Origin of the sequence: Alkalihalobacillus sp. MEB130 (genome assembly GCF_032335535.1) — a bacterium.
Taxonomy (GTDB): Bacteria; Bacillota; Bacilli; order Bacillales; family Bacillaceae_D; genus Halalkalibacter.
In genome coordinates this window covers 57672-115342 of sequence record NZ_JAOANA010000007.1, presented here as the reverse complement: position 1 = coordinate 115342, position 57671 = coordinate 57672, and the positions used below count along the sequence as shown (strand labels likewise).

The 57671-nt window shown below is 39.3% G+C and carries 53 protein-coding genes and 1 riboswitch (1 of these 54 only partly in view); of the genes, 41 read left to right on the top strand and 12 right to left on the bottom strand.

Features of this window, described 5'->3' with window-relative positions; genetic code table 11:
- The first annotated feature begins 189 nt into the window (after window positions 1-189).
- Complete coding sequence (locus N0O92_RS09145) at window positions 190-1083, top strand: LCP family glycopolymer transferase (protein ID WP_315614371.1); 894 nt, start codon at window positions 190-192, stop codon at window positions 1081-1083.
- Between the two features lie 70 nt (window positions 1084-1153).
- Here the strand turns inward: N0O92_RS09145 and N0O92_RS09140 are convergent, their stop codons facing one another.
- Window positions 1154-2695: a gluconokinase gene (locus N0O92_RS09140; protein ID WP_315614370.1), complete on the bottom strand. Its 1542-nt coding sequence runs from the start codon at window positions 2693-2695 to the stop codon at window positions 1154-1156.
- A 169-nt stretch (window positions 2696-2864) separates the two neighbouring features.
- Here N0O92_RS09140 and N0O92_RS09135 point away from each other — a divergent pair, with 169 nt between their 5' ends.
- The 10 genes from N0O92_RS09135 to N0O92_RS09090 all read left to right on the top strand — a co-directional run bounded on the left by N0O92_RS09135 (window position 2865) and on the right by N0O92_RS09090 (window position 15143).
- Window positions 2865-4133: an ATP-binding protein gene (locus N0O92_RS09135; protein ID WP_315614369.1), complete on the top strand. Its 1269-nt coding sequence runs from the start codon at window positions 2865-2867 to the stop codon at window positions 4131-4133.
- 160 nt (window positions 4134-4293) lie between these two features.
- A complete protein-coding gene (locus N0O92_RS09130; RefSeq protein ID WP_315614368.1) occupies window positions 4294-5487 on the top strand; it encodes an efflux RND transporter periplasmic adaptor subunit in 1194 nt (397 codons plus the stop codon).
- Window positions 5471-6160 (top strand): ABC transporter ATP-binding protein, encoded by a 690-nt coding sequence (locus N0O92_RS09125; protein ID WP_315614367.1) that lies wholly within the window; start codon window positions 5471-5473, stop codon window positions 6158-6160. The genes N0O92_RS09130 and N0O92_RS09125 overlap by 17 nt, the downstream gene beginning before the upstream one ends.
- Window positions 6153-7382 carry an ABC transporter permease gene (locus N0O92_RS09120; protein ID WP_315614366.1) on the top strand — a complete coding sequence of 410 codons (1230 nt, stop codon included), beginning with the start codon at window positions 6153-6155 and terminating at the stop codon, window positions 7380-7382. Before N0O92_RS09125 ends, N0O92_RS09120 begins: the two co-directional genes overlap by 8 nt.
- 104 nt (window positions 7383-7486) lie before the next feature.
- Window positions 7487-8152: a peptidylprolyl isomerase gene (locus N0O92_RS09115; RefSeq protein ID WP_315614365.1), complete on the top strand. Its 666-nt coding sequence runs from the start codon at window positions 7487-7489 to the stop codon at window positions 8150-8152.
- A 371-nt stretch (window positions 8153-8523) separates the two neighbouring features.
- Window positions 8524-9108, top strand: a complete 585-nt coding sequence (locus tag N0O92_RS09110) for a DUF5317 domain-containing protein (protein WP_315614364.1) — start codon at window positions 8524-8526, stop codon at window positions 9106-9108.
- A 152-nt stretch (window positions 9109-9260) separates the two neighbouring features.
- Window positions 9261-11093 (top strand): bifunctional diguanylate cyclase/phosphohydrolase, encoded by a 1833-nt coding sequence (locus tag N0O92_RS09105; RefSeq protein ID WP_315614363.1) that lies wholly within the window; start codon window positions 9261-9263, stop codon window positions 11091-11093.
- A gap of 298 nt (window positions 11094-11391) precedes the next feature.
- Window positions 11392-12831: an 8-oxoguanine deaminase gene (locus N0O92_RS09100; RefSeq protein WP_315614362.1), complete on the top strand. Its 1440-nt coding sequence runs from the start codon at window positions 11392-11394 to the stop codon at window positions 12829-12831.
- Between the two features lie 491 nt (window positions 12832-13322).
- The gene (locus N0O92_RS09095; protein WP_315614361.1) at window positions 13323-14507 is read left to right on the top strand and encodes an Alp7A family actin-like protein; all 1185 of its coding nucleotides are present in this window, start codon (window positions 13323-13325) and stop codon (window positions 14505-14507) included.
- A gap of 12 nt (window positions 14508-14519) precedes the next feature.
- On the top strand, window positions 14520-15143 hold the full coding sequence (locus tag N0O92_RS09090; RefSeq protein WP_315614360.1) for a hypothetical protein: 624 nt from the start codon (window positions 14520-14522) through the stop codon (window positions 15141-15143).
- Window positions 15144-15587: 444 nt separating this feature from the next.
- Here N0O92_RS09090 and N0O92_RS09085 read toward each other — a convergent pair whose 3' ends face one another.
- Window positions 15588-16211, bottom strand: a complete 624-nt coding sequence (locus N0O92_RS09085; RefSeq protein WP_315614359.1) for a cell wall hydrolase — start codon at window positions 16209-16211, stop codon at window positions 15588-15590.
- 150 nt (window positions 16212-16361) lie between these two features.
- On the opposite strand from N0O92_RS09085, the gene N0O92_RS09080 reads away from it, so the two are divergent.
- Together N0O92_RS09080 and N0O92_RS09075 are read left to right on the top strand one after the other, a co-directional pair.
- A complete protein-coding gene (locus tag N0O92_RS09080) occupies window positions 16362-17213 on the top strand; it encodes an SDR family oxidoreductase (RefSeq protein WP_315614358.1) in 852 nt (283 codons plus the stop codon).
- 58 nt (window positions 17214-17271) lie between these two features.
- On the top strand, window positions 17272-17823 hold the full coding sequence (locus N0O92_RS09075; protein WP_315614357.1) for a hypothetical protein: 552 nt from the start codon (window positions 17272-17274) through the stop codon (window positions 17821-17823).
- Window positions 17824-18221: 398 nt separating this feature from the next.
- On the opposite strand, the gene N0O92_RS09070 is transcribed toward N0O92_RS09075, so the two are convergent.
- The gene (locus N0O92_RS09070; protein ID WP_315614356.1) at window positions 18222-19238 is read right to left on the bottom strand and encodes an alpha/beta hydrolase fold domain-containing protein; all 1017 of its coding nucleotides are present in this window, start codon (window positions 19236-19238) and stop codon (window positions 18222-18224) included.
- Between the two features lie 733 nt (window positions 19239-19971).
- Here N0O92_RS09070 and N0O92_RS09065 point away from each other — a divergent pair.
- The 5 genes from N0O92_RS09065 to N0O92_RS09050 are packed head-to-tail and all read left to right on the top strand — an operon-like array spanning window position 19972 to window position 22484.
- Window positions 19972-20967 carry an anti-sigma factor gene (locus N0O92_RS09065; protein WP_315614355.1) on the top strand — a complete coding sequence of 332 codons (996 nt, stop codon included), beginning with the start codon at window positions 19972-19974 and terminating at the stop codon, window positions 20965-20967.
- Window positions 20968-20979: 12 nt separating this feature from the next.
- Window positions 20980-21264 carry a TIGR04104 family putative zinc finger protein gene (locus N0O92_RS23800; protein WP_396334487.1) on the top strand — a complete coding sequence of 95 codons (285 nt, stop codon included), beginning with the start codon at window positions 20980-20982 and terminating at the stop codon, window positions 21262-21264.
- Between the two features lie 32 nt (window positions 21265-21296).
- Window positions 21297-21758 (top strand): hypothetical protein, encoded by a 462-nt coding sequence (locus N0O92_RS09060; protein ID WP_315614354.1) that lies wholly within the window; start codon window positions 21297-21299, stop codon window positions 21756-21758.
- Window positions 21759-21793: 35 nt separating this feature from the next.
- Entirely contained in the window at window positions 21794-22231 is a 438-nt protein-coding gene (locus N0O92_RS09055) for an SRPBCC family protein (protein WP_315614353.1), read from the top strand.
- A gap of 28 nt (window positions 22232-22259) precedes the next feature.
- Entirely contained in the window at window positions 22260-22484 is a 225-nt protein-coding gene (locus tag N0O92_RS09050) for a hypothetical protein (protein ID WP_315614352.1), read from the top strand.
- Window positions 22485-22524: 40 nt separating this feature from the next.
- Here N0O92_RS09050 and N0O92_RS09045 read toward each other — a convergent pair whose 3' ends face one another.
- On the bottom strand, window positions 22525-23529 hold the full coding sequence (locus N0O92_RS09045) for a DUF3231 family protein (protein ID WP_315614351.1): 1005 nt from the start codon (window positions 23527-23529) through the stop codon (window positions 22525-22527).
- 181 nt (window positions 23530-23710) lie between these two features.
- On the opposite strand from N0O92_RS09045, the gene N0O92_RS09040 reads away from it, so the two are divergent.
- Genes N0O92_RS09040 through N0O92_RS09030 form a run of 3 tightly spaced genes read left to right on the top strand, consistent with a single transcriptional unit; the run spans window position 23711 to window position 26182 of the window.
- Window positions 23711-23926, top strand: coding sequence for a helix-turn-helix transcriptional regulator (locus N0O92_RS09040; protein WP_315614350.1), 216 nt, complete (start codon window positions 23711-23713; stop codon window positions 23924-23926).
- The gene (locus tag N0O92_RS09035) at window positions 23916-24626 is read left to right on the top strand and encodes a DUF3169 family protein (RefSeq protein WP_315614349.1); all 711 of its coding nucleotides are present in this window, start codon (window positions 23916-23918) and stop codon (window positions 24624-24626) included. Before N0O92_RS09040 ends, N0O92_RS09035 begins: the two co-directional genes overlap by 11 nt.
- Window positions 24627-24628: 2 nt before the next feature.
- On the top strand, window positions 24629-26182 hold the full coding sequence (locus N0O92_RS09030; RefSeq protein WP_315614348.1) for a S41 family peptidase: 1554 nt from the start codon (window positions 24629-24631) through the stop codon (window positions 26180-26182).
- A 563-nt stretch (window positions 26183-26745) separates the two neighbouring features.
- On the opposite strand, the gene N0O92_RS09025 is transcribed toward N0O92_RS09030, so the two are convergent.
- Together N0O92_RS09025 and N0O92_RS09020 are read right to left on the bottom strand one after the other, a co-directional pair.
- Complete coding sequence (locus tag N0O92_RS09025; protein WP_315614347.1) at window positions 26746-27027, bottom strand: hypothetical protein; 282 nt, start codon at window positions 27025-27027, stop codon at window positions 26746-26748.
- Complete coding sequence (locus tag N0O92_RS09020) at window positions 27027-27296, bottom strand: hypothetical protein (RefSeq protein WP_315614346.1); 270 nt, start codon at window positions 27294-27296, stop codon at window positions 27027-27029. Before N0O92_RS09020 ends, N0O92_RS09025 begins: the two co-directional genes overlap by 1 nt.
- A gap of 294 nt (window positions 27297-27590) precedes the next feature.
- Between N0O92_RS09020 and murQ the strand changes: the two genes are divergently transcribed.
- Both murQ and nagA read left to right on the top strand, forming a co-directional pair.
- Window positions 27591-28316, top strand: a complete 726-nt coding sequence (gene murQ, locus N0O92_RS09015) for an N-acetylmuramic acid 6-phosphate etherase (RefSeq protein ID WP_315614345.1) — start codon at window positions 27591-27593, stop codon at window positions 28314-28316.
- Between the two features lie 89 nt (window positions 28317-28405).
- Window positions 28406-29569, top strand: coding sequence for an N-acetylglucosamine-6-phosphate deacetylase (gene nagA / locus N0O92_RS09010; protein WP_315614344.1), 1164 nt, complete (start codon window positions 28406-28408; stop codon window positions 29567-29569).
- An 84-nt stretch (window positions 29570-29653) separates the two neighbouring features.
- Here nagA and N0O92_RS09005 read toward each other — a convergent pair whose 3' ends face one another.
- Window positions 29654-30394: an N-acetylmuramoyl-L-alanine amidase family protein gene (locus N0O92_RS09005; protein WP_315614343.1), complete on the bottom strand. Its 741-nt coding sequence runs from the start codon at window positions 30392-30394 to the stop codon at window positions 29654-29656.
- A 237-nt stretch (window positions 30395-30631) separates the two neighbouring features.
- On the bottom strand, window positions 30632-30892 hold the full coding sequence (locus N0O92_RS09000; protein ID WP_315614342.1) for a hypothetical protein: 261 nt from the start codon (window positions 30890-30892) through the stop codon (window positions 30632-30634).
- Window positions 30893-31108: 216 nt separating this feature from the next.
- Here N0O92_RS09000 and N0O92_RS08995 point away from each other — a divergent pair, with 216 nt between their 5' ends.
- The 3 genes from N0O92_RS08995 (at window position 31109) to N0O92_RS08985 (ending at window position 34183) form a co-directional block, all read left to right on the top strand.
- Window positions 31109-32242, top strand: a complete 1134-nt coding sequence (locus tag N0O92_RS08995) for a YheC/YheD family endospore coat-associated protein (RefSeq protein ID WP_315614341.1) — start codon at window positions 31109-31111, stop codon at window positions 32240-32242.
- Between the two features lie 95 nt (window positions 32243-32337).
- Window positions 32338-33807 (top strand): YheC/YheD family endospore coat-associated protein, encoded by a 1470-nt coding sequence (locus tag N0O92_RS08990; RefSeq protein WP_315614340.1) that lies wholly within the window; start codon window positions 32338-32340, stop codon window positions 33805-33807.
- Between the two features lie 139 nt (window positions 33808-33946).
- A complete protein-coding gene (locus N0O92_RS08985) occupies window positions 33947-34183 on the top strand; it encodes a glutaredoxin family protein (RefSeq protein WP_315614339.1) in 237 nt (78 codons plus the stop codon).
- 72 nt (window positions 34184-34255) lie between these two features.
- On the opposite strand, the gene N0O92_RS08980 is transcribed toward N0O92_RS08985, so the two are convergent.
- The gene (locus tag N0O92_RS08980; protein WP_315614338.1) at window positions 34256-34765 is read right to left on the bottom strand and encodes a sigma-70 family RNA polymerase sigma factor; all 510 of its coding nucleotides are present in this window, start codon (window positions 34763-34765) and stop codon (window positions 34256-34258) included.
- 636 nt (window positions 34766-35401) lie between these two features.
- Here N0O92_RS08980 and N0O92_RS08975 point away from each other — a divergent pair.
- On the top strand, window positions 35402-35644 hold the full coding sequence (locus tag N0O92_RS08975) for a hypothetical protein (protein WP_315614337.1): 243 nt from the start codon (window positions 35402-35404) through the stop codon (window positions 35642-35644).
- Between the two features lie 540 nt (window positions 35645-36184).
- Here N0O92_RS08975 and N0O92_RS08970 read toward each other — a convergent pair.
- A complete protein-coding gene (locus N0O92_RS08970) occupies window positions 36185-36457 on the bottom strand; it encodes a hypothetical protein (RefSeq protein WP_315614336.1) in 273 nt (90 codons plus the stop codon).
- 245 nt (window positions 36458-36702) lie between these two features.
- The gene (locus tag N0O92_RS08965) at window positions 36703-37089 is read right to left on the bottom strand and encodes a hypothetical protein (RefSeq protein WP_315614335.1); all 387 of its coding nucleotides are present in this window, start codon (window positions 37087-37089) and stop codon (window positions 36703-36705) included.
- Window positions 37090-37318: 229 nt separating this feature from the next.
- Between N0O92_RS08965 and N0O92_RS08960 the strand changes: the two genes are divergently transcribed.
- The 8 genes from N0O92_RS08960 (at window position 37319) to N0O92_RS08925 (ending at window position 51217) form a co-directional block, all read left to right on the top strand.
- Window positions 37319-37555: a DUF3953 domain-containing protein gene (locus N0O92_RS08960; protein WP_315614334.1), complete on the top strand. Its 237-nt coding sequence runs from the start codon at window positions 37319-37321 to the stop codon at window positions 37553-37555.
- Window positions 37556-37833: 278 nt separating this feature from the next.
- Entirely contained in the window at window positions 37834-38310 is a 477-nt protein-coding gene (locus N0O92_RS08955; protein ID WP_315614333.1) for a hypothetical protein, read from the top strand.
- On the top strand, window positions 38300-39553 hold the full coding sequence (locus N0O92_RS08950) for a glutathionylspermidine synthase family protein (RefSeq protein WP_315614332.1): 1254 nt from the start codon (window positions 38300-38302) through the stop codon (window positions 39551-39553). Before N0O92_RS08955 ends, N0O92_RS08950 begins: the two co-directional genes overlap by 11 nt.
- A complete protein-coding gene (locus N0O92_RS08945; protein ID WP_315614331.1) occupies window positions 39544-39960 on the top strand; it encodes a DUF350 domain-containing protein in 417 nt (138 codons plus the stop codon). Before N0O92_RS08950 ends, N0O92_RS08945 begins: the two co-directional genes overlap by 10 nt.
- Before the next feature lie 253 nt (window positions 39961-40213).
- The gene (locus N0O92_RS08940; RefSeq protein ID WP_315614330.1) at window positions 40214-41455 is read left to right on the top strand and encodes a glutathionylspermidine synthase family protein; all 1242 of its coding nucleotides are present in this window, start codon (window positions 40214-40216) and stop codon (window positions 41453-41455) included.
- A 113-nt stretch (window positions 41456-41568) separates the two neighbouring features.
- On the top strand, window positions 41569-42588 hold the full coding sequence (locus N0O92_RS08935; protein WP_315614329.1) for a potassium channel family protein: 1020 nt from the start codon (window positions 41569-41571) through the stop codon (window positions 42586-42588).
- Window positions 42589-42905: 317 nt separating this feature from the next.
- Entirely contained in the window at window positions 42906-50864 is a 7959-nt protein-coding gene (locus N0O92_RS08930) for a leucine-rich repeat domain-containing protein (RefSeq protein WP_315614328.1), read from the top strand.
- A 101-nt stretch (window positions 50865-50965) separates the two neighbouring features.
- A complete protein-coding gene (locus N0O92_RS08925) occupies window positions 50966-51217 on the top strand; it encodes a hypothetical protein (protein ID WP_315614327.1) in 252 nt (83 codons plus the stop codon).
- A 216-nt stretch (window positions 51218-51433) separates the two neighbouring features.
- Window positions 51434-51519, top strand: a riboswitch (cyclic di-GMP riboswitch).
- A 121-nt stretch (window positions 51520-51640) separates the two neighbouring features.
- On the opposite strand, the gene N0O92_RS08920 is transcribed toward N0O92_RS08925, so the two are convergent.
- Window positions 51641-51769: a hypothetical protein gene (locus tag N0O92_RS08920; protein ID WP_315614326.1), complete on the bottom strand. Its 129-nt coding sequence runs from the start codon at window positions 51767-51769 to the stop codon at window positions 51641-51643.
- A 541-nt stretch (window positions 51770-52310) separates the two neighbouring features.
- On the opposite strand from N0O92_RS08920, the gene N0O92_RS08915 reads away from it, so the two are divergent.
- The 6 genes from N0O92_RS08915 to N0O92_RS08890 all read left to right on the top strand — a co-directional run.
- Window positions 52311-53072: an IclR family transcriptional regulator gene (locus N0O92_RS08915; protein WP_315614325.1), complete on the top strand. Its 762-nt coding sequence runs from the start codon at window positions 52311-52313 to the stop codon at window positions 53070-53072.
- Window positions 53073-53488: 416 nt separating this feature from the next.
- The gene (locus tag N0O92_RS08910; protein WP_315614324.1) at window positions 53489-54544 is read left to right on the top strand and encodes a TRAP transporter substrate-binding protein; all 1056 of its coding nucleotides are present in this window, start codon (window positions 53489-53491) and stop codon (window positions 54542-54544) included.
- A 75-nt stretch (window positions 54545-54619) separates the two neighbouring features.
- Window positions 54620-55084, top strand: a complete 465-nt coding sequence (locus N0O92_RS08905) for a TRAP transporter small permease (RefSeq protein ID WP_315614323.1) — start codon at window positions 54620-54622, stop codon at window positions 55082-55084.
- Window positions 55081-56358 carry a TRAP transporter large permease gene (locus tag N0O92_RS08900; RefSeq protein WP_315614322.1) on the top strand — a complete coding sequence of 426 codons (1278 nt, stop codon included), beginning with the start codon at window positions 55081-55083 and terminating at the stop codon, window positions 56356-56358. The genes N0O92_RS08905 and N0O92_RS08900 overlap by 4 nt, the downstream gene beginning before the upstream one ends.
- 54 nt (window positions 56359-56412) lie before the next feature.
- On the top strand, window positions 56413-57309 hold the full coding sequence (locus N0O92_RS08895; protein WP_315614321.1) for a fumarylacetoacetate hydrolase family protein: 897 nt from the start codon (window positions 56413-56415) through the stop codon (window positions 57307-57309).
- 14 nt (window positions 57310-57323) lie between these two features.
- Window positions 57324-57671, top strand: partial view of an alcohol dehydrogenase catalytic domain-containing protein gene (locus N0O92_RS08890; RefSeq protein ID WP_315614320.1) — the start only. The gene runs 675 nt beyond the window's last position; only the first 348 of its 1023 coding nucleotides appear in the window; it begins with the start codon at window positions 57324-57326; the stop codon falls past the right edge of the window.

Sequence of the window (57671 nt, the reverse complement as noted above, 5' to 3'; positions counted from 1 at the left end):
ATGAAAAGGGAAGTAAGACGAACGATGTCAAGAGACTCGGACTTTTTACCGACAATCCACACAGAGAAACGTCGAATGAATACAGATAAGGAAGAAAATAGGTATTGATAGCTAAGAGCGGATTCTCTATAATATCTAAGAATCTATCTTATTTCCTAGATTCGATAATTTATAGAGATGAGGCAAGAAATGAAAAAGAAGAAGGTTTTTCTATCACTTGGGTTACTAGTTGGGGTTGTATTGTTGTCGGTTGTTGCTTATTTCTTTTATTTATACAAATCTGTAACGGATACCGTTCAGGAAATGCATGAACCTTTTGCGCCCTCTCGAGTTGTTGATTTAGAGAGCCAAGAACCACTTTCGTTTCTTATTGCAGGTGTCGATTCTAGAGGGGATGACCATGCGGGACGTTCCGATACGATTATTGTCATGACAGTGAATCCAAATACAGAATCAATTAAAATGTTGAGTATTCCACGCGATACACGTACAGAAATTATCGGTCGTGGCATGCAAGATAAAATCAATCATGCCTATGCATTTGGTGGCGTGCAAATGACAGCAGATACGGTTGCAAACTTTTTAGATATTCCGATTGACCATTATATAAGCATTAATATGGAAGGCTTTAAAGGGGTAGTAGATGCTCTTGGCGGCGTAAGTGTTGATAATGACTTTGCTTTTAATTATGGAAGCCATTCGTTTCCTGAAGGACAGCTATTCTTAAATGGAGAAGAAGCTCTAGCCTATTCACGTATGAGAAAAGAAGACCCTCGTGGGGACTTTGGACGTAATGATCGTCAGCGTGAAATCGTGGATGCGGTCATCCAAGAAGCAGCGAATATTGGTACCATTACAAAAGCTGGCGGGATTTTAGGAGCGGTTGGTCAATCTGTACGCACGGATATGACGTTAGACGAAATGTGGAAGCTTCAATCCAACTACCGCGATGCTCGCCACAACGTCGAGCAAATGGAGATCAAAGGAAATAACGCAACGATTAATGGAATTTATTATTTGCAAATTCCAGATGATGAATTAGCTCGCGTGCGCAGTGAGTTGAAAGAGCATTTGGAGTTGTAAAGGCGGTGCCTGTCACCACCCGGTTTTTGTCGGAAAAAGGGGAGCATAGCGCTCTCCTTTTTTCATTCTCTCACTTCGCAGCCTTTTGTATCGTAGCCAGTGCGTGGAAATGCGGCTTTAGCGCAGCATATAGATCCCGGTACGTTTCATATAACTGCCTGTACACTTGATGATGAACAGCATTCGGTACATATGTTTCTTTCATAGGTATCTCCGTTTTGATCGCAGACAATGAGGAGACTTCTCCTAGCGCATAAAGGCCAAACCACGCAGCGCCCCAGGCTGAACTTTGGTGGCTAACGGGTACTTGTACTTCTTTTCCGAAAATATCAGCGACCATTTGCAGCCATAATGACGAACGAGCAAAGCCACCGCTCGCAAATAAATTTGCCGGTTCTCCCGCTAAACGCTCAAGCGCCTCGCCAATGCTATACATACTAAAAATAACTCCTTCTAATCCAGCGCGAATCATGTGTGCCTTTTTATGGGCAAGAGTTAATCCGATATAACTGCCACGGGCATTGGCGTCCCAGTACGGAGCGCGTTCGCCGTTTAAAAACGGCAAAAACAACAAGCCGTCTGCCCCAGGTTTAACGCCTTTTGCTAACTCGCTCAGCAAGTCGTATGCACTCGCATCACCACTCGTGAGAGCTCGTTCGACTTCGATTTCCCCAAACACGTCTTTCATCCATTGAAAAACAATGCCTCCATTATTCGAGGGGCCTCCCATAATCCATAAGTCCTTTGTGACGCCATAACAGAAGATTTCCTGTAATTCATCCGTTCGCGGGGAGGAAGACATCTGTCTAATGGCTCCACTTGTTCCAATTGTAAGAGCAACATCCCCTGGGTTGATCGCGCCAATTCCAAGGTTCGCAAGGGGACCGTCACTTGATCCAATTACAAATGGGATATCTACACTAACAGACATACGGTTTGCTAGTTCGGATGAAAGACCTTGGCAAATCGTCGTGGACGGGACTGGTTTGGATAACTGTTCTTTTGATATGCCGGCAGCTACTAAGGCATCTTCATGCCAATCAAACGTATGGATGTTAAAGAGACCGCTTGCAGAAGCGATAGCATAATCAACGATGTACGTTCCAAACCAGCGCATAAACAAAAATTCTTTAATCGAAACAAACTTAGCGGCTTGGACATATGGCCCGTAACCGGTGTCTCTCATCCATAGCAATTTACATAAAGGAGACATCGGATGAAGCGGTGTTCCAGTTTGTAAGTAAATGTCTGTTCCAAACGTATCCTTCAGACGACTCGCTTGTTCCACGCTGCGTCCGTCTGCCCACGTAATGGAGGGAGAAATGGCTTCATGTTTTTCATTCACACAAATTAAAGAATGCATCGCACTAGAGAAGCTGACGCAGATCAACTCACTCGGCTGGATGCCACTTTTTTGAATCGCCGCTGAAAGCGAACGAATTGCGGCTTGTTCGATTTCATACGGATCTTGCTCTACCCAAGAAGGCTGTGGTTGATAAACAGGATAAGAGCACTCGTGCTCAGCAACAACCACTCCGTTTTTTTGAAATAAAACAGCTTTCGCACTTGTAGTTCCGATATCGAGAGCTGCTACATACTTTTTCGTTGACATCGTCTTTGTCACCACCTGAAATGGTCATAGTTTTTTAAAAAAGGATTCTTACTCCTTATCTTGTGTGAAAGTTATATGAATGTAAAGGGGAAAACAGTAGGAAAGTCGAAAGGTATAAGGTAGACTTACGTGCGTTCAGTATTCAAGTAAACAGACGGGAGAGGGTTTTATGTTTGGTCTTGAGGAACTTCTATTAAATGTCCTGTTTCTTATTGTTTTCCTCCTTTTTATCCCAATCCTTTTAGAAATAAATAGATCAACCTTTTTTTACGATAATAAAAATAAAATTCAGCTTCTCGTCACAGCACTTGCGGTAGTGGCCTGTTTTTCGTTTCCTATTCCAATCATGGAAGGATTTCAGTTTGATCTAAGACTTGTTGCATTAACGGTAGGAGGGTTATATGGTGGCCTGTCTGCATCATTCATTCTCATTGCATTCACAGCTCTTGTTCGTTTGCTTATAGGGGGATCAGGGGCAGTGGCAACGATGCTTGTCCTGTCGGTTCTTTTGCTATTGCTGCTAGCTGCTACCGACAAATTTCAAAGAGCTGCTAGAATACAAAAAGTAGCCATGGCTAGCTTTGTATCAACGTCGATTGCTTTCATTGCTATTCTCAATTCGACTTTTCTTTTTGGTGCTTCTTTTTCAGCATTATTTTTACTTCTGTACGTGGTCATCACATTTAGCACAACAGCTTTTATCGTATACTTCTATGAACTCATTCAAGATCATATTCTTGTACATAAACGAGTGATAAAAGCGGAAAAAATGGAGGTGGTTAGTCATTTAGCATCATCAATTTCACATGAAGTTCGCAATCCATTAACAACGGTAAGAGGATTTATGCAAATGATGCTTCAAAATGAGTTTTCTGAGAAAAAGAGAAAAGAATATTTAATGATATCGATTGCAGAAGTGGATCGAGCGACGGATATTATCCGAAATTACTTAACGTTTGCGAAACCAACGCCTGAGAATAATAGGGTCTTATCTAGTAAAGAAGAGATTGAACGTACGCTTCAAATTGTCATGCCACTCGCCAATATGAATGGAATTGAAGTGAAGAGCAATGTGACTGACTTGTCTTTTGTAGGGGAAGAACAACAGTTTCAACAATGCTTACTTAACATCACCAAAAATTGTATAGAGGCGATGCCGAATAAAGGCAAACTGACCATTGAAACGAAGGAAGATAACGGGCAGCTGCTCATTGTCATTACCGATAATGGCAAAGGAATGTCAAAAGAGCAACTCGCTCGAATCGGAGAACCGTACTTTACAACGAAAGGAAGAGAAGGAACGGGACTAGGGTTGCTCGTATCGATGCGAATTATCGAATCGATGAGTGGGAAGTTACAGGTGAAAAGCGAAGTGAATAAAGGAACTAGTTTTTCGATTTGGTTGCCAATGGTGGAGGAAAAGGCAAAGGAAGCATGACGATAGAATAAACAAAAAGCTTGCTATCACAATGATGCCAAGCTTTTTTTACGTTAAAAAGAATAGGGGAAATCTATGAAAATAACTCTTGCAAATAAATGGGATTAAATAGATAATATTTCTATAATTTGTAAAACTATGTTGAAATGAGGAGCAAAAAATGAAGAAAAAGAAAATAGCTCTTATCGTAAGTTTATGTCTCACCCTAATTTTGATTATTGGTGGGGGGACGTACTATTTTATTATTGGTCAAAATCGCCCTGTTAGTGCCAATTTAGATGAGCTTTGGGCTGAGAAAGTATCTAATATGGTATTTCAAGAAAATCTATCAGCCTATTCTTTTTCTGGAAAAATAGAGCCTGAGAAACATGAGAAAATTTATTTAGAAGCTGACGAAGGAACGGTAAAAGAACTATTTGTCAAAGAGGGCGACATTGTTGAAGAAGGAACGCCTCTTTTTGAATATGAGCCACTAGAAGATTCCAACCAAGAACTTGAACAATTAACGATTCAACTTGAAATGGCTTACATGCAAATTAATCAGACAAAAAAGAGACAAACAAAATTAGAAAAAGCAATCAAAAAAGCTGAAAAAGAGGAAAAGGACTTGATGCAAGAAGATCTAGAACAGCTTACCTTTGATTTGCGAATGCAAAATTTAGAAGCAGGTCAGGTCCAAAAACAAATAGATCGCTTGAAAAAAGAGCAAGAAGCAACAGTCGTTGAAAGCAAAAGTGAAGGAATTGTTCAAACGATTAATCAGGATTTAGCTGAAGGAGCGCAAATGGATCAAGCGTCCGGACCATTTATTCAAATTGTCTCGACGGGCTCGTACCTCGTGAAAAGTCAGGTGAATGAATTTGTCATTGATACGCTCGAACTAGATTCACAGATGAAGATTACGAGAAAAGCGGGCGGAGAAGAAGAGTGGATTGGTACGATTACTGATATTGGGAAGCTCCCTGTTGGTTCAAGTGAAGAGGGACAAATGGAGTATTATGGTGAAATGAATCCACAGTCTTCTAATTACCCGTTTACGGTCGTATTAGAACATCATGAAGGCTTAGAGGTTGGTTTTCATGTGAACCTTGAGCCGATTTCAGAAGAGGAACCAGCCTCATCAAGCATTACCCTTATGCGGGATTTTATTGCATGGGATGACGAAATGCCTTACGTTTGGATAGTGGATGAAAACCAGCTAACGTTGAAGCAGTATGTAGAAATAGGGCAAGAATTTGAAGAGGAATTTACGGTTGAAGTACTAAGTGGCCTTTCTCTTGAGGATTATATTGTCTATCCTGATCCTTCGGTAACAGAAGGGAAAGAGGTTATGATTTATGATTCGTTTGAGTAACATTGATAAATCATACAAGTTAGGAAAAGAAGAAATTCCGATTTTGAAAAACATTGAGCTCGAAATTGAAGCCGGAGAATTTCTAGCGATCATGGGCCCATCTGGTTCAGGGAAATCAACGTTGATGAACATTCTTGGCTGTCTTGATAAGCCGACCTCAGGTTCGTACAAACTGGATGAGATGGACATGCTCTCAGGCAGAGAAAGTACGCTAGCGACGATTCGCAATAAGCAAATTGGCTTCGTGTTTCAAACGTTTCATCTTTTGCCACGTTTAACGGCACTTCAAAATGTTGAATTGCCACTTATTTATAACAAAATCAAAAAGAAGGAACGGAGAATGCGCGCAACCGAAGCATTAGAAAAAGTCGGCTTAGCTGACCGAGTATCGTTCCTTCCGACGCGGCTCTCTGGTGGACAGAAGCAGCGTGTGGCGATTGCGAGAGCCCTCGTCAATGAGCCGAAATTTATTTTAGCAGATGAGCCAACAGGAGCGTTAGATACGAAGTCAAGCGAGCAAATTTTGGCGTTATTTTCCGAGTTGAACAAAGAAGGCGTGACGATCATTATGATTACTCATGATCGTGAAGTGGCGGAAAAAGCAGACCGAATCGTATACATACGTGACGGGGAGCTTTTACATGAGGAACGAGGTGAAAGCCTCAATGCTTGAGAATATACGATTATCGTTTCAGTCAATTTTTGCTCATAAGCTCCGCTCTGTCTTAACGATGTTAGGGGTCATTATTGGGATTGCTGCGATTATCGCGATCGTTTCCATGATTGAAGGAGAAAGCGAAGCGTTAAAAAGCAACCTTGTGGGAATGGGGAATAATACCATCAATGTTGTTTATGAAGACATGAGTATGATGGGAGAAGGTTATTATAGCTATACGTCTCATTTAACGGCACCGCCTGTTAAAGAAGAGACGGTCGAGCTCATTCATAGCCAGCCGAATGTGAACGGTCTCTCGCTTTACCACGAGACGTGGAGCAGCGGTGTCTTCTATCAAGCCAATATGACGTATCCACAAATGTATGGAGTGGATCAAGGTTATTTAGATCTTTTTCCGATTACAATCGTGGAGGGCAGACAGCTGACGCCTGTAGAATTGCTAGGAAAAAATCAATTTGTCATGTTAAATGAAGATGCGCGTAATGAGCTTTTTCCAGAAGGAGATGCACTTGGAAAGTTGATTGATCTCTCAGGTATTCCGTTTCAAGTTGTCGGGGTTTATACAGATAAGACAACAGAGGATGTTTATTATTATGGAGATTGGACGGAGCCTAAGTTGATTCTTCCTAAAGGAATTTGGCCTCTGATTGCAGGCTATGAGTCTCCAACTCAAATTGCGGTACAAGCAACGTCGTCTGAACACATTCAAGAAGCAGGGATGATGGCAGCGGATTTCCTTAATGCGGATCTATCGCCTGCTGATATGGCAACAGCGATGTATTCGGTCATGGACATGCAAGCCATTGCTGAGGAAATTGCAGCGTATAACCGCACCTTTGCCATGCTTTTAGGAGGGATAGCGAGTATATCCTTACTTGTAGGTGGAATTGGGGTTATGAATATTATGCTTGTTTCTGTAACCGAGCGTACGCGTGAAATTGGGATTAAAAAAGCACTCGGTGCAAAACGTCACCTCATTCTTTTGCAATTTTTAACCGAAGCCATTGTATTAACAAGCTTAGGGGGAGTGCTAGGAATTGCGGGTGGAATTGGTATTGCCAAACTCATCTCGATGATTACGGGGATGCCGTTTATGATCTCCATACCAGCAATCATCGGTTCACTTCTGTTCTCGATGGTCGTGGGGATTGTCTTTGGACTGTTGCCATCACTTAAAGCATCGAAACTGCAACCGGTAGAAGCATTGCGCTATGAATAAAACAAAGCCCACGGACTCATCCAAGTTCGTGGGTTATTGGCTTCTGTTTGAAAAAGAGACTCCTGTCTACTATAATTAGTTCGTTATTAGAGGAGGGTTTATCTATGAGAAGGAAATGGATGATGATTGCATTTTTTGCGTGCTTATTGCTCGTAACAGGCTGTGGAACAGCCCCTGAAGTGGAACAAGAAGAAGAAGAGGTACAAGTCGATGAAGAGGAAAGCGAAACAGGCTACACTCTTGATGTTGAGGAAAATCCAGTTGTGACGATCACGATGGAAAATGGAGACGAGATTGTTGTGGAATTGTATCCTGATATCGCCCCAAATACAGTCGTGAACTTTGTATCTTTAGTAGAAGACGGGTTTTATGATGGGTTGACGTTTCACCGCGTGATCCCAGGGTTCATGGTTCAAGGTGGAGATCCAAACGGGGATGGCTCAGGTGGCCCTGATTATTCAATTGAAGGGGAATTTGAGGCAAATGGCTTTGAAAACCCGTTAAACCATGAGCGTGGCGTCATTTCGATGGCACGTACAAATGATCCGAATTCAGCTGGATCTCAATTTTTCATTATGGTGGAACAGTCCGCTCAACTTGATGGACAATATGCTGCATTTGGGAAAGTGCTAGAAGGCATGGAAGCGGTTGATGAGATCGTTCATTCAGAACGAGATTCACGAGACAAGCCATTAGAAGAACAGCGTATGGCGAGCGTGACGGTCGATACGAAAGGGTATGACTATCCAGATCCGGTTGTATCGGAATAGGGAATATAGCAAATTTTTTTAAACAGAGGCTGGGACAAAACTATGGTGTTTAACTGAGAATACGATCGGTACACAAATTTTAACGCAGTATATTTCCGGAGCGATTACATGCATTAACTATCGTAGCGTTCGGATTTCTCATTACCCAAAACTCTTTTGCCCCAGCCTCTTGTTTTAGATCTAATCTACCTTTTTTTACTAGACTGAAAGTATGATATGAAATCAGTCGTTTCTAGGTCTTTACTCCCCTTTCTATTAATTCATTGCAGTTGTTCTATAATGTTGATAGAATAAGGTTGAAAAGAACTATGTCGAAATTTTAAGAATATTTACAAGATTAGTCAAAATTATAGATAGCCAAGGTGTTGAACATGGTATTTGACGGGATTCTATTATCTCTCATCGTAGGTTTTTTAAGGCGAGGGACGTTAACTGGCTTTGCAGAACTGAACATGAAATATGGGTTGATTTTTCCGATTTTATTAGGGATTCAAATCTGTGTTTTTGTTTTTCAAGGTAGATTTGCATTTTTAGAGCAAGTAAGTGGAATTCTTTTTATTCTTATTTATATAGTAGGGATGTTTTTCCTTTGGGTAAACCGAGAAAATAAAGGATTTATTTTATTGTTGATTGGTGTATTTTTAAATTTTTTAGTTATGGCAATAAACGGTGGTAGAATGCCAGTTTCCTATGAGGCTGCTGCTTTTGCGTTAGACCCATATTATACAGAAATTTTAAAGAATGGGTTATATGCTAAGCACGCTATGTTAACGGAATCTACGAAGTTAGGTTTTCTTGGGGATGTCATTCCGCTAACGAGTCCTTATTATCCAAAAAGCCAAGTCATTAGTATCGGCGATATTCTGATGAATATTGGGATTTTCTTGTTTATCCAACACCTTATGTTACAGCATAAAAGGGTCAAACCTATTCTTAATTTTCATTTAAGGAGGTGACATTTATGAATAAGAAAAAAGTAATCATTAATATTGCAATTATTTCATCTCTAGTTGTAGCGTTAACATCAGGTTTTCATTTAGTATAATTTTTTGAAGGGAGAAGTGATATAACTTCTCCTTTTACTATATATTATAGAGAGTTGAAACGTATGGATAATAACGGATTATATAATCAAAAAGCAAATATCTATGTCATCATTACATCGTTGCTTGGTATCTCTTGGTTTGTCATATTAGGGGACATTACATTTACTTATTCTGCTAACTTATGGTTCATGATTGCCAGCCTTGTCCTTGTTTTAGTTTTGTGCAGGCATTTTACGATTCTTCTTCCTCCAAGAGGGAACGCATTATCGATGGATTCAGCTATTTATTTAGCTTGTATCTTTGTGTTTGGCTTGGAATTTTCTTTAACTATTTTATTTATTAGTAGTATTATAGGTTCTCTTTATTTAGTAAGAACTGCTTGGTGGAAGCATATTTTTAATTTTGCTGTGTTCTCCATTATGATTGTCGGTGCTCATTATGTTTTCACTGTAACTGGTGGACAGGTGGGTGTTATTAGTCCAGAGTTCATTTTGCAATATATACTAACATTAGCTATTTATATGTTTTTAAACATCTTCTGTATAGGAATGTTCTTTTATTTAATTGATGCTGATAGCTTAATTTCAATGATACGAGGCCTTGTAAAAGAGTCGATTTCTAGTTATATTAGCATCCTGATTTTATCGCTCTTGCTGGGCATTTTGCTATTACATCAACCGTTTTATGGACTCTTTCTTTTCTCTTGTTTAATTTTAGTGCTATCCTTTGCATTTAAACAACACTTTCAGTTGTATGAGGAAGCATCGAAAAAAGCGAATGTCGACCATTTAACAGGATTATATAACCACGGCTACTTCAAAGAACAACTAGAAGAAATGATCAAAGCAAAAAACGTAAGTCAGATTTGCTTAGCTATGATTGATATAGATGATTTTAAAAAATACAATGATTACTTCGGTCACCTTCAAGGGGATGAATTACTGAAATGTTTTGGTTCACTCTTAAAGGATGGATGCAGTGAGGCCAATTATACCCTTGCACGATATGGTGGAGAAGAGTTTGTCATTTTAATGCCGGAAACATCTCAGAGAGACGCCTTCCATTTTTTAGATGGGTTACGGAAAAAGATCAACGATACGTATTTTAAAGGGGTTGAAATCCTTCCTCATGGATGTTTGTCGTTCTCGGGGGGAATTATTCATCAAGACGGGGAAGTGTATAGTTCGTCTGAATTGTTAGGTCAAGCGGATCAAGCTCTTTATTATGCGAAAGCACAAGGGAAGAACAATATCCATTTATATGATGAAAAAGATATTGTTCAAAAGAATCTTGATGAAGAAAAAGAAATAGAATTACTGGAACAGCAAGTTCGTATTTTCTTATCAAAAGATATTTATACGTACAAGCATAGCAAACGAGTTTTCAAGTATGCGGTTAAGTTTGCGAAGAAATTAGGTCTAAATGAGTATGAAAAGAAAACATTGATAATGGGTGCGTTAATCCATGATATCGGGAAGCTTGAAATTCCGCGAGATGTGATTAACAAAAAAGGAAAATTAGATGCACATGAGTGGGACATGTTGAAGAAGCATGTAACATGGGGCAAAGAAATCATTTCAACGAATAAAGAGTTGCTACACTTGGTGCCACTTGTTGAACTTCATCATGAACGTTATGACGGCAAAGGGTACCCTCATGGATTAAAAGGGGAGCGGATTCCGAAATTGGCTAGAATTTTGTGCATTATTGATTCATTTGATGCTATGACAACGGAACGACCATATCAAGCAACAAAGTCATTCGCAGAAGCAATCATTGAACTTGAAGAATGTGCAGGCAAGCAATTTGATCCCAATTTTGTTCCGCTGTTTATCGAAATGATACAAGAGGAAGAGATGATGGTAAAGGAAATGGAGTTGCCTGTTACTACGTAAGTGTAAGAGTACATCAAAATAAAAGGAACATGTATCGCAACCGAGCTGATTTTTTCAGGTCGGTCTTTTGCTGTAGTTGTAGTAAAATAGCTTGGTAGAAATCATCACAATGTTACCTTCTTGTGTAGAAAGAGAAGAGTCTAAGTGAATGAAAAAATAAGGAAGCGCAGTAGAGGTTGATTAGGTTTAAGTAGCTAAAATCAATTCCTAATACTAGTCATTCTATACAATGACATGGTTGAAATACTAACCGTATGATGGAGGGACTAAAGAGAGGGTAGGGGAGTGCTATGTTTTTATGAAAACATTACTCATAAAAAATGCTAGAAACATCATTACAATGGACGAACAACGCCGTCAGTTTCCAGGTGGAAGCATGTATGTTGAGGGACAAGAAATCAAAGCAATTGGGGTAGACTTGCCATACGAAGCAGCTGATGAAGTCATTGATGCAAGAGGTAAAATTATATTTCCAGGTTTGATTAATACGCATCACCATCTGTACCAAACGTTTACAAGAAATATCCCGTGGGCTCAAGACTGTGAGCTTTTTGATTGGCTCCTTACGCTATACGACATTTGGCACCATCTTAGGCCGGAAGACGTCTACCTCAGTGCAAAAGTTGGGTTAGGAGAGCTATTAAAAAGTGGCTGCACGACGGCATCTGATCATTTTTATGTATTTCCTAATGGAGTTAGCGGGGAGTTACTAGATGAGGAAATTCGGGCGGCTAGTGAGCTTGGAATTCGCTTCTTTCCGACGAGAGGATCGATGAGTTTAGGACGTTCTCAAGGTGGTTTGCCACCGGATGAAGTTGTTCAAACAGAAAAGACTATATTGCAAGATACGATGAGAGTCATCGAAACGTACCATGATGCAAGTAAGTTCTCAATGACACGTGTCGGGGTGGCTCCTTGTTCGCCGTTTTCGGTTAGTCGAGATTTGCTGAGAGAGTCCGCTGCATTAGCTCGTAGTTACGATGTACGACTGCATACGCATCTAGCTGAAACAAAGGATGAAGAAGATTTCTGCTTAGAAAAGTACGGAATGCGTCCATTGCAATTAATGGAGGAGACAGGCTGGGTAGGGAATGATGTTTGGTTTGCTCACGGCATTTGGTTTAACGATGAGGAAATCATCAAAATGGGTAGCTGTGGTTGCGGAGTGGCGCATTGCCCAAGTAGCAATATGAAGCTATCATCAGGAACGTTTCCTATTATGAAGATGCTAGAAAACGGCGTAAAAGTCGGGCTAGGGGTTGATGGATCTGCTTCAAATGATGCATCGAGCATGTTGCTAGAGTTAAAAGTAATGAATCTCTTACATAAATTGCAACATGGCTCAACGGCGTTAAGTGCTGAAGATTGCTTGCACATTGCAACAAGAGGCTCTGCCAAAGTACTAGGGTGGGACGATGCCATAGGCTCTCTGGAAGTAGGGAAGGCAGCAGATTTATTTATGATCGACTCCAAGCGGTTGGAATTTGCAGGAGCACTATTTGATGATGCGGCACTTCCGATTATCACAGGAACATCACAAGTAGATATGACGATCGTTGGTGGTAAGGTAGTGGTGAAAGAGGGGAGACTCGTAAACACCGATGAAGGAATGCTTGCAGAAAAAGCCCAAATGGCTGCCAATCGTTTGGTAGAAGTAGCTTCGCGTCATACGAAAGTGAACTATAGAAAAATAAGGGCAAGAGAAAATAGTGCAGGTGCATGGAAGTATTTAAAGTAGAGCGAATGCTGTTTGATGAAATAGACTTACTATGAGATTCATAGTAAGTCTATTTGCAATGACTGTAGGATAAGAGGTCAAACAACTAGATAATTGCTCCTGAGTGCTCGAGAATAGTGTAGATTGTTGTCGTTTAGTTAAATGTTTTGTTAATAGAGGGGAGTAGAAGAAAAAAGGCAGGGTGAAGAGTAGGGGAGGGGAGAGGTGTAGGGATACCTAAAAAAAGGAAATTATAACGATGTATACAACAATGTATACTTGTACACAAAAAGTATACATTGTGTGTACAAAATCGTGTACATGTATACAAAGTTGTATACACAGCGTAATTACAGGATGTGTACAGATTCGTATACATGTACACAAAAACGTGTACATGTATACGAAATGAATACAACTTAAGCATCATTGACGAATCTAGCAGTCTGCTATACTCTTATATAAGTTGGAAAAAGTTATTAAATCCTCAAACGAAAGGAAATGATTTTATTATGAGTAAAACAAGAATTGCTGCAGTTGATGTAGGTAACGATTCTATTAAAGCGTTATTTGGTAAAGCAGACTTTGAATTGAACATCCCGAATGTCATTGCGAGAGATACAGAAGATCGTCCAGTTATTGGAATTGAAGATTTAAATGAGAAAGATCCTCTAGACGGAATACATATTCGTGTTCACTCCCCTGCCCTTCTAGAGAACAATGCGATTTATCGTGTCGGAAATTTAGCAACGAAAAGCAACAACCCTAATGAACTAGATCCTGGCAGCAGCAAGTCTGAAGAAGATCAAACGTTAGTTATGCTTTTTGCTTCATTAGCATTGGATGCCGTTCGTGAAGAGAATGCACACTCATTTAAAAAGACAAACAATGTGGTTGATGCGAACTATACATTAGGTACTGGTTTGCCGCTTCGTGAAGTAAAAGAAGGAAAAGATGTTGGTTATCGCTCACAACTTTTAAGCTCTGTTCACCAAGTAGAATTCCTTGTTACACCTAAATACCAAGGAATCAAAGTGAACATTAAGTTTGATGAAGTGAAGGTTTATCCTGAAGGATTCGCTGCTTACATTAACTTAGTTATGGATAATAACTTAAACATTATTAATAGAGATTTAGTAGATAAGAGCATCTTGATCCAAGATATTGGTGGTCTTTCAACGGATATTGCTGTCATTAAAAACCGCAATGTAGATGATGATAAGGCACAAGGATTTAACCTTGGTGTCGCTGAATCGTTAGAGCAAATTAGAGAAGAAATTCGCTCGAAGCACGGCGTTGAATTAGATAGTCGTCGTGATGTTGTTGATATTATTACGAAAAAACAAGATCGCAATCACATTATGGTACGCGGAAGTCGGACAAGCGTTCATGACATTACCGACCGCATCTTAATGGAGCTTGCGAAAAAGCAGTACCGTCACCTGCGCAATGTATGGTCGAAAAACTCTCAAACAGAGATTTGCTACTTCGTCGGTGGTGGTGCAATGGTATTAAAAGACTACTTGAAAACATTAAATAACAACTTAGATGGCTACAATATCGGCTTCTTTGAAGATGAGAAAGAAAGCATCTGGATGATGGCAAATGCATACTACAAGCTGATTTCAGCGTTTGAAAAAGCAAACAACCCAGATCCAAAAGACAAAGATAAAGAGAAAAAAGCTGTCAAAAATTAATAGGGTGATTTCATGAGTACAAAGGGGACGACTGGAATCCAGAGGGGTCAGGCAATTACATTCCGTCTCCCTTCTGATACGCCAGATCACTTAGTTAAACAGCTTCAAAGATTAAAAGAAACCGAAAGACGTAACTTTTCAAGTAAAATTGCTGAGTTTGCGTTAGAGGGAGTTAGCAATTCGATGGCCAAAGAAAAAGAAACGGTCACGATTCCTCTCCCAAAGCAGTTAAGCAAAGAGCAACGCAATTGGCTGCGTCATGCGCATTCCGAGGCATTGCTTGGAGCGATCGTTTATCAACTTTTAGCAGATCCCGTTCGAGCAACATCGGTTCTTGCGTCACTTAATAGCAATGCATTTGATATTGATGAGGCTCTTTATTTACAGGAACGTGAAATGTTTGAAGAGGACGAAAAAGCTGAGCCGGTTTCAGATGACAGGGATGAACCGGTTAAAGAGATAGAGGATGAACCGATGCATGACGATGCAGGGGACAACCTTGAAGATGATCTCATGGACTTTGACTGGAACAAAGCACTGCAAGAGCATGCAGCGGCTGCAGAAGAAGCGGAGCCTGAGAAAGAAGAAAGTGCTGAAGATTTGCTAGGTGGATTTTTGGCGAAGATGAATAAGTAACAACAATGCTTAGGGTGATGATTTGTCGCTCTGAGCATTGTTTTTTGTTGTGGTGGCAGTGGTTGGGGCCGTTATGTGGACACCAGGTACGCTATTTGTACAAAAACAGCTATTTACTAGATTAAGAGGACACCAGATACCTTATTTCACAAAAAAGCTGACATTTTGAATCTCATGACACCCAATAAGGAACCCTGAGTCCTTTTAACGAAAAAAATCATCACTTTTCTTTAAATAAGGGATCCACGGTCCGTATAACATGTGTCCCTTGTTGGAACTGCCTATTCTAGCATTAATCTCTCAGTATTTACTTTAGTCTTCAAGGGATAAAGGATAAATGAATAATCAAAAAACGCATGGGCACATGGGCTTCTTCTTATCATCAAGAAAAGGGGAAGCTCAAACCGATGCGTTTTTTCTTTTAATATTTGAAGTGCGCTAATCTTAATCAGCAAACAGATGATTCCCGATTGAAAACTTTGGCGTCGTATTAACGAAAATCCATTCAGACGTTGCAATGGCTGGATTGTAATAGTATGTAGCTCCTTCTGATGGGTCCCATCCACTCCAAGCATCTCGAACGGCTTTAAACGAAGTAGATGAAGGCGGTAAATAGTACTGCCCATCCATGACAGCTGTGAACGCGTTTCTTTGATAGATGACTCCTTCAACGGATGAAGGAAAGTCAGGTGACTTTAGTCGGTTTTTTAAAACGGCAGCTACGGCTACTTGCCCTTTATAAGATTCTCCGCGTGCCTCTCCGTGAACGATTCTCGCTATTTTTTCAACCTCGTTCAGTTGATGAAGCGTTTGCGGTCCTGCCACCCCATCAGCAAGCAAGTTAAAGTCGTGCTGCATTTGGCGGACGGCTGCTTCCGTTAACTCCCCGTAGTATCCGGTTGCGTTGCTATGTAAATATTCCATTGCAATTAATTTCTTTTGTAACTCAACAACAGCTTCGCCACGATCTTCTTTTTTCAATAAGAGCTCACTTGCTTTAGATTCTTTTGGTAAGAGCGTCATGAAAGCTAAGATTAGTGGAAGAAGCAAAATCATTTTTTTCTTCATGTCTATCCCTCCTAACATAATGTAATTAAACAAATGTTTGAAAAATCCTACCTAAAAATAAAAATTGATAAAATAGTAGGAAGAGAATGCAGTACCATTGATAGAGTTCATTTTTGGTAGAATGAAAGAAAACATGTTGACGGAGGGTTTATGAGAAAAATAGCGATTATAACAGGAGCATCTAGCGGGTTTGGCTTGCTCACTACAGTAGAGCTTGCCAAACAAGGGTTTTTCGTACTGGCGACCATGCGGAGCGTAGAAAAAGCGGTCGCCTTTAATGCCATACTAGATGATCAAGAGATTCTCGAACGAATCGAGCCATTTCCGCTTGATGTAATAGAGGCAGATTCGATTGCTCGCTTTTCTAAGAAAGTTCAATCACTGGAGCAGGTCGATGTGCTTATTAATAATGCGGGCTTTGCGATGGGAGGCTTTGCGGAGGAAATAGATGCAAGCGATTATAAGAGGCAATTTGAGACGAATGTATTTGGGGTGATGGCTGTCACGCAAGCGGTACTTCCTGTTATGAGAAAACAACGTTCAGGTAAAATCATAAATATTAGCAGTGTGAGTGGACGAATTGGGTTTCCAGGTCTATCTCCTTATGCGTCATCGAAGCATGCGTTAGAAGGCTACTCTGAGAGTCTGAGATTAGAAGTGAAACCATTTGGGATTGACGTTGCTTTAGTAGAGCCTGGGTCCTACCAAACGAATATTTGGTCGACGGGGATGGAAGTGGCTGGGCATTCTGAGGAGAAGGATTCCGCTTATGAAGAGTATATGCAAGCTATCACAAGGAATTTGGAGGTTGGAAAGAAGAAGCACGGTGACCCTGCGGAAGTGGCTAAGTTAATAGTGGACTTAGCTTCGCGGGAAACAATAAAAAGGCTGAGGTATCCGATTGGGAGAGGACTGAAGCTAATGTTGCTAGTTAAACAACTGATGCCTTGGTCAATGTGGGAGAAGATCGTGTTAGGACAGGTTTTTAAAAAGAAATTATGAACGGAACTAAAAAAAGGTTTGCTATCGTATTCCTATGAGCTGGAAGGGGCGAATGAAGTTGTTTAAAACAAGACTAAGAAAAGTGTATCTTATTTTGTTCGTAATAATCTTGTTAGTAATCGTTACCACTTTAATTGATAATCAAAAGCACTTGTATGGAAACGATATCGAATCAATTAAACGTGTCATCACTTCTTTAGAAGGTTATGAAAATGAATGGGTAGAAGTATTGGAGATTATGGATAGGGGAGATAATAGAATAGTTGGGTTATTGTTAAATAATGATCCTGGCTATATAATTTTCCAGAAAAATTCTGAAGGAAATTACAAATGGATAACGATACAAAAAAGTACTGGATATACAATAGATTCCTACGTTGTACCCTTAGCACAAGAAAACTCCAGTGAGGAGTTGCTATATATGATAGTTACAAACTGGGAAAATGAGGTTGCCAATTTGAAATTGACCATTAATGAAACAGTAATAGAGCGGGAATTCCAGCCTGGAGAGCCTTCTGTAACACTGATTGAGTTCCCTGAAGTGGATAATGAATCATATGAGATCCATAAAGAATTTTTTGATGTAAATGGTCAAGAGTTAAAGTTCTGATTGAACCTTGTACACCAGTCATGAATGATGTTTGTAGTGACTTTTTGATCAGGGAAAAGCAGCTTAATTTAATCGATATTTCGCATAACGGCAGTGGAGACTTTTTCTTCATATCGGCATGTCTCACAAATACAGACCCTACCCTTATTAATCATGGAAAACAACGAGCAGTTACCGCACGTGATTCCTTTTCGTAGTTGGTGAAAATCATACGAGGGTAGTTGTGAAAATGGGGAGTCTTTTATATGCAGTTATCAATCTCCCTTTCCATTTTTTATTCTTACAAGTCTATTATACATAATTTGAGCATCGTGAAAAAATATCTGCATAGAAAAAATGAATAAAACAACCTTAGCCTATTACAGAAATAAGCTAAGGTTGTTGATTTTTTAAAAATCTTATCTTGCTTTATTGAGAGATTTGTTAATAAACTTCTCAATGTTTTCCCATGTAGGTGAATAATCATCTAAGATTTGCTCCTGTCCACCTGGGTTCGTTCTGTACGCTGTATAGTCGCTAGCGCCAACGATTTGACCAACGGTATGTCCTGCATTTGGAACGAATGTATATTGCACTTCGTTACCAGCGGCAGCCATTGCTTCGTAAAGAATCTCACTTTGTCCGTATGGAAGAAGTGGATCTACCCCACCGTGGAATACGTGCATAGCTGGCATGTTGCCGTCAATATACGTTAGTGGGTTTGCCTTTGCTGTCAACTCTGGAACCGTTTGGATCGGGTGTCCGATTAGCATAGATTCCGGTGAATTTGGTGCGTCATGAGAGAACATAAAAAACGTTCCTTGCTCTTCCTGTTGTTTATCCATCAATAGAAAGTCAGTCGGAGGGAAGAATGGAACTGATGCTTGAACGGCACTAGATGTTTCTACACCTGTTTCGCCTTCGAATTCCCAAATGTTGCTAGTTGTTGCCGCGATTGCCGCAACCCAACCGCCTGACGAGTTACCTGAAATAGCAAAGCGGTTAGGGTCGATGTTGTACTCATCTGCGTTATCACGAAGCCAACGAATCGCTGATCGAATATCGTGAAGTTGACCAGGGAACTGCACCTGTGAACTAGAACGTACACTTACACCAGCAACGGCATACCCTTTGTTAGTGAAGTAATTAATTAAGTCGACTGGAACGCCTTGCTTACCAGTATCAGCAGTCCAAGCCGAACCTGATGACCAAATGATTAGAGGCATCTTACTTTTACCTGGTTTTTCAGGTAGGTATAAATCTAATAGATTTCCTCTTGTATTAGAAGGAACAGGATCAGTGTAGGCGATGTTTCTAATCTCCTCATAGCCGCGTACAGGCGAAGCCTCTGCAGATAAGGTCGGAAGCAAAGAAAGTAGTAAAGCGAATGACAAGGCAATTAACCCCATAGATTTAGCTAATTTTTTCGTAATCATGTTTTCATCCTTTCCTCATTAAAAAATAATGTTGTAAACCTCGCTAAATTCTTTTTTTAATATAATGTTTTTATGATTGCTACATCTGCAATGCTACTCCAATTGAACAACAAAAAAATTCTTCAAATACACCATCTCCTTTTTAGGGTTCGTGAGCGACAGTCTGTGAAGAATCGTGATGTAATAATATTGATAACGCTTACAAATAATGGTTGGTTTCTTCACTCCTTCCTCAAATAACATACGTTTATATTATATTTAAAAAATTCTGAAACAAATAGGGATTTTCTTACAAGTGAAACAAGTAAATGGAATGATAGTTTTTTACTATAAAATTAATTACAGAAATGAAAAAATACAACTTTATTATGCCTTTAGGATTACTGCGTTTACACTATATTTAACTCATAAAACAAGATAATGAAGGAATTAAATTGATAATCGTCTGATAGTACTAGGTTTGTTGGGGGGGCGTGGAAATGAATGTGGATGTATGATGAATTTCGTTCATCTATAATGAGATCGCTACTTTATGCATAGGTTATTAGATTCATGAGCGTACAAGTGTCAGTATGTTAAGAAGGTGAGCGCTCTTCCATTTATAAAAGTGAGTTCTTGTAATAAAATGGAGACTTATTTTCTTTTTTTACTAGAAAAAAGGGAATTAATGTTAAAATAAGTTGGCACGCAAGTTACGTAATCATTCACAATGACCTAGCAAGGAGTTGAAATCTTGGATAAGACAAAGTGGAAAAACCGAGCAAAGAATGTGTGGATGATCTTTCTTATAGTAATCGTAGGAAGTATTGTCTCCGCTCTTCTAACTGCTTTTTATTATGGGTTTGGATCGACTGAAGGCGGCATAGGAGAAAAAGCCTCTCAAGTGCTTAGAACGGCAACCCAAATGACGATGCCGAATGTTTATCTAGGTGGTGGCGGGATCAATACCAATGTATTTTTTACGATGAATATGGATTTTCATATAGGAAAGCAACTAGGACGAGAAAACAAAGGACTGGGGCGGTTGCATGGAAAGATGTTTTTTCACCAGCTTACGGTCAATAGAGAGTGGGCAGATGGGCAATATGATGTAAAACTCTATTTTCTTCATCCTCACTCTGTGGAAACTCAACCAGAAAGGGAACAGAGCTTTTACAAAGAGACGTTAGATGAGACATTTGAAACACTGAAAATTCTTCCTGAGGGAACGGTTTCTGAAGTGGCGATTACATTTGACCAACTGTACGACTTAGATGATGTGTATGATTTATTAGAAGGGTACGAGTTTGATATCGTATGGTATGCGATTGATACAGGGGTAGAAGGAGATGGAGATCCGCACCGTTCCCCGTACTTAAGCGCGAATTCAGGGATATTAGGATTTCATGAACGCTCCATCTTTGACCTCTCAGGAGGGAACGGCTCAATTGAGACTAGAGGAGAAGGTCAAAAGAGAGCAGACGCATTCAAAAGAGGGTTGCATTTGCTTGCTGAAAATGAAAAACTGGCAAATCGATATGTATGGTATATGGAGGAAGATAAGACTTTGGAAGAACGCTATCACTTTGTTGAAGAAAATGGAGTGAAAACGTATGGAGTCGTAGTGACAGGGCCGACTAAAGAGTTACTTGCACTACAAGAAAATGATTTCATTATCTATGCAACACTAGGTGAGGTAGATTTTTGGAATTGGTATAGCCGTCCAGCTAGTGGGACGATTTACAATTAAGGTGGGATTTCCATGCAACAATGTGAAAAATGCGAAACGCCATTTACGTGGAGGCATATCTTTTCATCTTCGTTATGGGGGTATAGGCCGATTCATTGTAGACAATGTGACTTGGAACATAAAATAACGATTTGGGGCCGATTTACTTTTGTATTTCTCACTTTAGTGCCATTCTATCTTTTTACGATGTTTCTTTCTCCGTTTACTACCTTCTTTTACACTTTTTCTATTGGTGTAATCATTTTGATAATCGGCTCGGTAGTAACACCGTACTTTTTGAAGTATAAAGCTAGGTAGTGATACGGTGAAAGAAGAAGGAGTGAACTGGATTGGATAAGAAATTCGCCTTCAAACAAAGCGGTGTATTCCTAGTAGCTATCTTGCTACTGACACTCTTCAATATAGGCTATGTATCAATCGAAATATATAAATCAAGCATGAGTCAACCTATGGTAAGTGGCTCTACAATAACAGAAGCCGAATTTTCGAGACTAAGCACCTTGTCTCAATATGCGCTTATTTTAGAAACGGCCTTTTTAATCCTCATTATCCTAAATATTTGCTTAACGATCACAAAAAGGAACAAACTAGTTCTTATAGGAATCTTGCTTCATCTTGGATTCCTAATTGTTTTGTTTTCCGTAAACACAGTGATAGCGGCTATTTTTCATGCTCCAGTTGGAAATATGAGGCAAATCGTGTATATTCCTTTTATCATCGTAGGTGGGGCCGCTAGTTATGTTGTGTTGAGGCATGTTATGGCAAAGCGTGGCGTGTTTTCTTTAAAATAAATGCTCAAGCTATCAGAAGAAAGGGGTCGATCTACATGACCAAACAATTAACCGTAAAAGACGAAATTCTCATAAAAGCAACTACAGCTAAAGTATGGGAAGTGCTAACGAAACCAAAACATGTCAGACAATGGGATGAGCTGCCTGATGATTACCCAGAAGAGGATATGACTTTAGGAAGCAAGGTAGTCTGGGATCTTCCTAACGGTGGACAGTCTATTACAACCATTGTGAAAGCTGAGGAACAAAAAGAGTTAAAGATCGCTTTAAACGTGACAAATTGGGAGATCCAACCGGCTGAAGGAGATGTTGCGTACGTGTATCAGTTAGAAGAAAGAGGGAACGATACGTTACTAAAAATAGAGATTGGTGATTTTTCTTTAATAAAGGACGGGAAGATGTATTATGACGCTTCCGTAGAATTCGCCGAAACTTCTAAGAAGGTGATTAAAGATTTAGCGGAACAGCAATAAGAAGATCATTCGTAAAGGAGAGATAACGTTGGAGAAAGTCAAAACTCATCCGTTCATCCTGATTGCGCTGCTCGCAAGTTCAATTTCCATGGCACTATATGCTTATAGAAATTTTAGTAATCAAGAAATAGGGTTCGGTGTGACCTTTACGTTATTATCTTTGTTTCTAATTGGATTGACGATATCGGGTTTTAAAAGAAATAGAAAAATAGATGCTGAATTAGAAAGAAGCGGTCACTTCAAGGAAAGATGACCGCTTCTTTCTTTGAGTTAGTCGAGGGCTTATGTACAAGTTACTTGTCCTTACCTAAAGCATCGCGCTCAAGTGCTCCGGGCATTTTTTCTAGCCATTCGTTTTTGATCATTAATTCTGCGCCATCATCCGCAAACGTTCCTACTTCGGCTATGAGTCGTAGGTAGGCTGTTGTGATATCTCGTCTATTGCTTGTTGCAACCGACATCCCATAATTACTAAGTCCCATTTCACTTAAACCTAATGTGTGAAAAAGCATGAGCTTTTCTGAAAAAGGTGCTTCCGTTGAGCCTGTTACTTCTGCAACGGTTGATTGTGGAGCAGGTAAGTGATCGTCGCGTAACAAAGAGCTAAATACCTCCACATGCTTTTTAGAAATATCTCTTGCTCTCGTAAGGTAGCTTATGATTTCCTTTGTTTTGGCTACTTGGGAGAATCCAGTCATCAAAGTCTCACCAATGGTATTTGAAATGATATTTACATATAAATGGGTGATTTCCACTGAATTTACCGGTCTACGGTCCCCTAGCAACCCATTTAACCAGCCTTCTTTTTGAACATATTCCACCGTTTCTGGATATTCAATAGTAGGAGGTCTAGTAAAAATTCCTTTCTCCTGCAAAAGGGTTGTCGAATTGTTTAAGAGCTCTGCAGAGGTTTTTACATTATGGTTAAAAAACTCACGTATGTCTAAGCGAGCGGCAGTCCCCAGTGCTAACGAATACGTTGCTAATCCTTGTATCCCCATCTGTCTTACATAAAACAACATGAAAGAATCTGAAAATAACTTAGGTGCATGTACATTTACATCATGATCCGTAAAACCGTGTGGAACAGGGAAGTTCTCTTTCTCAAAAAGCTCATTTTTATAATTGAGATGTTCCTCCGTTAAGCCAAGTGCATACTCGATGATAGGCTTGATCTCCGTATCTTCAACGTTATGTAAAAAATATTGAAGGACGCAGTTTGCCATAGAATCGGCCAAGTACCCGCTCCAAAGGGTGCCAATCTCAGACGAAGTTAATTTCATTTCATTGTGGTTCATGTGACACACCCTTTTCTATGTTTGACTTATTTTATCATCTCCAAATTCTGTTCATTTATGAATACAAACATGTCATGATGAGATGAGAAAAACAATTGAAAAAGATCCTAGTCATTTTGACAATTATTGTTGTCAAAATGACTAGGATCCTATATATTGTTAGTAAGGTAGGTGGCAGAAATTGTTAAAAAACCGATTGAAAGAACTGCGTGCTCGAGATGGGTATAACCAAACAACCTTAGCCAAAAAAATTAAGGTTTCCCGTCAAACGATTAGTTTAATTGAACGTGGGGACTATGCGCCATCCGTCACGATTGCGCTAGCGTTGGCAAGATTATTTGATGTCGCTGTGGAAGAGATTTTTCAACTTGAAGGAGAGGATAAGGATGAAGAATAGTAGGGGGAAAATGATCATCATTACAATAGGAGCTGCGGTTGGTGGCTTTTTTACAGCTTTTCTTGCATTGTTCTTAAGTGATCAAAATTTAGTCCTCGATAGTCAACGATTGATGCAAGGGGTATTATATGGATCCATCATGATGTATTTTCTTTTTATGTTGTTGTTTTTCTTCACTCGCAAGCAATTAAAAACAGCAAATGAGATTTGGGATGAAGATGAGAAAGAAGATTATGTAATGAGGAAAGTAACGAACTTAATTGGATACAGTTCGTTTATGCAGTTAGCAAGTATTCTTATTTTTGCCCTAGTATTAATTAATATGATTGACTCAGATGGATTCGGATTCTTACTTTATCTTGCTGGAGCGTGGGTCCTACTCTGGCTCTCAGGTCAATTTATAAAAACGGGTTATAAAGAAAACAATACGTATCTTCCAGATTTGAAATACTTCTATAAAAAGAATGAATCGATCACGAGTTACGTGAGTCGGTTGGACGAAGCACAGAAGTTTCAAGTATATAAATATTGCTTTTCCATTGTAGAGAAAATGAAAATTCTCTTTCTTGCGGCTTTTGGAATAGCGGTGTTTGTCACGCTCATTTTTGAACTTTCGCCGCACTTGGTGCTTGGCATTATGACACTGTGGTTCATTTTTCAGTATATTACGATTCGAGAAAGTAAAAGGGTTAGGGTTTGAAGATGGTAAGGTTTGTAGGGAAAGGCATCCTGTTGATAATGTTAGTTGGTTGCTCTCAGGTAGAAACGAAAAAATTAGATGAAGAAGCAGTGAAATCTTTAACTGCTGTTGCAGAAAAAAACCGATTTTATTCAGACCATTTGTTTGACGAGGTGCCAAATTATCTCTATGATTTTTCAACAAACCGAGAAGAAGAGCTACCGGAAGACCTTTTACAAACATTAAGAATAACCAATACGACAACTCCAAGTTTGACAAAAGAAAACATGATCGAGGATGTAGAAGTTTTGCATCTTACGTTGAAATATATGTACGCGCTCTATGAATATATGGGTGGAGACGAAGCGTTTGAAACAGCGAGAGATGAGATGATCCAAACAATTGAAGAGCTGCCGGATGAAACAACTATCCATGCACATCAAATGATAGCTATGTTGAAAGAACACTATCACTTTATTGTTGATGATCATTTTCTTATTAATCATGAGCCTATAGTTGAGTCAGAGCACCGTTTTTATTTTTCAGAACAAGTTCGTTTCCGTCAATTGGAAAACGGGGAGTACTCCGTTGTAGGTGATGAACAGGTTAGATTGAAGGAGATAAATGGCGATCACAATATCGACTCTTATCTAAAACCCTCTTTGCATGACGATGGAAACCTCGTGTTCATTCTAGGTTTGTTTTCAGAGGACGTAACGAGTGAAGATAGAGAGTGGGAGTTCACATTTGAAGATGAAACAACAGAAACAATCACTCTAGATCTTATGCCAAACAAGTTACCGAGACATCAAATTGGTGATCCGTTTGCATTAACAGAAAAGGAAGGGGTTCCTTGGCTGCAAATACGTAGCATGTTTGCTTATGAACAAGCCCCGTACGATTACTATGACATCATCAATACGGCAAACGAACTAAAAGAACAGCCTTACTTTGTCCTTGATGTAAGAGGAAATCAAGGCGGGAGTATGATTTTAGTAGATAAATGGCTCGAAGCTTTTTTTGACCAGTCGATTAGTTGGAGTTCGCAATCCATTCATTTGTTTTCTAACACAACGAGTACGTTTGTAGAAGATACGATCGAGTTGTACCAATCGCAAGCTGGTCTTTCATCGCAAACCTTCGAGGATGACTTCACGCACTTGTACAGAGTGGAAGCCTTTGGTGAGATTACGGACCCGCAGTGGGAGATCGACTCCACTACGATGCAAACCGTTCAAGACAACGAGACACATATTTTTATTTTAGTAGATAACGATACAGCTTCTGCCGCTGAACACTTAGTATCTAAGTTAAAATTAGCTAATCGTACAACGATAATAGGAGTGAATACGAGCGGCTCGATCATAAGCGGCAATTCCTTAATGTGGCGCCTTCCGAATACACAAATAGAGTTGTTCACTCCAACCTTTTTTAACTACCATCCTGATTTATTGCAAAAAGAAACGGTTGGCATTCAACCTGACTTGTGGGTGACGGCACCAGGAGTAGAAAGTCGGGTGCTTGCGTTTATAGAGGAACATACAGCGGGGACGTCAGGTCTAATTTATGCAAAGTGATGTCGTCGGTGAGAGGGAAGCTGGGGATGGGAGCGTTAGAAGGGTCGAGTAACGTCGTCGGTGAGAGGAAAACCGAAAATGAGAGCGTTAGTCGGGTCGAGTGGCGTCGTCGATGAGAGGAAAACAGGAAATGGGAGCGTTAGTCGGGCCGAGTGACGTCGTCGAAAAGAGAGAAACCTCATTCGGGAGCGCTAGACTGAGCAAGTAACGTTGTCGCAATAAAGAAAAACCAGAACCGGGAGCGTTAAACGGTCTTGCTAACGGTAACCGAAGTGAAAAAAGCAATGGGCGCCCCCCTAACAGGTTCGGTTGATGAGGAGAAAAGTGCAAATAACAATGTAAATAGTATGCTAATCAGCATATATATTAACAGCCAATTGATAATATATATATGGCAAGTAAAAACGCTCAGAAATCTGAGCGTTTTTTGATGTAACTTTTTACTATTCTTATTTCATTTACGCCTCCGTTTAAGTTTACAAATAGCCATTTTTCAGACAAAATATAAAATTTGCATCTGAAAAGACCCTATCTGTTAATAGGATCTTAAATAATTTGTTTAGTTAATTTTCACCTGGAAATAGAACAGCTAATATAACAACATTATTGTTAATCAATTTATAATATACTCTAAACCTTTTAACAACTACCCTTGTAATCCCTTTGTATTTTCCGAATTCTTCAGTGTACGTTTGTCCTATTATTCGATTCTTTAATAGATCTTCCGTTTCGATGATAAACTGAAATATAAAATCGAGAGTCTCTTCAGGTGTGAACTTTTCGCTCCTAAACTGAGTAAGTTTTCCCTTAACAGTAGGTGACCAAATAACATTTCGGTCATGCATTACATAAAATCCTTTTTAGACAGCGAATTTAATAATTCTGAAGTAGACATACCACGACCATTTTCATACTGCTCCACACTTTCTTTTAACATGCGTTTAAGTTCAGGATTTTCTTCAGCTTCAGATTGTATAGATTTTTTATCATCATCTTCTTGTAAAACAAGTGTAAATTTTCCTTTGCCAGGAATAGAAAACTGTAATACAGAGTTATCACTATTCATATTCTCAATATATTTCATAAGCTCTTCTGAAGATTGAATTTTCCCCATACTATCTTATCACCACCGTTGTTATCCTTTTTCTTATAATATCATATCCATTAAACATGTTACGAATTAAATATACTTATTGTGGTAACTAAAATACCCCATTCGCTTTCGCTCCATTTTGATATGAGCATCCGGATATTACACTTACAGCTCTATAGTCCAGAACATGGCATTCGTGGTGATCTGAAAGAAGGAGAACAGGTTGAATCGTCGATCGATCAACGAACGAAGGTCCCTCCCTGTTTATAGTTTGTGTGGCACTTCGAAACAGCCGTTGAGCAAATTGTGGAACGCATGAACAAAGGTGGTAAGCTATATTACGTTGGGGCCGGAACGAGTGGTCGTTTAGGTGTCCTTGATGCATCCGAATGTCCGCCCACTTTTGGTGTCGAAAAAGATCTTGTAATTGGCTTGATTGCCGGGGGAGACAAAGCACTTCGAAATTCAATCGAGGATGCAGAGGATAATACAGAAGCTGGAGCGAAAGAAATAACAGAGATGATTACGAAAGCCGATGTTGTAGTTGGAATTGCTGCAAGCGGTTCGACTCCTTATGTTATTGGTGCGATGGAAGCCTCCAAACAACTAGGAGCGTACACCGTCGCGATTTCTTGTAAACGAAATGCCCCGCTCAGTACATATGTTGATTGTCCCATTGAATTAGATGTCGGTCCCGAAGTTGTTCAAGGATCAACACGACTAAAAGCAGGAACAGCTCAAAAAATGGTATTAAACATGATCTCAACAACAACGATGATCAAACTTGGCAAGGTGTACGGTGATTTAATGATTAATGTTCAAGCGACAAATGATAAACTGCGAAAAAGATTAAACGCTATTGTCCGGGAAATTGCCAATGTTGATACGAAGACAGCTAATCAATTTATTGAACTGGCAGGTGGAGACCCCAAAATGGCTATCTTAATGAACAAATACCAACTAAGCCGTGAAGAAGCACAAACGGTGCTTACAACGAGCAAAGGTCATTTACGAAAGGCGATGCAGCTCTTAGAAAACTAAAGAAAAAAGCGAAAAGACTTGCAGTAGAGCACAACTCTCTGTAAGTTTTTTCACTAAATAGAAGAACGAAGTAGGAGTGAACCAAAACGATGCTTCTAAAAAACGTAGATATTTATACAGAGAACGGATGGATCAAAAACGGGTACATTCTAGTAAACGGGACAAAAATCGAAGCCATCGGACCAATGAGTGACTTCCAAATTAGCGATTTTACGGGAGAGGTGCTAGACGGAAATGGCCTGCTAGCAATTCCGGGCTTTATTGATAGTCATATTCACGGAGCGAATGGGGCCGATGTGATGGACGCGACGCCAGAAGCACTAACAACGATGGCGAAGGCGCTCCCGGCAGAAGGAACGACAAATTTTTTAGCAACGACCATCACTCAATCACCTGAAAACATAGAAAAGGCTCTACTAAATGTAGCTCAGTTTCAAAACCACCCAGCTCAAGCGGAAGTGCTAGGTGTTCATCTAGAAGGGCCATTTATTGAAAAAGACAAAGCAGGTGCCCAGCCGAAAGAGTATGTGATCGAGCCGTCCATAGAACAATTTAAGAAGTGGCAACAACTCTCAGGCAATCACATTAAAACGATTACGATCGCCCCTGAGAAGGATGTCGATCGCACATTTATCACCTATCTAGCTAGTACAGGGGTAAATGTATCAGCCGGGCATACCAATGCAGGCATAGAGATAATGAAGGAGGTTGTTCAAGCAGGGGTCAATCAAGCCACTCATTTATGCAATGCTATGACAGGAATCCATCACCGTGATATCGGTGTGGTAGGGGCGGCATTCTTACTTGAAGACATTCAAGCAGAGATTATTGTCGATGGCATCCACGTATCAAAAGAAATGATCAGGCTCATTTATAAAACGATCGGACCAGAGAGGTTGCTGCTTATTACAGATTCGATTCGAGCAAAAGGACTCGCTCCGGGGACGTATGATTTAGGTGGGCAACTAGTTGAGGTTGATCTGAAACAAGCCACATTACCGGATGGAACCTTAGCCGGAAGCATTGTGAAAATGATCGATGCTGTTACGTATATGCGTGACTTTACAGGTGCAACGATTGAGGACCTGATTCGAATGGCGAGTACGAATCCAGCTAAGCAACTAGGAGTTGAAGATCGAAAAGGTAGCATTGCGGTTGGGAAAGACGCGGATCTCTTATTGGTAGACCAAGAGCTTTCGATTCAATATACATTTTGTCAGGGGAGACTGGCATATAAGGCAATGGATTTCTAAATAGGGAGATACTGATGTGGGAAGCGCTCTGTTCATTGAACAGAGCGCTATTAAATATAAACTTTTAGTTGGTTTGATTTTCGGTTAACTCGACTCATCCACTCTCTCAATCACAATCTCATCCGCTTCCCCTAAATGACGATCTACAGCACGCAGAACGTTCTCTCTCACACGATACGCTCCTTCTTGTGTGCCGTCGACGATGACGCGGTGCAACGCTCCGTTGCCGTTGTCTATCGTTTCATCTTCATCGGGACCGCCGTTAGCATCATCGGAACGCTGTAAATTAAATGCACGTTCTAAACCATTTACATGGCCACGTGCCACCGTTCTGAGCCAATCAGGATCACGTAGCTTTTCGGCATCTTCATCGTTGTCAATAAAACCATTCTCTGTTAACAGAGCAGACATCCTCGTTTCTCGTAATACGTGGAAATTCGCTTTCATTTTCCCGCGGTTATCGAGGTCATTGACGCGTGTAATCTCCTCATGCATGATGTCACGATACTGTGCAGTCTGTGATGAATCCGATAAACTATCATGAATATAATCTTCGTACCCTTGTGCCGTACCATCTGCTCCGTTTACATGAATGGATAGAAAGTAATCTGCTCCCCATGAATTGGCATCACTAGAGCGTTCGCTTAAGCTAACATCTGTATCCGTTGTTCGACTCATTCGAACATCCACATCGACATACTCGTCCTCTAACATGTCGCGAATCATAAGCGCGATATCTAAAACGATATCTTTTTCCTGCATCCCATTTCCGGTAGCTCCTGTATCAGAACCACCATGTCCAGGATCTAAATACAACTTGAACATGGAATACCACCTCCTATAGAGATCATATTCAAATGGGTCTTTGTGCGTACGGGCATATGGGTACATACAATGCACGGTAGCAGGTGATGCACGTATGATTATTTTAAAAATAATAAGCGAAAGTAAGGACTAATTACTATAGTGAAAGGTAATCTTGTAGAACTCACAATTCTACTAACCTAAAAGGGCCCTTGGCATGATGCCAAGGGTTTTTTGGGGGGACTGCTACTAATTAGATTAGTTTTCTTCTGTAGTAACACTGTCTGCAACTGTACCTAGATTTCCTAGTGCTCCTAGAATTCCTTGTAGGACACCAAGTAACTGTTGAACTTGACCTTCAGTAAGGTCTCCAGGTGAACTTACTCTTACACATGGTAACTCTACTTGAAGTTCAATCCCTAGAAGAACAATATCAATTGGGCAGGGAATTCCGATACATAGGATTTCATCGCCCGTACAACAGCTGTCAGGACAAACGTTATTATTGTTATTTCCCATCTCTTTTCCTCCTTTCTCTTAAGATAATTCTATCTATATGTTTATAGAAACTTATTGCTTGTTTGATCACCTAAAAGAAACGTTTTTCTATTGAAAGAGAAGAAAAAAGGCAAATTACTAGGTTTGATCTGTCCATTCTTTTTTTTATAGGAAACATAAACTATAAAAAAGATAGATGAGTTACAAACATAATGAAATAAAAGGAGAGAGGATCTTTTGGAGGAAAAAGATAATTTACCGAAAACAGATGTAAGCCGAGATGGTCAAAAACCGGTCGTTCAAAAAAAATATACGATAGGTTTATTGGTGTCACGTTCTAATAAACGGGTAAAAAAGTATCTTACTGGTTTACTTGATTTGGCAGATTGCTGTGAAGACGGAGTGGTTGTTGTTTTTTCATTAAAAGGGATAAGCAGAGAACGACAGGTCATTAATGGATATTTATACAATGCCTCTGAGAGAAAGTGGGAGCCGGCTACCTTTTCTATACCAGATGCCATCATTAATCGAATTTCTTTAAAGAGGAAATGGGTTCAATATTTTGAGGATACAGTAGGTTGTAACATGATTAACAATTTCACTTTTAGTAAATGGGACATGTATCAATGGCTTTCGAAAAATCCGAATTTTAACAAGTATTTACCATTAACACAAATCATTACTGAACCGAAAGTCATTATTGATTTTTTAGAACAATATAAAGAAGGATATATTAAGCCTATTAATGGAAGCTACGGGAAGGGAATTTATAAAATTTCCAAGGAAGATGAAATCTTTAAACTAGATGTTAGTCGTGATAGGAAGAAAACACAATCAATGTACGTCAATTATGAAGAACTAACGGAGTACTTTAGGAAGATTTGTAAGCGGAGAAACTATATTATTCAACAAGTAATTGATTTATATGTTGTAGATCGGCCGGTCGACTTTAGGTTAATTACAGTAAAAAATGGATTAGGAGAGTGGAGAGATGTAGGCTTACTTGCTAGAAAAGGAGTAAAAGGGGAGATCGTGAGTAATACGGGAGTTGTTAAAAATGGGAATTCTGCGTTGCAAAACGTATTGTCAATACGAAGGAATGAAGCAATAGAGCTAAGAAAAAAAATGATTGATGTTTCTTTAGAAGCAGCTAAAGAAATGGAAAGATACGGTGGTCCGAATGGAAATCTGGGGAATTTAGGATTTGATTTAGCGATAGATAGAAACAAAAACCTATGGATCATCGAGATAAATCATCGAAACCCACGTCACCGCATGGCGGTTGATGCAGGAGAAAGTGGCATGTACGTTCAAGCAAATAAATTAATGATGGACTTCGCAATAACTTTAGCAAAGGCGGAGGGTCAATAAAATAAAAAGATGAAAACCCTACTCTATCAGTCTATTTAGGCCTGATAACTTTTTCATATGTTAGAAGGGAGGCTTGATTAGGAGGAGGGTTAGTCTTGAATATAAGATGGATACCAACTGAGGAAGTAGACACGATCTATTTCCCGAAAAGTTTTTCGGAATCTACAGTTGATTCTGTAGAAAGAATCAACTTTCAGTTTGGTTCTTGGAATAGAGAACTTTCTGTCAGATTTTTAGAGAACTTACCTGATCATACGATGGGTCTTTCTGAAAATCTAAAAGAGGAAGTGTTCATTCCAGATCAATGCTATGAAATAAGCATGAAGAATCATCATGTGAATTTGGGGCCAGTTATTTTGTATTTAATATCGGAGCGATTTATTCAACGCTTGGATAAAGTCAAAGAACGGATTGAACAGAACGTTCCAATAAACGGGTTAATCCTACTTAGTACGGTGTCAGGAATTAATATGGATAATGAAACGATCAAAGGTTATTATTTTCAACCTAAATCAGGTACAAAGAAAGCCCAATGGATAGAAGGAACATTCCGTTACCCGGGGGCTATTTTTAGAAGAGTTTCCGTGCCACTCGAGGTTAATAAACATCTATATGAAAGGACGAATGGCTGTATATTTAACTCTAATTATTTTAACAAATGGGATATGTGGAAGTGGTTGGAGCCTGATGCGTTCATAAGAAACCACCTTCCTTATACACAAGAGTTAAATACACTAGATGATATGTATTTTATGTTAGATGTTTATCAATCTATTTATATAAAGCCTAAAGATGGATCAGCAGGGAAGGGAATTATTCAGATTACGTATGATGGTGATGCATACCAACTATCCACAAGCGACCATCAAATGAGTAAGGTGAAGAGTCTAGGTCAGAATCTACTGATTCAAAATGTGATCAATCAGAAAAATAAGTATATGGTTCAACAAGGAGTTCCTTTCGTACATGAATCAAGGCATGTTGACTTTCGAATGTACATGCAAAAAGACGAAACGAAGCAATGGACGTATTCTGGGTTAATTGCTAGGTTTGCTAAACAAGGCAGTGTTACTACGAACTTACGAAACCTTGAATATTTACAGGATGGAAAAGAGGCATTGAGAGAGCTCTTTGAATTAGATCAAGAAGATATAGAGCAACTAGAACAAAAGGTTATAAACATTTGCCTGCATGCATGTCAACTTCTTGATCAACATGGTTGTTTTGGGGACATTGCCATTGATTTTATTTTAGATCATCATCAGCATGTCTGGTTACTGGAAATGAACAAGAGGTATGGGTACAAGAGTTTATCCTTAATGGGAGATACCGACCTATATAGCGACATTATCAAGAAACCTTTCCTTTACGCAAGTGCCTTAGCTGGCTTTGGTATGGAAGGAAAAGAAGAACATGATCTAAATCAACAGGCGAGAAAAGCTGATATTCAACCTATGAACAAAAATACGAATTATAAACTGATAAGAGAAAAGACGGATGAACATCCAACTTTTTTTGCATCAGATCATCAAGTTGTGATCGGAAAGAGAGTCGTTGATGTTTAGAAAGTTTTCAAGCAATCAGGAAAGACAATAACTTTATCAATGGCGCGGAGTCTATAAGGGAATCAACGGAAGAGTAGTTTTTTAGTATAGGAATGAAGGGTAAGAAAGGAAGATTAATAAAAAGAAGGAGATTCTCACTATGAAAAAAAACGTTACAGTGTATTCTAAGGATGGTTGTTATTACTGTGTAATGGCGAAAAACTATTTAGATAAGCATGGGATTGACTATGAAGTTGTTAATGTAAGCAAAGCTCCTGAAGCAATGCAGGAGATGGTAACAGCAACAGGACAAAAAGGAGTACCTCAACTAAAAATTGGTGATAAATGGGTAGTTGGATTTAACGCAAGACAAATATGGAAGAGCTTAGAAGAGTAAGAGGAGAGGCATTCCCTCTCACTCTACTTTTATGAAAGGGGTCAGACCCCTCGTTCACACTTCACCGCGTTACTAACCAGCCGAGGGGTCTGACCCCAAATGATGGCGCATTTTCTTAAGGGCACTTTGCTTCCATTGGCGGACGGATATAGGAGAGACGCCATAGGTAGCGGCAATTTCATTTGTATGTTTCTGCAAAAAGATCGCCTCATGAACCCACGTTTTCTCCCGGTCTGTTAAGTGAACGGTATAGGAATCTAGCATCTCTTGTTCAAGTGGAGTCATCTCCCACTCACTTGGTATATATGCGAACCGCACATCATCAGCTATTTCGTTTCGCTCGGCATACTTCGTTTCTTTCGTAAGCAACGTCATAAACTTTCCGCGAACCGTTGAAATCGCAAAGGTAGAAAAATTGCCTTTACTAGGGTCAAATCTCTCATAAGCTTCCCAAAGCGCAATGCGACCAAGCTGGAGAAATTCATCAAAATCTTTATAAATACGCAAAGAGACCATTTGCTTCTTAATCATAGGTTCATAGTTTTCTAACACAACATCAAACGTTTCCTCTTCTTTATACACATGAACATCCTTTTCGAAAACGCGTTTTCTCGTAAATTCCGTCGGTATGTTCAAAATAGCGGATAGAAGTAAGCTACGTCACATGCCCATTTCTAATAAAGAGACGCATCACACAAACCGCTTTTTAACAGTACATTAGATGATTTACTAGAAACAGAAGGGAAGAAGAACAAAAAAAAGATGAATTCATCCTTTTTTGCAAACCGCAAAAAAGTCCCTCTAGACGACCGCATGTGGAGGAACTTTTTCATGAACGTATCTAGTTTGTAATTTCCTCATACTAAATAAATCGCAGCAGTTAAACAGTGACATGAGTTTGAAAATGAAGAGTTGCTCTGAAAGAAAGCCATCCACTTAATGCTTTTATCGAAGAGATAGCCCTTTTTATCAAAAGAACTTATAATCGCATAAGCATTGCTGAACAAAAGATTCATGACTGTCACTCCCTTTTTCAGGTAGTGTGCTTCAGAAAATGGAAATTATGCACGAAGATGGGTAAAAAAAAGAAAGGGAAATCTGACAGGTCAAAATGCTTCCTTCAAATTAATTGTCAAATTATCTCACAACCCCCTTGTCTAATCTCCTTTTTCAGACTATTATAATAAATAAGAAAACAAGTAAAAGGAGCGAATCAATATGATGAAAAACTTGAAAGTGAAAAACCATTACTTAGCGGAGATCGAACATACTGGTGAAAAAAATTACAAAAACCGTTGGAGCTGGGACATTTACATTGCAGCAGATGAAAACGAAGAGTACCGAGGCAAAGCGTTAGCACCAGGTAAGGGGATTGAAATTCCTTGGACGAAACTAACAGGAAAAGACTTACTAGCTGAAATGATGGGCCTTTGTGAATCTCAAATGCCAAAGTGTTCGTAACGGTACCCACCATGGATCAAGACGATTATCAACCCAACCAACAAACAAATAGAACGAACGAAAACCCCTAATGCATTCCGGTAAACGGAAGTAATAGGGGTTTTTCATATGAAGGTAACAAAATGGGTTCCAAGTAAGAAAAATATGAGCATACTTTTCTTACTTTAACTCCGGTAGCAAAAGTATATTTTATTTATTAACTCGTTTACGTTTGCTTCTAGAAGGTAAGATGTTAATAATATCTACATAGCCATCATTTTCATGAACAGCATAATAAATAATATAGTTCAACATCTTATGCCTACTCTTCCCATATGTTAATCTACGGAGACCTTTAAAATTCCCGCTTTCAACAGCTAGACCAATAAACGGGTTTTTAGAGAGAGTTAATTCAATGTAATCAATTATTTCGTCTTCTCTTGAATACCACCAAGATAAGGGTTCTTCCCCTTGGTCAGCAAAAAATTGTTGAATTCTATTTGTTGAATTCTATTTAAGGATAGTTCAAATTCTTCTGTGAACAATACAATATATCTACTGCTATTTTCTTTGCCCATGGCGTCTAGATTTCAACTCACTTCCAGAATACCTTTTCATATCTGGGTTGTCTAAATACCTTGACAATGATGCTTTTAGTTCAGGATATTCATCAATTTCTTTTGGTAGATCATCATGTTCACTTGAGAATGATTCGAGTTCATCATTTTCTACTTCTATTGAAAATAGTTTCTCATTTATGACGAAACTTCCGGAATCTCTTCCTTGGAGAGCTTGATAAAGTTCTTTTTTAGCGTGTTCACTTAAGGTATTCATTTCTATCACCTCAGTTTAATTATCTCAAATACTAGTTAAACAATTCCATCCGTATTCTGATGTTTATTTAAAAATTAAACTAAAGCTAGGCGTTTTTTACGATCTTTAGAATATTATTTATATTGTATCATGATAAGAAACTGTAATTACTTGATTCGAGTTTTTGTATAGAAAAATAAGCAGTCTGATTAATTTGGACTGCTATCTAGCTGATCATATTTTGTTGTAAGCTCAACCAGAATTAGTTAGCCCGTGGCAGACGCGTTTATATATGGTACTGGCATTTTCACATGATGCGTATTACGCATATGCTCAAACATTTTATAAAATAACAGACTACATGTTGTAACATTCAACCTGTAATAAAAGAGCCCATCCTCTTTCTCTTCTTTCATCGCCACTTCACCTGTAAAAGTGCATTGTGAGAATAGTTCGACTTTTAAAACGAGAGGTACCTCTTTTAAAAGGGGAAAATCAAGATTAGTCGAAAAGGATAATCCTTCGGAGCTAAGATCATAAACAGAAACCTTTTTCTTACTAGATTTGATCACTTGGCCATTGAATTCTGCAATACTAACATCTGCGTTCATTGGCTTTTGAAAATTCATGCTAGGGTATAACAGCGATTTCATGACCGTAACCTCCGCTACATTAAGTTTATACTGCTATCATAGGGCAAACGTTGTGCGAAGTGTGTTGGATTATGTAGGTGAATAAAAATAATTAGAAAAAAATGGAGCTATAACCTATTTTATTCCCTAGTATTACGGTGTGTTTTTATTATTAGGAGTAACCATGTTTTTCCATAGACGGCTAGACAATGATATGATTAATGTAATTGAACGAATACAGGGGGGAACTATGTTAAAAACGATAAGAATAATATTAGCCATAATTGTCGTTATGTTAGCAGGGTTCAGTATGATAACTCAAAACTTTGAGTTTATGCCGTTATTAATGTTGATTTTAGCTCTAACTATGTTTATTACAGGCATTATGGAACTTCAGAAGACTAAAAAGAGATTTTGGGGATATGTGAGTATCGGTGCTTCTTTGTTTGTGCTTTATGTTTCTGTAGAGGGTTTCTTAATGATATAAATGGGAGCATGAAGGCGATGAAGGACAAACCGAGGTTGGAAGAATGAAGAAATGTCTTTCATGAAGGCGATGAAAGACAAAGCGAGGTTGAAAGAATGTAGAAATGTCTTTCATAGAGCCAATGAAGGACAAACAAGGGTTAAATAAACGAGCAAGTGTCCTTCATCCATTCAATGTTGGTTAAAAACCTAACTAGATTGCCAAAATACTGGTAGAATTAAATGAGATCATGAAACCAATACAAAAGAAAAATCGTAATAGCTACAGGGGGTGTTAACATGAACAAACCAAAAACGGATAAATTGCTAAAAGGGCTTGTTGGATCCAGTGTCGCGCTCTTTGGTTTAACAGGGTGCTCACCGGGGCTTCAAGAGGAACTTCTCAATGTTCCCGTTGAACCAGAAGAAACGGTCCAACCAGATGCAACAACTGGCCCGCCTTCACCGGATGAAGCGGATTGTGATACATGGACGTGGGATGAGGAAGCAGAAGGCTACCAATGCATCGAGGAAGGAAGCGCAAATCACGGTCACTATTACTACGGTGGGATGTGGTTCCCGACAATGGCAGCGTTTCTTGCAGGGAGAGCGACTGCTGGAGGGGGCGGTGGTGGCCAAGTAAGGCAACCCGCGACAGGCACCCAGCCTGACCAAAATGTCAGTCAGCCTCGTCAAGATCAAAATCAAACAAGAAGTCCAAACCGAGCAACCAATCCACGCTCTGGCATGGGTGGCGGTGGTAGTTTTGGCGGATAATCATACGGCCAAGCGCGATGAGTTTTACGAGACAATCTCTACGTTTTGGGACCGGTTATATGGAATGGAGTACGCTCTTTATGATTGTTTGGAGTTGTCTGATACGGACGTAGCGGATATCCGAACAGCAACAAAAGAAGCGTATAACGTTTATAAAAAAATGGTTCGGCTTATACGACAGGCTTCAGATGAGACGCTGATTGATTTAGGGTTTCCCGGGAAAGCGCTAGAGTTCTTACGAATGCAACTTCTACCTTATGAAACGGTGATTGGTCGCTTTGATTTTGTGCAAACGAAAGATGGACTAAAAATACTCGAATTTAATGCTGATACGCCGACGTTTATTCGAGAACTGTTTGACGTAAATGGTCATGTTTGTCAAGAGTTTCGGATGACGAATCCAAATGCAGGGGAAGATGACTATTTAGGAAAATCGATTCGAAATAGTGTGTTTCATTGTGCTAGGCAAATCGGAGTAACCGATCATCCTTATGTCGTGTTTACGGCACATGAAGAAGACGTTGAAGACCGTGAGACGATGATGTATTTGATGAATGTTTCTCAAATAAAGGGTGCGCGCTTTGTACCGTTATCCATGCTGCAAGTAGTTGCAGGGGATGGCGTGTATGATTCAGAAGGCATGCGGATTGACGTGGTTTACCGGCACACGTATCCACTTGAGGCATTACTAGAAGATGTGACGGATGACGAGTATCCGATTGGCATCGAATTTATGAGATTAGTCGAGCGGCGAAAAGTTGGAATGCTTAACCCGGTATCAGCCTTCCTGATGCAAAGCAAAGCCGTTATGGCTGCAATCTGGGGGATGCACGAGCAGCGCCATCCCTTATTTACAGAAGAAGAACATAAGGTCATTAGTCGCTACTTTTTGCCGACCTATTTAGATGAAGAACCGTTTCTTGCATCAGGTGTTACATATGTATCCAAGCCAGCCTTTGGCCGAGAAGGAGATACGGTTGAAGTAAGACGTCAAGGCGAGACGCTGTTTCAGCAAAAAGCCAAGTCGTATGCTCAGTATGTGAAGGTATTTCAACAATACGTTGACTTACCTAGTGCAGATGTACAGACGGAAATTGGAACCGTTCAAGCCCATTTATTAATCGGGAGTTTTGTTGTTAATGAAAAACCAAGTGCATTCGGCATCCGAGCCGGAGCGCAAATTACGGATAACTTATCTTACTTTTTACCTTGCGGAGTGAAAGGAGCAAATGAATGGACTTAACGTTTTATTTACAAACCTTTGATCATTTTATTATCTATTTAGCGGTGTCCCTTGTGCTATTCCTAGTCGGGACGTATATTTTCAAACTCGTCACACCTTACTCAGAACGAGCTCTAATCAAAAACGGCAACACGGCTGTTTCATTGAAACTATTAGGAAAAATGGCCGGACTTGTGGTTGTTTTGCAATCAGCCATCCGCCACTCGATCAACCTAGTAGACCTAGCCATCTGGGCATTTATCGCGATCATCATTCAAATAGTCCTGCACCTTGTCATCGAGTATGTGCTAACAAGAAACACAAACCTTGCCAAAGAAGTAGAAAAAGGCAATGTAGCCGTCGGATTGCTACTCGGTGGAGTATCGGTGTTAGTCGGAATGATAGTGGCGGCGGCGATTAGTTATTAAGCTTTAACCAAAAAAGTGAACTTCTTTTTTGGTTAAAGCGACGCATTGAGCGGAGCCGCTGCCATGGTTTTAAGCCTTTTATGAGTGGGTTTCTCATAAAAGGCGTGCAGCGAGTGAAGCCAATGCAACATGTTCGCACTGTTAAGGATAAAAGCTAGAATCGATTTCACACTTTTGTGAGGAGAAGAAATACCACCAACCCGCACCATCCACCAAAGAAAAACTCCAACGCATCCAGAAAGGAGTCCCAAACATGCTTCCATACCAATCTCTAACCGAGCCATTCGACCCCGATCGCTATCTTAAACGCTGGCTTGAGGTCGAACGGAAAGTATCTGCCAAAGGTTTCACCTGGGCGACATTATACGAAAACTATGAAGATAATCAATATATGAGTGATTCCCTGCTAGTTGTTCCTTCGTCTCTTGCTAGAGAAGTTGAAAATGCCTCTCGAGCGGTGAACGATGTTTTTCAGAAGACGTATGAACAGATTCTGAAGGACCGATCGATCATACATAGGCTGGGAATTTCCGTTTTTATGTGGGACTTATTGTTGAAAGAAGGTCAGCAAGCATTCTCATACTTCTGCAGATACGACTTTATCGCTTCAGCTAACGGATTAAAGGTAATTGAAGGCAATACCGATACCCCTGTTGGCTTAATTGAGTCGGCTGTAGGGCAGGAGGTTCTCTGCCAAGAACATGGTCGAGAGAACCCAAATGCGAAGTTAGTTGCAAACGTAAAAAACGCTTGGAATCAAATTATCCGAGACTACCGAATTGGCAGTGCGGATACGCTGTATTTTACATGTGCCGACTGGCATGATGAAGACAAACAAACGGTGCAATTTTTGATGAACCTATATCCACAGCAAGCCAAGTATATTCCGCTTGAAGAAATCGTCGTCGGAAAAGACGATGTTCAAACGCGGGACGGGGAAAAGATCGACTTCTTGTACAGGTTATATCCTCTTGAATATTTCTTAGAAGAAAAAAGCGGAACAGGAGAGCTCATCGGTGAACAATTCATCGTACACGTCTTAAATGACAAGCTGAAAATTATTAACCCACCATCGGCACTTATGATGCAGTCAAAGGCCATTCTCTCACTTATTTGGGAGAAAAAAGATGAGTGGTATACACGCATGGAACAAGACGCGATCGATAAATACTTCTTGCCGACTTACGACAAGCTCGGAGATTTAAACTCCTACGTGAAAAAGCCAGTACTCGGCCGCGAAGGAGGGGGCATCCAGATTGTCTCAAATGGTGCAGTGATAGATGAAGACGTCGATTACTATCAAAATCAAGCAACGGTATACCAACAGTATTTCCCGATGCCAGATCAAACGATCGATACATGGGACGGACCTTATACTGGCAAACTTCTCATCGGTTCCCACGTCATTAACGGAGAACCAAGCGGACTATTCTTCCGCGTAGGCGGACCGATCACAGGCAACTTATCAATGTTTGTAGCCTATACAACAAGCTAACAACCGGGGCGGGGGGTGTCCCGATGAGGGGTCAGACCACGCTCTACCACTGCACCGTACCACAGAGGGGTCTGACCCCAACCTAATAATCCACCTAGAAAGGAGGTACAGTCTTGCATTTTTTCTTGAAAATAAGTCTTGGTCTCATAAGAATGAGAAACGTGACGCTATTTATCACAACAGCCGTCTTCATTCTATTAAGCACGATCATTATGTATGCTTTAGAACCCGATAACTTTGAAAGTCTCTTAAACACGTTTTACTTTGTGATGACCACTTTTACTACGGTTGGATATGGTGACTATTCACCAACAACGATACCAGCTAAAATTTATTCGGTCTTTATGTTTCTTATTGGAATTGGTCTTCTTGGGGTTGTTATCGGGAAGATTGTTGATTCATTTACGTTATTTAGAAGAATGAGAGAGGAAGGGAGGATGACGCTCTTGAACGAAAATCACGTTGTCATTATCGGCTGGGGAAAGAAATCAGAATCGGCGGTTAAGGAAATTTTAGATTCTGATAAGGACGTAGAAGTAGTCGTCATTGATACACTAACCAAATCACCTGAATTGTTAATGAGTGACGTAAGGCTCCATTACGTACAAGGTGACCCAACATTAGAAGAGGCATATGTAAAAGCAAATCTAACAAAGGCCAATGCAGTCATCATCTTCGCCGATGGCAATATTCAAGATCGCTCGCTCAAAGATGCCAAAACACTTCTCGTAGCCATCACGGTTAGTCGACTAGCACCAACTGTACATACAACTGTAGAAATCTATACTGAAAAGAACATCTCAAATTTCTCCCATGTTGAAGTTGATGAGTTTATCCTCTCGCAAGAAACGATCTCACGCCTCGCAGTAAGATCAGCTCTTTACAAAGGAGTCAGCCAAGTGTACTCACAGCTTATTAGCAGGCAACACGGGGAAGATCTTTATCAAATTCCAACGAAAGCAGAGTGGAAGACATATAATGATGCCTTTCAAGACTTGCTCGCCCAAGGTGCAACACTCATTGCCGATCGAAACCAACTGGATATTAATAGACGTTTGGATGAGATGATTCCGGATGAGGCAGTGCTTTATATTATTTGTAATCGGGAGACGTATGAGAAGGTAAGTGGTTAATAGTATTAATAAAAAATGTTGAAATTCCTTGATAATAGATCGAGGTGTTTCAACATTTTTTTTAGTTGAGATATAAAAAGATGCTCTGTAAGATGTAGTGAATTTTATCTAGTTAAAAATTGCTCCAATACGCATCGCTAAGCAGATACTCCTAATTAAATCCGAATAAAGTAAACAGATTCTTAGTAAACCAAATTTTTTTATAGTCTAAAAGTCTTAACAATATGTAAAAAATGGGGTAGTATTTAAAAGGTCGAAATATGGTAACTTGTGTAATATTTTTTAAGATATTACATAACAAATGAAGGAGGGTATCGATGAAACAGGCAAAATGGTTGAATGTGACAATTATTTTCACTCTTATTTTTCAATTCTTCGCTGTGCCACTTGGTGCTGTGGAAGTAAAGTCACAATCCAACTCAATTCATCTTAAAGAAATATTTATTAAAGATGAAAAGTTAAGAATTGAATGGGAGCTGGAAGAGGAAATTAATTGGGAGGAAGCAGATCTAACTTTAGAGAAAAATGGAGAAGTTACTGCTTTGACACCTGATCAATTAGAAGTTGAGCAAGGAACTTACGTATTTTATGACAAAGAAGCAGACCTTGATGGAACTTATACATATGCAATTGTTTTGTATCAAGATGGTCAGATACACGAAAGTAATCTCGTGACTTACGCACCTGAACTTCTTCTTGAAGAAGTAACCGAAGAAAGTCAGGAAGCTGAGGAGCTAACAGCTGAGGAAGCAGCGACAGAAGAAGAACCAACAGCTGAGGAAGCAGTAACAGAAGAAGAAGCTACTGTTCCAGAAGAGGAAGTAGATGGTTCTTCCGAGGAAGAAGTAGTAGAAGAAGCAGTTGATGTTATTCAAGATCAGGAAGATGGCTTGGAAGAAGAGCCAATCTATGATGACTTCTACGAGGAAGACGATGTTTGGGACAATGGAGATAGTTTCTATAGCTATTACTATCACCAATATGACGAGAATGAAAACATCAACTTATATGAACCACGTATCACAGATGAAAGCTTTTCATTCTCAATCTCATTTAATTATCAAAATGTAGGTGAGTGGCCAAATGAATATCGATTCTATCTAAATGATGAATTAGTACCACATTCGAACCACTATATACTCTCTAACATGGATCCGAATACAGAGTATACGTTGAGAGTCGAAGCGATCAGTTATGAGGGTGAATTATTAGTTGAGCGTGAGTTTACTGTAAAAACGACGGATGTTGTTGAGAGCGAAGAAGCTGTAATTCTAGACGAGAATTTGGAAGAAGCCGTTCGTTCAGAGCTGGGAATCCAAAGTCGTGCTTTAACTGTGCATGATTTAGAACAAATCAAAAGACTTCATATTTACCATAGTAATATAAGTGATTTAACAGGATTAGAACATGCCAAAAATTTAGAGTCGTTATATGCGAACAATAACAACATTACTAACCTTGAACCATTATCTACACTTACAAATCTATCATTCATAAATGTGAATAATAATGAGATTGAAGATCTTCTTCCAGTAACAAAAATGGAAGGCTTGGGATATTTGCAAATTGAGTCTAATAAACTAACGAACATTAACCTTTTGTTAGAGATTGAAAGACTTTATGCAGTGGCAATCACGTCGAACGCACTTGACTTATCAGACGGGTCAGATGCTCGAATTGTAATTGAAACATTACAAGAAAAAGATGTACATGTTGCATTTGAATTCACACAGGAATTTAATCTCAATTACTATATCGGTGATGTGCTAATCGACTTGACTTGGGACATTCGTTTTGATGATTCGCATATTGCTAGCTTTGAAGTTTTTGTGGACGAAGTGAATGTGGGGGCTGTTGGTCGAGATACTCGTAATTTTGAAATTACAGGGTTAGAACCTGAAACGACTTATATCATTGAAGTTGTTGCCATTGGTTATGATGGTATGCCGAAAAATACTAGCTGGACACATGAAATTATAACAGCAAGTGAGCCGAGAGGTGAAATCGTTACGTTTGAAGACGCGACTCTTGAGCAAAGAATTCGTGAACGTCTATGGGTTCATGGGAGAGAGATAAGAGATAGTGATCTTGAGGATCTTACGTCTTTATCTATCTATTGGCAAGATATTTCTAGTTTAAGTGGATTGGAGCATGCAACCAATTTACGTTCGCTTTATTTACATGGATTGTCTGTTGATGATCTTTCTCCTATTTATCAATTAGAGAAATTAGAAGAATTGAGTTTGTACGATATGGGGCTGGAAGAGATCTCATGGGTTACAAATTTATCCGAATTGCGGCATTTATCGCTTTCATATAATAACATTACAGATATTTCGCCAATCCTAGAGTTGACGAAATTAGAGTCTTTGGACATTTGGGGAAATTCTCTTGATTTATCTCTTCAATCTAAGACGATGGAACAAATCGCTGAGCTAAAAGAGCGTGGAGTGGAAGTAGCTTACCCTAGACCAGAAGTATATTCAGGATTTGTATCTGATGAATCGGTCATTCTATATTGGTACTTTGATGAGTATGAAGGAGACATTGATTCGTATCAAGTTATGGTGAATGGTCAGGGTGTTGATCTGATTTCAAAGGATGACTATTATTACGGTAGATACATCCTTACAGAGTTAGACCCAGAAACAGAATATAACATTACGATTGTTGGACTACGTGATGGAGAGTTGGTTATTCACACGAATACTCTCTTAGTTAAGACAAAACGAGTTCCGAGTGAAGGGACAGAGGTAACTTTTGCTGATTCGAATTTAGAGGCAGAGATTCGCCGAACTTTTGGATTTGAACATCGCAGTATTACTGAGGATGACATGAAAGAGTTATCTTATTTGTCAATCTACTATAATGACATTAGTGACTTAAAAGGTTTAGAAACAGCTGTAAACTTAAGGGGATTCTATTTGTATGGGGGATCCGTTACGAATATCGACGTATTAGCGGAACTTCCTCAATTACGGGATTTGCATTTAAGCGACCTTGGAATTGAAGATTTAAGTGTGCTTACGTCTCTAACGAATCTAAGTTATTTAAGCCTAACTAATATGGATTTAGAAGATATTTCATTTGTAAGTGAATTTACTAATTTATATGACTTAAATTTATCAAACAATAACATTACAGATATCAGTCCATTACAAGATCATTCTGTATATTACTTATTACTTAATAATAATCAGATTGAAGATCTTACACCTTTATTGTCCTTATTGAATTTAACAGATGTAGCACTCTGGGGAAATTTAATTGATTTTAGTGAAGGGACGCCTGCTTCTCAAGTTGTAAAAGAACTTGAAAAGAAGGGAGTATATGTAGAAAAAGATCAGTATCATTACCAAAACGACGTAGTAATATCTGACTTTACATCAACAACGATAACCGTTGATATTGATGCATCTGCTAATGGTTGGAGTTATGACAGTTATACGATATTTGTAGACGATGAAATCGTGTTTGACTTAGATGGTTCAACGCAGTCGTTTACGATTGAAGGACTTGAGCCAAATCGAACTTATGAAATTTCCATGAATATGAATGGGGACGGATTTAGCGATTTTGTTTACACGTATGTAACGACTCTTGCGGTTGATCATGATGATGAAGGGTCAGAAGAACCTATCGAAGAGCCGACACCAAAACCGGTTACCTACCAACTAACGGTTTCTGATATTGCATCAAAATCATTTTTACTAGACTGGGAAGCAGCTGCTACTGATTATGAAGCTGAAAATGTAGAAGTCTACCTTTCAAATGAGCTTGTAGCAGAGCTTGATGATCAAACGACATCTTATGCAATTGAAGGCTTAAATCCAAATACTTGGTACAGTGTAAAAGTGAAGATGTTCAAAGGGGACGAGTTTGTCGAACTAAACCGGACGATTCGCACGAGAACGATTGAACGAACGGCTGTTAGCTTCAAGGCTGAAAACCAAGACGGAGAAGCTGTTGATCGCCAACTTGAGTTTTACCTAGAGGGAACGGGTCCTCATAACAAACATGCCTATTATTACGGCTATACAAATGAGGAAGGTTTCTTACGATTATGGCATCAATCTAGTACGACACTTGATATTCCGGTCGGTACGTATGACATTTATATTTTTGGAAACGGGAAATATCAAGATACGTTACTAGAAAACATTGAAATCAACTTAGATCAAGACTATGTTGATCAACCTGTTCAGCTAGTTATTAATCAAATTGACTTAGAATTAAGTACATTAGACATTTCTGTGTTGGATACGGCTGGTAATCCGATAGAGGAACTGGACTATATTTCTATTTATAGCCCGAGCATAGTGTCTTCTTATAATTATAGTTTCGGATATAAATATGAGTGGGATCCTAAAAGTGCAACGGGGCAGTATTCGTTTGCTGACATGGCTCATGCTACGGACTATCAAATTAGTATAGGGGCAGAAGGATACCGCACCTACAATGGAAATTTCAATTTCTCAGAAGGATTAAATGCACTAGAGGTTGTTTTAGAAATAGGTGCAACTGTAAAAGGTTCGGTTGTCACAGAAAGCGGCAATGCAATCATTGGTGCAAATGTCTATGCCTCAAACAATAACATCTGGGAATACGCTGATACAAAAACAGGTGGCGAATTCATTATTCAAGGTGTAGAAGCAGGAAACCTTGTAATTGATGTGTCGATGACTGGATTTGAAAGCAAAAGAATTGAACTTACTGAAGCAGACTTCGAAGAGAATGTCGCAAACATCGGTGAAGTGACATTAAGTCCAGAAAGGTACGTTGAAGGGTTCTTACTTGATCAAGACAATAAGCCAGCCCGTAACGTATCTGTTATGTTGCATCTTGACGGAAGTTCGTGGAGTTCTTATTGGGCAAGAACAGATCAAAATGGGTACTTCAAGTTCAGAAATGTAGCAGATAACACGTATACATTAAGAACGGAAAGTTTCAATTATCCTAACATTGAAGTTGATTCCGTTATTCCGAAAAATGAAGCCTATACGTTTATGCTTTTAGAAGAGGGCACAGGAAGTTTCGTTGGGGAAGGGAACCGTTTCTCTTCATCTGTTACGACTGTTGTTCCTGGTAATACAATGAGATACCGTTTAGATTATAAAAATAATGGATCTGAAGCAGCTGAACATGTTGTATTAGATCTTGCTTTATCTGAAAATGTTGAACTTCTAGAAGAAACGATCCTTCTTAACGGAAAGGAAAAGGAACTTACAGATGGAAAGCTAGTTCTCGATCGAATCGAAGCTGGTGAAGCTGGAGTCCTGCGTTTCCAAGCAAAAGTAAAAGAGAATGTGTCATCACAAATTCTTTCAAGAGCAACGATTGCATATGGAGATGACGAAGTTCGATTATCAGCAACGACGAATGTTTTATTTGTTACGATGCAAGCTCCAGAAGTAACAGCTACATCGAAAGTAAAAGTATATGGAACGGCAAAAGTTGGGTCGAAAGTAGAAGTATATGATGGACAACGTCTACTAGGACAAACAACCGTAACGAGCCGTTGGTGGTATATGGATGTGAACCTTCCTGTTCGTGAAGGGACAGAAAGTACGCATAACTTAGTTGCTAAAGTAACAGAAGATAATGAAGTTTTCTATTCTGATGCAAAAACATTGAGTTACCAACCTGATGTTGCGTCATTAGAAGAAGTGACTGTACATGCTGGTTGGAACAGTGGGGTTACACTTAATCCTAATACAGGTGTAGCAACGTTTGCGATTGTTGAATTTACACCAATTGATTTAGAAGTGAAGTTTGACAAACAAGTCGATGAAGTGAATATGCACTTTATCGGTGAAACGTACGAGTTAACGTACGATGCACAAAAACAAACCTATGTTGGACAGTTCCCTCCAGGATGGAGTTCATATGGGGAGCAACTCTTTGAAATTAGCTTCATTCAAGGAGAAACGGAGACTCGTTTGCCTCTTATGGAAGTAATCGTGTTAATTGATCCATCTGGCTATGTGTTTGAAGGAAGCATGGACAATCGTCTTCAAGGTGCAACAGCCATCGTGGAAGAGTACCGTCGAGAGCAAAACATCTGGAGAAAATGGGATGCTGAGTTCTTTGGCCAAATCAACCCACAAATCACGGATGAAAGAGGCCGCTATGGTTGGGATGTTGTACAGGGAGAGTGGCGTGTTATCTTCAGTAAAGAAGGCTATGAAACGTACATTAGCCGAATTGTGGAAGTTCCACCTGAAGAAACCGAGTTAAATGTTCCGCTTGTACGGTTAAGTGAGCCTGAAGTAGAGTTTATCTCCTACGAAGAAGGTACTGTAACAGTTGTGTTTGATCGTCTGATGAACGAAGAAGATGTAGAGGAGTACATCCGCGTACTTCTTGATGGTGAAGCGGTAGAGGGTACGTTCGAGTTAGAAGGAATGTACGGCTACCAAGCTGTTGAAGAGGGATCTGGTTATTATGAACCAAACGAAGATCAACTTCTTTCTCAAACATTCGTCTGGACGCCAAACGAACCATTAGTAGAAGAAACAACATACGTGGTAATAGTAGAAGACATCAGTGATTATGATGGAAAAACTTTAGGTACTCCATATCAAACTGAATTCACAACAGAAGCAGCTGTCATTGAGGAGCCGGCAGACGAAGAGTCTGAAAACGAGCAACCGAAAGACGAAGAGTCTGAAAACGAGCAACCGAAAGACGAAGAATCTGGAAGTGAGCAACCGAAAGACGAAGAGTTAGGAAGTGAGCAATCGAAAGACGAAGAGCCTGGAAGTAAGCAACCGAAAGATGAAGAATCTGGAAGTGAGCAACCGAAAGACGAAGAGTCAGGAAGCGAGCAACCAAAAGACAAAGAACCTGCAAGCGAGCAATCGAAAGACGAAGAGTCAGGAAGTAAGCAACCGAAAGACGAAGAGTCAGGAAGCGAGCAACCGAAAGACAAAGAAACTGGAAGTGAGCAACCGAAAGACAAGGAGTCAGGAAGCGAGCAACCGAAGGATAAAGAGTCTGGAAACGAGCAACCGAAAGACAAAGAGTCAGGAAGTAAGCAGCCGAAAGACAAAGAGTCTGGAAATGAGCAACCGAAAGACAAAGAATCTGGAAGCGAGCAGCCGAAGGATAAAGAATCTGGAAGTGAGCAACCGAAAGATAAAGAGGCAGGAAGTAAGCAACCGAAGGATAAAGAATCTGGAAGTGAGCAGTCGAAAGACAAGGAGTCAGGAAGTAAGCAACCGAAGGATGAAGAGTCAGGAAGTGAGCAGCCGAAGGATAAAGAATCTGGAAGTGAGCAACCGAAAGATAAAGAGTCAGGAAGTAAGCAACCGAAGGATGAAGAATCTGGAAGTGAGCAGTCGAAAGACAAGGAGTCAGGAAGTAAGCAACCGAAGGATGAAGAGTCAGGAAGTGAGCAGCCGAAGGATAAAGAATCTGGAAGTGAGCGACCGAAAGACAAAGAGTCTAGAAGTGAACAACGAGACGAAGAGTTAAAAGCTAAGGAACCAACTATTGAGAAACCTCAGGATAGCAAGGAAGCTAAAGACTCAGAAAAGAACGAGCAGAACCAAGAAACAACGAAGAAAAAAGAGAAGCAAGACATCATGGTTAAACCAAGAGCTTCTCGAGGTCAAGTAACTCTTGAACTGAAAGAGTTAGAACAAGTTCCAGTAAATGGAACGATTACGATTGATTTGCAAAGATATGAGAAGCAAAGTGAACTCTCTCTTATCTTAAGTTCTGAACAAGTTGCGTTATTGAAGAAGCAAAACGTTACGATTATTTTAGATAAAGGCGATGTTTCTTTAAGCATTAAAGCAGCAATCTTCACAAACGGAAATGAGGAAGTTCGTGTAAATGTAAAGAAACTAAAAGACATAAAACAAGCATTAAGTTCTGTTTATGACTTTAAGATTCACCAAGGTGACCAAATCATCAGCCAATTTGAAGAAGCAATTGTTCTTGCATTTAAAGTAGATACAAAGAAAGTTTCTAATCCAGAAGCTGTGAAATTGTTCTACTGGAATGAAACAAAGCAAGAGTGGGAGTTAATGGGTGGTACGTATGAAGAAGGTCTTCTAATTGGTGAAACGCCACACTTTAGTACATTTACGGTATTTGAATTAACAGAAGATGAATTAGCAAGCGTTAGTGACAATGTTACACCAGAAGAGCAAAGTGGGTCTCAGTTGCCGTTCACAGCTACTGGTACTTATAATTTCCTTCTTCTTGGAGTAATTCTTGTTGCGATTGGTCTTATATTTTCAAGAAGATTTAAAGTAGTAAAAGAATAATAGAAGAGGTTGACTCAATCTGTGTCCTTTTAACATTTTCAACTTTAAAAGGGTGAAAGAGTCAGCCTCTTTCACTCAAAGATCATAAACTAGGAGGAACTATGAGAAAGATAATTGCTATTGTAATGTGTACGGGCTTACTAGTCGTCTCTGGATGCTCTGACAGCAATGCGGAGAATTCCTCAACAGAAGGCTCGCCCAAAGCAGCTGCTGCTTCAAGCAACTTGGTTGAACAACTAGAAAAAGAAATAGAAGAACTGAAGTTGGAAAATGGACGTCTCAAGATGGATATAGCCAAACTACAAGATACTGTTGAAAGGCTACACAAAACGAATATGTCTAAAACAGAGTAGAAAAAAGCAAATATTATGTGCTTTAAGAGAAATCTAAGGAAAGCCCTCGGTTGCAAACCGAGGGCTTTTCTATAAAAAGGATCTTATTACAATGACGTGTTAAAGAGAGGGGTCTGACCCCCGGAAATAACTTCGGGAAATGGAAAAGATAAAATAAGTAAAAATAGGTAGATTTATTAGAAATGTTCTGATAACAAAATGATCGTGAATAAAAGATAACGATAAAGGCAAATCATTTGAAAGAGTGAGACGCAAAGCCTCAGGTCTAAGGTCAATCTGACTACGACGGCTGGGTTACCGAAATGATACAAATCATAGGATCACTATATGTTTCAGATCTGTTGAGGCTACTTCTTTATCGAAGTGGCCTTTTGTATTGGTAAAAGACATAAAAATAGGGATCAAAGGACCCCCTATCCTAAATTATGAAGTTATCTTTTTCATTTCACCGCCAAAGACGCGAATGTAATAGCGGCCTTCATCATCTTTTAGAAGCTTTATTCCTAGCAAAGCCAAAGGCGTCCAAATGGTTTTCACTCTAATTAATGGCATGTTTGTTTTTCACTCCTATAGTCCTTATGCTTAGTGTAAGTAAGAAAAGGGTATTACGCTTCTGTGACATATGTCCAATGTCTAATATCACTATTGGTATGATGGTAATAGAATAAAACATAATGTTGGTAATTTAAAGGAAATCTCTTCATCAAGAATAGACATTTCTCTACAAAAAAAACAAAATGTTCGTTATAGCGAATTATCTTTAAAAGTGAATGTGGGATTGCAGAAGGGCTGACGAATTCTAAAATAAGACTACCATTTTTTACAAAAATCGACACTTGTTCGAAAAAATTATAAACAAATAGAGTTGTCGTATCTAGACAACTCTATTTGTTATTGGTTTACAATGTTTAAATGTTAAAATAATCAATAAAAAAAGTCGATCATAAAAGAGGTCAATATTTTCTAACGTGAAAAAGATCTTTTTCCACTTAATAAATGAATAAAACTAAAAATGGTTTACTAGTTTCAACGAAAAGTATAGAATGTTTTTTAAGCAAGGACGTAGAATATAAAGAAAGATAGGTGATAAGCGATGAGTACCGTTCAATCGATTGAACGCGCAATGAAAATTTTAGAACTGCTTTCAAAAAAGCCAAAAGGTCTTGGTGTAACTGAGATTCATAATGAACTAGAGTTGCCGACTACTACAATTCATCGAATATTAAGTACATTAGCGAAGTACAATGTAGTAGTAAAGGAAAGCGATACAGATAAGTATTCACTTGGTTTATATCTCCTTCATTTGACATCTTCAATCCTCGAAAATATGGATATTCGTATGGTTGCGAGGCCATTTTTGGAAGAGTTAAGAGATGAAACTAATGAAGTCATTCACCTATGTATACATGAAGAAGGAGAAGCGGTTTACATTGATAAAGTTGAAAACACACAGAAAATCCGCATCTCATCACAAGTTGGATACCGAGCACTTATGCATTGTACTGGGGTAGGTAAGGCGCTTTTAGCAGGGATGAGTGAAGAAAGTGTTCGCGAGATTATCAATAAAAAAGGATTACCTAAGTTCACGGAAACAACTATAACTGATTATGAAGTTTTAATTGATCATCTAAAAATAATTCGTGAAAGAGGATATTCTATTGATGAATTAGAACATGAGGAGAACATTCGTTGTATAGCAGCTCCGATCTTTGACTTCCAAGGAGAGGTAATTGCCGGTATAAGTATTGCGGGTCCTTCTTCAAGAGTGACAAGGGAGCGCGTAGAACGTGAACTCGTTCCTATTATTCTAGAAAAAAGTAAACGTATTTCAGAAGCTCTAGGGTATAAAGGCTAAGTTACGAGAAAAAAATATTCAGACTATTGACAAAGCTTTTTAGCTAATTTACAATTAAGACAAAATTGGAAACGTTTTCTTGTTGTATGAACCTTTTATTTGCGAACCTATTTATAGGAATGTAATTCCGTATTATGGGATAGTTATTAATTGAAAATTTATTGGTCTATTTTTTACTAATAGAGAATAATTTTTGATGAGTAATAGGAATCCAATCCCGTAATGCGGAATAAGTAGTCGCGAGTTACTTGATTGTTAAAGTTTTTTAATCAATTATAGGAATGTTATTCCGTATTATGGGATAACGACGCTAACTTGTTAACTTTTGATAGTTTGTTCAAGTTTGTAAGCGCTGTACTGAGGGTGAATACGAATGAACGAACAGCTGTCAATTTAATAAAAGGGGGAGTTTGAGAATGAAGTTGAAGAAAAAGTGGTTAGTACTAGTGTTGGTGTTACTCTTGTCATTGTTAGCTGCATGTAATTCGTCGTCTAATGAACCGACAAACTCTGATTCATCTGAACCATCAGATTCTGGTTCGACAAGTGAAGCGGCAACAAATGAAGAAGGATATGTTATTAGACTAGGATCTCATCTTGCGCCCGATCACTCAGCAGTTAAAGCTGGGGAAAAGTTTAAGGAATTAGTTGAAGAAAAGTCTGATGGAAGAATTGAAGTTCGCGTTCATCCTGCAGGTGAATTAGGTGACCAAAATGAACTAATTCAATCGCTTCAAGTTGGAACTATTGAAATGACAATTAATGACACTGGGTTATTAGCTAACTTTGCTCCCAAAGTAGCAGTGCTAGATTTACCGTATATGTTTTCTGATATTGACCATGTTCACAGAGTATATGAAAGTTCTGTTGGAGAACAGTTGAAAGAGGATTTGTTAGATTCGGGCATTCGTTCACTTGGTTGGTATGATTCGGCATTCCGCCACGCATTACTCAACACAGAGGTTTCTAGTTTCGAGGATTTTAAAGGGTTAACCATTCGTACACCAGAAGCTCCAACGGTTATTGACACAGTCAACTCTTGGGGAGCAACGGCTACTCCAATTCCGTGGGGGGATTTATACACATCTCTTGAGACGGGAGTAGTTGATGGGTTTGAGGGTTCTGCTGAAAGCATTTATTCTTCAGGTGTTCATGATGTGGTTAAATACATCGTAGAGACTGAACATATTTTTACAGCGTTATCGTTAAATATTAGTGACAAATTCTATCAATCTCTATCTGATGAAGATAAGCAAATTATTGATGAAGCTGGTAAGGAAGCAACGTTATATGGCAGACAACTTGCTAATGATTTAGATGAAGAATTTTACAATAAATTATTAGAAGAAGGTCTTGAGTCGATTTCAATTGACCGTACACCTTTTGAAGAAGCTGCTCAAGAAATTAATAAAAGTTACGCTGAAAGAATCGACGCTGTTGATTTAGTAGAAGAAATTGCTTCTCTAAGATAGCGGTTACACGAGGGAGGAGTCAGCGAACGGCATTCGCTGGCTTTTTTCTTACTAATTGGCAGAGGAGGTTAGGCAATGGAAAGGCGATTTAATACATTTATACAGTACTTATTAATAATTACGTTTTCAGTTATTGTGCTACTGGCTCTGTTGCAAATCGGCTCACGGTATGTGGGGCAGCCGCTCCGTTGGTCAGATGAAGCGATACGTTATTTGTTTGTCTGGTTTATTTTTATTGGCACGGCCTATGCGATAAGAGAAAAGAAACACATTGTTGTTGACTTTATTAGTGACCGTTTTAGCCGCACAGTCGTTTGGTTTACGCAACTAACTGTATACGTGCTCATGTGTGTATTCATTTGGGTGTTGATTTACTATGGCTTTGATGTAGCAACGACCATGAAAGTACAATTGTCACCTTTAAATCGAATTCCAATGACTTACGTTTTTCTAGCGATTCCAGTTGGAGGGGTCTTAATGTTATTTTATACGATCCTTAATATTATAGATCTCTTCAAGGAAAGGAGAGTAAGTCAATGACAATCCTCATTCTTTTTCTAGCACTTTTTGCTTTGATTTTCCTTGGAATGCCGGTTGCATTTGCGATAGGTCTTTCCTCAATTTTTACACTCATTGTTATGACGGATGTGCCGCTCACTCTCATCATTCCTAGGCTACTTAATACGGTAGATAGTTCTACATTTTTAGCGATCCCGTTCTTTATGTTAGCTGGAGCCATAATGGAGTATGGAGGGATCTCTAAAAGATTAGTTAACTTCGCTAGTAGTCTCCTAGGTCATATAAAGGGTGGGATCGGCCATGCGACTGTTTTTACAAGTATGACATTTGCAGGGATTTCAGGATCTGCATCAGCCGACACATCAGCGGTTGGGTCTGTCTTAATTCCTTCCATGGTGAAAAAAGGATACCCAAGAGGTTATGCCGCTAGCTTAACCGCTTGTGCAGGTGCGATTGGACCAATTATTCCGCCGAGTATCATTATGATTATTTATGGATCGTTAACAGGGCTGTCTATTAGTAAATTGTTTTTAGCGGGAGCGATTCCAGGAATCTTAATGGGAATTGGTTTAATCATCATGAACTATATTGGAGCCGTTAAATACAACTTGCCAAAGGAAGAGAGAGCCTCTTTTAAACAGTTAGGCAGAAGCTTTATTGAAGCTTTTTGGGCATTGCTCGCACCGGTGATCATTATCGGGGGGATTATTTTTGGATACTTCACGGCAACCGAGGCGAGTGTGATTGCTGTTGCCTACTCGGTATTGGTGAGTATGTTTATCTACAGAGAGCTGAAGATTAGTGACTTAAAGGTGATTCTATTAAAAGCCACTCATACAACAGTGATGGTGATGTTCATCGCAGCAGCAGCGTCTACATTTGGTTGGATTTTAGCCAATGAACAATTCCCGATTCAGGCTGCGCAGTGGCTGCAGGACTTTACAAGCAATCCATACCTGATCTTACTGCTCATTATCATCTTACTTCTGTTAGTAGGGTGTGTTATTGAAACGATTGCTGCTTCTATCATTTTCATACCTGTATTAGCCGCTATTGCTACAGTGTATGGGTTTGATCCGTTTCATTTTGCGACCATTGTCGCAATCACGTTAGTCGTCGGGGGTGTTACGCCTCCTGTTGGAGTACTACTGTTTATCACGAATGGGATTGCAGAAGCCAAAATAAAAGATAGCATCCGCTATTTATGGCCATTTTTCTTTGTAACAATTGCTGTCATTTTACTCGTAGCGTATATACCAGCTCTATCAACCTACTTACCATCTTTGCTTGATTAATAGGGCTGAAAAAATATTAAAAAAATCAAGAAGAATAGAAAGGATGTTATGAAGATGCAATATATTACATTTCAAGTTGGAGAAAAACAGCGTTTAGGATTAAAACAGGAGAATGTTGTGATTGATATAAAAGAATTATCAGCTAAGTACAATGGCGGAGAAGCTTCTAGTTTCACAACTGATATGCTGTCTTTTATTCAAGCCGGAGACGAAGCGCAGGCTTATACTTCTAAACTAGTAGGCTACTTAGAGACAAATGGAGAAGTAGCATCCTCTGTTCAATATAAAGCTGAAGACGTGAAAGTTCTAGCCCCTATCTCAAACCCTGGAAAGGTAATATGTGTGGGGAATAACTATATGGACCATTGTCGAGAGCAAAATGTCGAGCCACCTAAAAGTCCAATGATCTTCTCTAAATGGGCATCATGCATTATCGGCCCAGACGATGTGATTGAGCTTCCGGAAGAGTCTGAACAAGTAGATTATGAAGCAGAGTTAGTTGTGATAATAGGGAAAAAAGGAAAGGATATTTCTGAAGAGGAGGCGTTTGATCATATTTTTGGCTATACCATTATGAATGATGTCAGCGCGAGAGATGTACAATTTGCCGATGTTCAATGGGTGAGAGGGAAGTCATATGATACATTTGCTCCACTAGGACCGGTTATTGTTTCAAAAGAAGAGATTGAAGATCCAGGTAACTTAACTATGAAATTAGACATTAATGGGGAAGTGTTACAAGATTCCAATACTCATCATATGATTTTTGATATCCCTTATATCATTTCTTATTTGTCAAAAGGTTTTACGTTTGAGCCGGGTGATGTAATTGCTACGGGAACGCCACACGGGGTAGGTGTATTCCGCAATCCTCCTGTATTCCTAAAAAAGGGAGATACGTGCACAATTGAAGTAGAGAAAATTGGAACGTTAACAAATACAGTTAAATAAGAGGGGGAGTATTGATGAAAACACTTGTCTGGACTGGACCTAACACGATGAAGGTAGAAGAAACAGAGAGACCGTCGATTCAAACAGATGAAGTTTTGATTCAAGTGGAAGCGGTAGGGATCTGTGGTTCTGAAATAGAAGGATTTTTAGGTCATAATAGCTTGCGCATTCCTCCTCTAGTCATGGGGCATGAGTTCTGTGGAAGAGTGGTTGAAGTCGGGGAAGAAGTAGAGACTTTAACGGCTGGACGAAAAGTCACCGTTAATCCTTTAATCAATTGCGGTGTGTGTGATCGTTGTCGTAAGGGTACAGAGAACCTCTGTGACAACCGCCAAATTATCGGTATTAACCGCTCGGGTGCT

What these genes read in the sequence shown, in the direction of transcription:
- N0O92_RS09145 (WP_315614371.1), top strand. Translation starts at nt 190, where the DNA reads ATGAAAAAGAAGAAGGTTTTTCTATCACTTGGGTTACTAGTTGGGGTT.
- N0O92_RS09140 (WP_315614370.1), bottom strand. Translation starts at nt 2,695, where the DNA reads ATGTCAACGAAAAAGTATGTAGCAGCTCTCGATATCGGAACTACAAGT.
- N0O92_RS09135 (WP_315614369.1), top strand. Translation starts at nt 2,865, where the DNA reads ATGTTTGGTCTTGAGGAACTTCTATTAAATGTCCTGTTTCTTATTGTT.
- N0O92_RS09130 (WP_315614368.1), top strand. Translation starts at nt 4,294, where the DNA reads ATGAAGAAAAAGAAAATAGCTCTTATCGTAAGTTTATGTCTCACCCTA.
- N0O92_RS09125 (WP_315614367.1), top strand. Translation starts at nt 5,471, where the DNA reads ATGATTCGTTTGAGTAACATTGATAAATCATACAAGTTAGGAAAAGAA.
- N0O92_RS09120 (WP_315614366.1), top strand. Translation starts at nt 6,153, where the DNA reads ATGCTTGAGAATATACGATTATCGTTTCAGTCAATTTTTGCTCATAAG.
- N0O92_RS09115 (WP_315614365.1), top strand. Translation starts at nt 7,487, where the DNA reads ATGAGAAGGAAATGGATGATGATTGCATTTTTTGCGTGCTTATTGCTC.
- N0O92_RS09110 (WP_315614364.1), top strand. Translation starts at nt 8,524, where the DNA reads ATGGTATTTGACGGGATTCTATTATCTCTCATCGTAGGTTTTTTAAGG.
- N0O92_RS09105 (WP_315614363.1), top strand. Translation starts at nt 9,261, where the DNA reads ATGGATAATAACGGATTATATAATCAAAAAGCAAATATCTATGTCATC.
- N0O92_RS09100 (WP_315614362.1), top strand. Translation starts at nt 11,392, where the DNA reads ATGAAAACATTACTCATAAAAAATGCTAGAAACATCATTACAATGGAC.
- N0O92_RS09095 (WP_315614361.1), top strand. Translation starts at nt 13,323, where the DNA reads ATGAGTAAAACAAGAATTGCTGCAGTTGATGTAGGTAACGATTCTATT.
- N0O92_RS09090 (WP_315614360.1), top strand. Translation starts at nt 14,520, where the DNA reads ATGAGTACAAAGGGGACGACTGGAATCCAGAGGGGTCAGGCAATTACA.
- N0O92_RS09085 (WP_315614359.1), bottom strand. Translation starts at nt 16,211, where the DNA reads ATGAAGAAAAAAATGATTTTGCTTCTTCCACTAATCTTAGCTTTCATG.
- N0O92_RS09080 (WP_315614358.1), top strand. Translation starts at nt 16,362, where the DNA reads ATGAGAAAAATAGCGATTATAACAGGAGCATCTAGCGGGTTTGGCTTG.
- N0O92_RS09070 (WP_315614356.1), bottom strand. Translation starts at nt 19,238, where the DNA reads ATGATTACGAAAAAATTAGCTAAATCTATGGGGTTAATTGCCTTGTCA.
- N0O92_RS23800 (WP_396334487.1), top strand. Translation starts at nt 20,980, where the DNA reads ATGCAACAATGTGAAAAATGCGAAACGCCATTTACGTGGAGGCATATC.
- N0O92_RS09055 (WP_315614353.1), top strand. Translation starts at nt 21,794, where the DNA reads ATGACCAAACAATTAACCGTAAAAGACGAAATTCTCATAAAAGCAACT.
- N0O92_RS09045 (WP_315614351.1), bottom strand. Translation starts at nt 23,529, where the DNA reads ATGAACCACAATGAAATGAAATTAACTTCGTCTGAGATTGGCACCCTT.
- N0O92_RS09035 (WP_315614349.1), top strand. Translation starts at nt 23,916, where the DNA reads ATGAAGAATAGTAGGGGGAAAATGATCATCATTACAATAGGAGCTGCG.
- N0O92_RS09030 (WP_315614348.1), top strand. Translation starts at nt 24,629, where the DNA reads ATGGTAAGGTTTGTAGGGAAAGGCATCCTGTTGATAATGTTAGTTGGT.
- N0O92_RS09025 (WP_315614347.1), bottom strand. Translation starts at nt 27,027, where the DNA reads ATGCATGACCGAAATGTTATTTGGTCACCTACTGTTAAGGGAAAACTT.
- N0O92_RS09020 (WP_315614346.1), bottom strand. Translation starts at nt 27,296, where the DNA reads ATGGGGAAAATTCAATCTTCAGAAGAGCTTATGAAATATATTGAGAAT.
- murQ (WP_315614345.1), top strand. Translation starts at nt 27,591, where the DNA reads ATGAACAAAGGTGGTAAGCTATATTACGTTGGGGCCGGAACGAGTGGT.
- nagA (WP_315614344.1), top strand. Translation starts at nt 28,406, where the DNA reads ATGCTTCTAAAAAACGTAGATATTTATACAGAGAACGGATGGATCAAA.
- N0O92_RS09005 (WP_315614343.1), bottom strand. Translation starts at nt 30,394, where the DNA reads ATGTTCAAGTTGTATTTAGATCCTGGACATGGTGGTTCTGATACAGGA.
- N0O92_RS09000 (WP_315614342.1), bottom strand. Translation starts at nt 30,892, where the DNA reads ATGGGAAATAACAATAATAACGTTTGTCCTGACAGCTGTTGTACGGGC.
- N0O92_RS08985 (WP_315614339.1), top strand. Translation starts at nt 33,947, where the DNA reads ATGAAAAAAAACGTTACAGTGTATTCTAAGGATGGTTGTTATTACTGT.
- N0O92_RS08975 (WP_315614337.1), top strand. Translation starts at nt 35,402, where the DNA reads ATGATGAAAAACTTGAAAGTGAAAAACCATTACTTAGCGGAGATCGAA.
- N0O92_RS08970 (WP_315614336.1), bottom strand. Translation starts at nt 36,457, where the DNA reads ATGAATACCTTAAGTGAACACGCTAAAAAAGAACTTTATCAAGCTCTC.
- N0O92_RS08965 (WP_315614335.1), bottom strand. Translation starts at nt 37,089, where the DNA reads ATGAAATCGCTGTTATACCCTAGCATGAATTTTCAAAAGCCAATGAAC.
- N0O92_RS08960 (WP_315614334.1), top strand. Translation starts at nt 37,319, where the DNA reads ATGTTAAAAACGATAAGAATAATATTAGCCATAATTGTCGTTATGTTA.
- N0O92_RS08955 (WP_315614333.1), top strand. Translation starts at nt 37,834, where the DNA reads ATGAACAAACCAAAAACGGATAAATTGCTAAAAGGGCTTGTTGGATCC.
- N0O92_RS08945 (WP_315614331.1), top strand. Translation starts at nt 39,544, where the DNA reads ATGGACTTAACGTTTTATTTACAAACCTTTGATCATTTTATTATCTAT.
- N0O92_RS08940 (WP_315614330.1), top strand. Translation starts at nt 40,214, where the DNA reads ATGCTTCCATACCAATCTCTAACCGAGCCATTCGACCCCGATCGCTAT.
- N0O92_RS08930 (WP_315614328.1), top strand. Translation starts at nt 42,906, where the DNA reads ATGAAACAGGCAAAATGGTTGAATGTGACAATTATTTTCACTCTTATT.
- N0O92_RS08925 (WP_315614327.1), top strand. Translation starts at nt 50,966, where the DNA reads ATGAGAAAGATAATTGCTATTGTAATGTGTACGGGCTTACTAGTCGTC.
- N0O92_RS08920 (WP_315614326.1), bottom strand. Translation starts at nt 51,769, where the DNA reads ATGCCATTAATTAGAGTGAAAACCATTTGGACGCCTTTGGCTTTGCTA.
- N0O92_RS08915 (WP_315614325.1), top strand. Translation starts at nt 52,311, where the DNA reads ATGAGTACCGTTCAATCGATTGAACGCGCAATGAAAATTTTAGAACTG.
- N0O92_RS08910 (WP_315614324.1), top strand. Translation starts at nt 53,489, where the DNA reads ATGAAGTTGAAGAAAAAGTGGTTAGTACTAGTGTTGGTGTTACTCTTG.
- N0O92_RS08905 (WP_315614323.1), top strand. Translation starts at nt 54,620, where the DNA reads ATGGAAAGGCGATTTAATACATTTATACAGTACTTATTAATAATTACG.
- N0O92_RS08900 (WP_315614322.1), top strand. Translation starts at nt 55,081, where the DNA reads ATGACAATCCTCATTCTTTTTCTAGCACTTTTTGCTTTGATTTTCCTT.
- N0O92_RS08895 (WP_315614321.1), top strand. Translation starts at nt 56,413, where the DNA reads ATGCAATATATTACATTTCAAGTTGGAGAAAAACAGCGTTTAGGATTA.